The following is a 56,976-nucleotide window of genomic DNA, read 5'->3' as shown; positions in this document are numbered from 1 at the left end:
TCTACGTTTTCAGCTCGCAAAACTTGCTCAATATCGCTGGCTGTAACGCCCCGTGCCGCCATGGCCTCGCGGTCTAGCCAAATCTTCATTGCATACTGGCGTTCGCCACCCACTCGGACATTGGATACGCCGTCAACAACCGCAAGGCGATCAACAATGTAGCGCTGAGCATAATCGGATAGCTGCAAGGTATTCATCGTTGAGCTATTGAGTACAAACCAGGCAATAGGACTTTCATCGGAATTGGATTTAGATACTTCCGGAGGTCTGACTTGGTCGGGGAGGTTGTCCAGTGCGCGCGACACACGCTCTCGTACATCATTTGCCGCCGCATCGATATCTCGGTCGATATTAAACTCGATGGTGATATTAGAGCGGCCATTGCGCGACGAGGACGTGATACTTTTTATACCTTCAATCCCGGAGATGCGGTTTTCAATTACTTGAGTAATTTTAGTTTCGATAATTTCCGCAGATGCACCAGTGTAGTCAGTACTGACACTGACAATGGGACTATCGATATCCGGATACTCTCGAAGGGGCAGCATTGAGAATGCCACTAACCCGAAGGTCAGTAATAAAAGGTTGATTACAATCGCAAAAACTGGACGCTTAACAGCCGTGTCGGTGATTCTCACAGCGCAGCCTCCTCAACAGTCACGGCTGAGCCTGAGCGCAGTTTAATAATGCCTTCTGTGACCACCTGATCGCCACTGCTTAGACCTTCACTGATGCCTACCCAACCGTTATAGCGCTTATCGATTTTCACCTCGACCTCTTTGGCTACACCTTCCACAATTTGAAAAACGAAGTGTTTGTTTTGACGTGGAATAATGGCCTTTTCTGGTACCAATAAGGCCTCATAGGTTTGTAATTCCAGTTGCGTACCTAGTAACATACCTGGGCGCAAGATATTGTCTTCATTGGCAAAGCTGGCGCTAATTGGCACGCTACGGGTGTTGGTGTCGATACGAGAGCTGACATGAGACACTTTGCCGGTAAACAGCTTATTTGGGTAAGCGTCACTGCGTGCAGTTACTGTCATTCCCACACCCAGCTGCGCAAGGTATTTCTCTGGCACATTAAAGTCGACTTTAATTACGCTGATGTCATCTAACGTAGTAATTTCAGTGTTGGTGCTCACGAATGCCCCTTTAGACACCATGCGTTTACCTAGCACTCCCGAAAAGGGCGCGGTAACACGCATCTCCGCGAGTTTGGTTTTAGCAGCTTCAAGCTGAGCCTGGGTGGCTTCAAACTTTGCTAGTTGCTCTTCTAACAGTGACTTTGCCGTGGCTTGTGAACGGGCCAGCTCGGTCAAACGATTCAATTGCCGTTCTACTTCAGAGAGATTGGCTTGCAGCTCCTTGACTCGCAACTGTTCCTCAGTATCTCGTAATTGCACCAGTCGTTGTCCTGCTTGCACTTTGTCGCCATCATCAAAATGGATACTGTCGATATAGTCACTTTGGGCGCTTTTAATGTACACGGCTTGGTTTGCTCGCGCGCTGCCGATACCATCAACGGTGATAGCTCGGCTGTCTTTGGTCACGGTATGAGCTTGCACGCGAGTTGATTGAGTGCCCATGTTGGGTTGCTGTGATTGCCCTTTGGGCAGATATAAGTAAATACACAGCCCTAAGAAAATGATAATAATGACAGGGAAAAGTGCCTTGCCCGAATGCCTACTGTGGTTCATCGACGGTACCTATGGTTTCTCGGCTGAAAAAGGTGAGAGCTTAGTTTACAAACTTGCGCTCTAACACATAGACCGCCAATCCTGTATTTTTGTGTGTTAACCGAAAATTCAGCAAAATGATGCACTGTGTTCCCAATTTGCCGCATTTTTGTAACCTTTGCCTACCCTTGCTGCGTATAAAACTCGCAAATTATACGTACAATAGGAGTATACGTAGTGGCACCAAAAAGAGAGCGTATGAGTAATAAAAAAACACCCCCTAATACGCAGCCCTCAGAACAGGGGGGCGCCAGCCGATACGCGAAAATTCGTGCCCACAGTGCGCGCCACGGCAGCGAAATACTCATTACCAGCGCGATTGTCTTGGTTTTCTTGGTGTTGTTTATACAGTTTAAAAGCGCTGACATATTGATAGCGGAGATTTTCTTACTGAGCGCTGCTTTAGTTGGCATGCTAGTGGGGTACTTAAAGCTGAGAGAGCCGTTTTACAGCATTTTTCTCGACAAACAGAAACTTAGCTATAATCATAAATACGGCTGGTGGCAGCTGGATGTCGATAACCTACAACAGGTCGGTGTGGTGAGTATCGAACAGGCAATGCAGACGCTCGAGTTAAATGTTGTGGGCCTAAGCTTAAAGCGAGAAGATGAGTTCTTAAATAAGCTTTCACCCCGGTTGGCGGGCCGTTTGCTGGTGGAGCAACGTCATTATTTGCTGCAGGCGATCAAAGCGTATTGCCGCGATGGCAATGAATGCCCGCCACAGTGGTTGGTTGAGGATACCGAGTACGTCAGCCAGTCGGGGCAAAAATATACTGGATTATTAGCTATGTTTGCTAATAGAATGAAGAACTTAAAATTTTTGACTGGGTATGAAATATTAATACCCGCCGCTATGTTAGACCGTGATATTTGGGCGTTCAGCTATTTATTACATAGATGGCAACGCGACCCGGCTAACACTGTGGTGCAGTTGCAACAGCAACTCAATAGCCACAGTAGCAAGTAGACAGGATAAGACATATGTCTGACGATAGAGCATTTATAAAAAGTGGTCGTAATACCATCATTCATAAAATTAAGAAGCTGGATTTAGTCATCGTTAATGGCGAAGAGCAGCCAAAAATTAAAGTGACTCAGCACGGCCTAGAGCCCTTTAAAGAAGAGCTTCCCAAAAATCGTCGAGAGGCTAAAGAGCGCTATCTTGAGATGGTGTACATTGCCAGCCCGGATGTTTTTGCAGAAGAAAAACGCTTGCTTTTTATTCAAGCTTTGGATGGGCGAGAATACAAAGTCGATTACTCCAAAGTTGGTACTAAACTATTTGTTCGTATTCACCAGGACAGTTATTTATAACACCTGACAAATACGGTTTGTTGATGATGTTGGCAAGCAACTTGCGTTGGTAGGGCTATGCAATAATTGGGAGCACATCATGGGTCGACTTATTCATAGCGCGCTCAGCATCATTTTGGCCACGGGATTGGTTGCCTGTGGTGGCAGTGGTGGCGACGAAGTCACTGAAAATGCGAGTATTAATGTTGGTGCTGATCGCGATGCGGTAGAAAAATCAGAATTAATCATCAACGCACAAGTGTCGCCTCCCGGAGGCACTTTCAGGTGGCAACAACTTTCCGGTCCGGCTATCGAAGGGCTACCCAGTGAAGAGCAAGAGTTGGCGCTGATGCTCCCGGACGTTAAGGGTGACCGCGCGGCGCAAATTAAGGTCGATTATCGGGCCCCAGACAATACCTTAGTATCTGATACGCTTACCATTAATATCGCTTCAGCAAACCAGTTACCACAGATAGCCATAGCGCAAATTGCCCCCGAACAACTGCCCTCACAATATAATGATGTTGTCACCCTGAGTGCGGCTGGTTCTAGCGATCCTGATGAAAACGGCTTTATTGCAAGTTATTTATGGCAACAAACTGAGGGCCCGCAACTGCAGTTTAGCGCTGTTGATGAAGCCACTTTAAGTTTTCGCCATCCGCTACTAGATAGTGATACCACGCTCGCGTGGACTGTGTTTGTCAGTGATGACGAGGGCGGTCAAGTGAGCACCGAATATAGCCTGCTGCTAAATAAAACCGCGCAAGTGGTCATTGCCAATGCAGGGGAGGACCAGCAGGCCACTGAGTTTGATACCGTGACTCTCAATGCCGGTAATAGTGAAACGGTGAGTGGTCAGTTTAGCTGTTACTGGCAGCAGCAAAGCGGCAGTGCCGTCACCCTAGCCAGTGAGCGCCAGTGCGAAACGCAGTTTGTTGCTCCCGACATCGATGTAGCACAACAACTGAGCTTTAGCGTTAGGGTGAGCGATGACCTTAACCGCAGTGCAAGTGATGAGGTCACTGTGAGCGTGCAGCGTCGCGCGTTGGGGCTGATTAACGACACCGGTATGAGCGCGTGCTTTAATAACAGCCAAGCAATCAGCTGTGATAGCACAGACTTCCAAGGGCAAGATGCGCAGCAAGGCCGAGACAGTGTAGCGCAGCGCTTAGACAAAGTGGGCAAAGGGGATATGGCCTTTGACTTTACTAAACTGAATGAGTTTGCCGACGAATTACCTGACTCTGCTACCGAGTTTGCTTGTGTACGCGATAATGTCACTGGCCTTATATGGGAAGTGAAACAAGCCAACACCCACACTTTACCAAATACCGACTTGCGCGAAGGTCAGAATCACTACAGTTGGGCGCTTAACGGTGAGGGAGGCGTGCTTATCGGGAGTGAGCGCGCGCCAGCCAATAGCTCATGCCCTAGTAACGTCGATTGCTCGGTGCAACAATATATCGATGAGGTCAATGCCATCGACTTTTGCGGTGGGGCCAATTGGCGTCTACCTACCTATGTTGAGTTGCTGAGCTTGGTGGATTATCAACGCCATGGTCAGGCACACATGATTAGCCCGGACTACTTTATTCACACCCCGTCGGTGAGCTTACTGGGGCATTTAAACTACTGGACATCACGCACCAGCGTTGACGGCCAATCATTATCTCAAGCCTTTATTATTGATATGAGCTCAGGTAACGATTTGGCTTACCCCAAAGATAATACCGCTTACGTACGTTTGGTGCGCAACCCATAGGAGTGACCATGAATTATACGTTTCTAATCGTGGCGGCTGTGCTGAGCACATCGCTTTGGGCTGAACAGCGTTGTTATAATCTGCAAGCTAGTACTCCGGCAGAGCGCTTTGTGATCAATGCTGATGGTACGATTACTGATAACGCCACAGGGCTGATGTGGCAACGTTGTAGCTATGGGCAACAGTTCGATGCTGAACTGCAAAGTTGCTCTGGGGCGGCGCAACAGCTTAACTGGCAGCAGGCACTGCAAAGCGCCACTAATGATGAGTTTGCCGGTTTTGATGACTGGCACTTGCCTAACAGTAAAGAACTCGCATCCATTGTTGAGCATCGATGTGTTGAGCCCAGCCTAAATTTAGACCTGTTTTTAGATGCTAGTAATGATAATTACTGGTCCAGCACATCTGCAGTAACACCCGCAGATCATGCTTGGGTGTATGAATTTTACAGTGGCAAAAATAGTCTTCATGCTAAAAGTAGTGATGTATTTGTGCGTTTAGTACGCTATCAGCAATAACTGCTTACATTTTGTTCGTATACAGCGTAGCGAGCACTGAGTAAGGTAGAGTTAAGTACATTTACGAGAAACATCAATGACGCTGAGAAAGTACCTGTGGCTATGGGCCTTACCTTTGGCGCTGTTGTGCTATGCCATCGGTAGTAGCCAAGGTGTGATTGCCTTGGTGCTGGTGGCACTCGTGGGCGAGCTTATTTTTTGGCTTGGACTATTTAAACGTGGCAAGCGCAGAGATAACGCACCAAAACCTTAGTTTGATTATTTATACAGTGCTTTATACAGTTGTTTGTGGCTTTTCCTTACACTTTTTGTCACTATAGCTTCACCTAAAACTGTTGGGCTGCCCAGGCCTCACACAAGCGCGATGAAGAAATTTATCCATATTGATATGGATTGCTTTTATGCCGCCGTAGAGATGCGCGACAATCCTGAACTTGCAAACCTGCCTTTGGCCATTGGCGGGAGTAGTCGTCGTGGAGTGTTATCAACGGCAAACTATATTGCTCGGCAGTACGGCGTACGTTCGGCGATGTCTAACTACCATGCTAAACAACTGTGCCCAGATTTAGTCATTGTCCCGGGGCGGATGCAACTTTATAAGCAAATCTCACAGCAAATTCGCGCCATTTTTAGCCGTTATACGGACCTTATCGAGCCACTTTCTTTGGATGAAGCGTACTTGGACGTGACTCAAGCACAGGTATGCCGTGGCAGTGCCACACTGATTGCTGAGCAAATTCGCCAAGATATCTTCCAACAAACCGGACTGACAGCCTCAGCAGGAGTCGCACCTATTAAGTTTGTCGCCAAAATAGCCAGCGACGAGAATAAGCCGAATGGGCAATGCGTAATTCTGCCTGAGCAACTGCCAGACTTTCTTGCTCAGTTGGACTTAAAAAAAATCCCCGGTGTTGGCAAAGTGACGCTAGAGCGGCTGCATCAGAAAGGATTATACAAAGGCCAGGATGTGCTGGATAAGGGAGTAAACTGGATGCAGCAGTATATAGGGAATTTTGGTGTGTCCTTATACCAAAAGTGCGCAGGCGAAGTAATAGGGCGAGTTAAAACCGAGCGAATTCGCAAGTCACTCAGCGTTGAACACACTTACGAATATAACAAAACCTCATTGCTACAATGTCACCAGGCCTTACCCGCTTTACTCGAGGAGTTGCAACAACGCCTTGAGCGCAACCAACTTAGCAACGCCATTAACAAGTTGTCAGTTAAAGTAAAGTTTGCCGATTTTCAGGTGACTACCGCTGATCAAAGTGGGTTCGCCTTGAATCTAGACACTTTCGCAGCGCTAACGGCGAAAGCCTACCAAAGAGGCAACACTCCAGAGGTGAGATTACTGGGCCTGGGCGTTGGAATTTCACCGCAACAGCAACAAGCTACCCAGTTAAGCATTTTAGACTAAAGCGTTAATGAATTTTTAAACTAAGCTGATAAGGTAAATTGCTACTTTAGGCACTTAGCCTCGTCGGCCTGTGCTCGTGCGACTAATACACTTTGCTAAAGCGAAGAGTATTGTAATGACAACAAAAATAAAGAGAGAAGACTATGCAATCAGTAGTTATTGTCTTGCTTGGTATTGTCGGCATGCTATTTGGCTGGTTCGTCTATTCCAAGTTTATCGCCGAAAAAATCTTCAAAATGGACGATAAGTTTGTAACTCCAGCTCATGAGCTCCAAGACGGCGTTGATTATGTGCCAACCAATAAAGTGGTGTTGTGGGGACACCATTTTACCTCGGTAGCGGGTGCCGCGCCCATTGTAGGCCCCGCGATTGCGGTTTATTGGGGATGGGTGCCTGCGGTATTGTGGGTCGTATTTGGTACTATTTTCTTTGCTGGTGTTCACGACATGGGCGCCCTATGGGCCAGTGCTCGGCACAAGGGCAAATCCATGGGGGCGTTATCAGAATCTGTCATAGGCTCGCGCACGCGTTCTCTATTCATGATCGTGGTGTTTTTGGTGCTGTTGATGGTGAATGCGGTATTTGGCGTGGTGATTGCGAACTCGTTTGTCTCGCAACCTAATGCGGTATTCCCAGCTTGGTCGGCGATTGTGGTGGCCTTAGTGATAGGTCAGCTGCTGCGTCGAAATATGCCGCTTATTCCTTTGTGTGCCATTGGTGTTGGCGTACTCTACGCTACGATTTACATGGGCAGCTCAATGCCCCTGGCACTGCCTAGTGAAATGTTTGGGTTAGCGGATAAAGCCAACTGGATCATTATTCTCTTTGTCTATGCTGCAATTGCTTCGTTATTACCTGTTTGGATGCTACTGCAACCGCGCGACTTCATTAACGGCATGCAGCTGTTGGTGGGGCTAGTTCTGCTTTATGGCGCTGTCTTTGTTTCTATGCCTGATATCACAGCTCCCGCGTTTAACATGCAAACCGCTGCTGACACGCCCAGTATTATCCCCTTGTTGTTTGTCACCATAGCCTGTGGTGCGGTGTCAGGCTTCCATGGCATCGTGTCCTCAGGAACGAGCTCAAAACAACTGAATAAAGAAACCGATGGCCGCTTTGTGGGGTACCTCGGTGCCGTAGGAGAAGGATGTTTAGCGCTTATTACACTGGTGGCCGTTAGTGGCGTGGCCTTGGCTGTTTCCCCAGAGGAGTGGCATGAAATATACAGTCATTTAGGCGCTGGCAGTGTGAGTGCTTTTATTACCGGTGGCGCTAATTTAATTGAAAGTGGCTGGGGTATTTCCACCGAAGTTGCTTCAACCCTATTGGCGGTAATGGTGGTGTTATTTGCAGGCACAACGATGGACTCGGGTGTGCGTCTCCAGCGTTATATTATTCAAGAGTGGGGCGATATTTATAAAATATCGGCGCTTAAAAATGGCGTCGTTGCTACGTTAGTTGCGGTGGGGTGTTGTTTGTTACTTGCCTTTGGCGCCGGTGGCGCATCTGGCAGTGGTGGTATGATCATTTGGCCGCTATTTGGTTCTACCAACCAAATCCTTGCCAGCTTAACCTTACTGGTGATCTCGGTGATGCTTATAAAAGCAGGACGTCCGGCTAAATTCACGCTGATCCCTATGGTCTTTGTATTGATTATGGCGTTCTTTGCGGGGGTCATTAAACTTGCTGAGTACTACCAACAGGGGAACTGGTTGCTTGTTGTGCTCGATGCCATCGTCCTTATTGTTAGTGTGTTGGTCATGCTTGAGGCGTGGTCTGTGATCGCTAAACATAAGCGGGAAAAACAGCAAGGTTCAGAGCAAGCGTAAGCACAACTTGTCAACGCCACTTTACAATCCCTAAGGTGGCGCAGGGCTTCGCTAGTCAAGACCCCGTAAATCACCGATAATGTAGGTCCTTTGTTTTAGATTAGGACCTTTTTTATGTCTTATGCACGCGCTACGTCTTGCGCTAGCCTTGATGCACTTAGTGTAACCAGCGAAAACGATGCTCTTATTATTATCTGTGACTCCCTTGATGCGCTGCCCCAAGCCTATGCTGAACAAATCAATACTCACGCGGCGATAGATAGCCGTGTAGGTAAGCAACCGGCATTATTGGTCAGCGAACAAGCGCCAGGTAAGCGCTTGATTGTGACTCCCACAGGCCCTTTAGGGCGGGATTATGATGATGTGCGCCGTGTCTTTGAAGCAGCTAAAAAAGGCATTGTCGTAGCGAAGGAAGCAGGCGCAATTAAGCCGGCTTTGTATGTGCATAATATTCAACAGCGCCCAGGTTATGAGTTCGCATTGGAAGTGGCCTTTTTAGGCGCTAACCAAGCGTTATGGCAGCCCTTAGAAGCACGTGAATATCATGGCGACGCTATCTCTGCAATGAATACTATTAGCCTGGTCGGCGCTACAGATGAACAACTAAAACAGGTCAATGCGATTGCCGCCGGCCAATATGCGGCACGCGATTTATGTGGCACTGAGCCAGAGCGTATGGCGCCGCCTCGCTTTGCTGATTATTGTGTCGAGGCTTTTGCTGGCACTGCGGTGAAGGTCGATGTGATCAGTGATATCGCGACTATTGATAAAGAGTATCCATTGCTTAGTACCGTAGCTCGCGCATCCTATGCGGTAGAGCGTCATCACCCACGCGTGGTAAAAATGGCCTATGTGCCTGAAGGCAATGTTGAACGCACGTTGATTTTTGTTGGTAAAGGCCTTGTTTACGATACCGGTGGTGCGGACTTAAAAGTTGGTGGCTTTATGGCCGGCATGAGTCGCGATAAAGGCGGTGCTGCATCTGTCGCTGGGTTTATGAAAGCCGTCGCTGAAGCACAGCCTAAAGGAGTCAAAGTGATTGCCTATTTGGCCGTGGTTCGTAATTCCATTGGTTCGGATTGCTTTGTTCCTGATGAGATTATTACCAGCCGTGAAGGCATCCGCGTGCGCATTGGTAATACCGATGCTGAGGGCCGCTTGGCAATGGGTGATTTACTCAGTGAGGCCAAAGAAGTGGCCAAAGGCGAGGTGAATCCTGAGCTTTTTACCGTTGCCACTCTCACCGGGCATGCCGCCCGAGCTGTGGGGCCTTATAGTGCCTATGTTGAAAATGGTCCAGCGCGTAAAGTGCAGCTCTCACAGCAATTGGTAGAGCAGGGTGACTTATGGGCCGATTGCGCCGAGGTATCGCGTTCGCGTCGCGAAGACTATGATTTTGTGCAACCACGCACCTTAGCTGACGATGTGCTTTCCAGTAATAATGCCGCATCGGCAGTCACTGCACGGGGCCATCAGTTCCCGATGGCCTTTTTGGCGATTGTGGGTGGGTTAGATAAGCATGGCTTAGATAGCGAGCAGCCACTTCCTTATGTACATATGGATATTGCCGGCAGTGGTGTGGAAGGCGGCGATTGGCAGCACGGAAAACCAACTGCGGCTACGGTAGCAAGCTTATTTGCTAAATATTGTCGCTAACGCTGGCAGCAATAGCCGATATTGGTAAGCTAAAAAGGCCGCCGTTGGGCGGCCTTTTTATGACCGGAAAGCGATGACTTCATATTTTGAAGCGCTTAACTATACTGGCGAGTGTTTGACTGGCCTGTTCTAGTTCGTTACTCGCCTGGTTCATAACCTGTGTGCTGGAGAGCGACTCATTGGTTGAATGAGCTAAATCATTGAGCCGCTGCGACACTTCGCTAGAGGCGTCATTTTGTTGCTCAGTGGCGCGGGCGATATGAGCGTTCATTTCCCGGATAGAGTCAACCAAGCGGTTGATTTCATCCAATGCTTCGGTGGTATTCGCGGTGGACTCAACAGTATTGTCCGAGATCTGTTGGCTGTTTTGTACGGCCTGCACGGCTTTTTCCGCACCTTGTTGCAGCTGCTCAATCATAGCTTGAATTTCATCGGTGCTTTGGCCTGTGCGGCTGGCTAACGTGCGCACTTCATCAGCAACAACTGCGAACCCACGGCCTTGCTCGCCGGCTCTAGCCGCTTCTATGGCAGCATTGAGCGCCAAAAGGTTGGTTTGCTCGGAAATGCCGCGAATCACATCCAGCACACTGCCAATATTATTACTTTGGCTGGCTAACTGCTGCACCACCTCAGCGACTTGTTCAATTTGTGTGCTTAAACGAGTGATCGCATTCACTGTGTTATGAACCACTGACTTTACTTGATCTGCATAACTGTTCGCTTCGTTGCTAGCTTGCTCGGCGTTATTGGCATAATCACTGATGTCTTTCACTTGGTGACTTACCTGTTCCATTGCTGTGGCCACTTGTGCTGAGCTGTCGCTCTGCAGCTCAATATGATGTTGATTTTGCTGGGCCGTCGATTGTAGTTGCGCCACATGCTCACTCACTTTATTGGCTTGCTCATTGACCGCTTCTATGGATTGGCGCATCTTTTCGGTGTAATCATTAAAGTGCCTGGCAAGGCGAGAGACCTCGTCATTGCCGCTGCTGTCTAAACGCTGGGTTAGGTCTCCCTCACCTTGCGCTATATCTTTCATCATGTCTGCTGCGTGACGAATAGGCCCCATCACACTTTGTGCTATTAAATAGCCCATCACTAACAGCACCGCGAGAATCACAACGCCCTCGAGGATAAGAATTGTTTTGCTACGTGCAAACGTGTCCTCAATGTGATCAATATAAACGCCGGAGCCAATCACCCAGCCCCAGGGTTCAAACCCCTTCACGAACGCTATTTTATCGACAGGTTGATCTTTTCCTGGCTTTGGCCACTTGTAGGGCACAAAGCCTTCACCTTGACGCTCGACCAGCTCAGCCATTTGCACGAATAGTTTCACGCCATCGGGGTCGGCGGTGTTAGCTAATGACTTGCCTTCGAGCTGCGGCTTAAACGGGTGCATGACCATGGTCGGGCTGGTGTCATTGATCCAAAAATAATTGGAATCACCGTAGCGCAAAGCGCGAATGGCATCTTTAGCGGCAACTTTCGCTTGCTCATCCGTGAGGGCGCTCGTTTGTGCTTGTTGGTGGTAATACGCCGCGATGCTGTGTGCATTTTCTACTAGGTTGCGCGTTTTCTCATGTTGCCCATCCAGCAAAGAGCTGTATTGGTTAGTCAGTGAGGTCGCGACTAAGATGATGATACCGAGTAGGGCAAGAACGAGTAGCGCAATCAGGCGTTGATAAATACTAAGGCGACGAAGTTGCTGCATAACAAATCCTTGGAACGAGGTAATGCTATGAGTTTAGTCGATTCTAAGTGAGTGAGCCTAAAAATAAGTACGGATTTTCAGTAGATTGTAAAAGAAATCAGGCCAGCAGAAGCCGGCCTGATTGAAGCGTAGAAACTTACTCTTGAGCCATATCAAAATGGCGGTTAAAGAAGTCGGTAATGGTGTGATGCAGGTGCGTTTGTACCTTTTTACCTCGCAAGCTATGTTTCGAGCCTGGGTAGGTCATCATTTCAAACGGTAACGCCTTGTCTTGTAGCTGTTTAAACAGCTTAGTGGCGTGGGTAAAGAGCACGTTGTCATCAGCCATGCCATGATAAATCATGAGCGGGCCCTTGAGGCCATCGCTGTATGGAAAGACCGCGCTTTGTTCATAGCCCTTGGCATTAGTTTTTGGGTGGCCAAGATAGCGCTCTGTGTAATGAGTATCATACAACGACCAGTCGGTAACTGGGGCTCCAGATACACCGGCTTTGAAATAATCGCCAGCTTTAAACATCCCCATTAGCGCCATGTAACCGCCGTAGCTATGGCCATAAATACCTATGCGCTGCGGGTCTACGTAATCTAAGGTGCGTAAAAACTCGACGCCTTTAATTTGATCCTGCACCTCACTTTCACCAAGGTGTTTGTAGATCACGTCTTCAAAGCGCTTTCCGCGATTGTAGGAGCCGCGATTATCAAGCTGAAATACCACATAGCCTTGTTGCACCATGTATTGAAAGTATAGGTTTTTACTGCGCCAGCTGTTGGTAACTCGCTGCGCATGTGGGCCGCCATATACATTGACAATGACCGGATGCTTTTGCTTTTTATTCAGTTTGCGAGGCTTGAACAGGCGGTAGTGCATTACCTGACCGTCTTGTGCCTTTATGGTGCCGTACTCAGGCTCTACTAAGTCGCTGGTGTAAGGTTTGAGTGGGTGCTGTTCATCAATGGCATTTTGCTCTAACCAAGTGACAAAGTCGCCATTGGTTTTACGCAGTGCAACATAGGGAGGGCGGTTTACCGACGAGGCACGGTCAATAAAGGTCTTGCTATCCTCTGCAAGAACGACGTTATGATACTCACCCGCTGCGGTGATGCGCGTAATCTCACCAGCTTCAAATAGGGGAGTGCTATACAAATGGCTTTCCAGCGGCGTGTCTTTGCGACCGGCAAAATACACGACGCCATTTTGCTCATCAACGCCTTTTAATGACTCAACAATCCAATCCCCTTGGGTGATTTGGCGTACCAGTGTGCCATCGACCTTGTACAGGTAAAGGTGCTTGTAACCATCGCGCTCTGACGCCCAGATAAAGTGCTCTTTATCTTGCAAAAACTTCAGATCGAAGTGCAGGTTAATCCATGTATCACTGCTCTCTTTTACGGCCACGCGTTGGGTTTTTTCGGCGCTATCATAAAAGCGCAGCTCAAGCTCTTGCTGCGAGCGGTTTTGCCATTGATAAGACAGAGTGTGGTTGTCTTTGAGCCATTTTGCACGGGCAATGTAAATATCCTTGTCGGTGCCTAAATCAATCCAATCAACCTGTTTGTCATCAATACGGACAACGCCTAGCTCTATGGCCACATTGTCGGTGCCAGTATAGGGGTAGCGCTGGTTAAATAGCTTCACTTCGTCGGCATAAATCTCGTTACGAATCGCCTCTTCTACGGGGCTCTCATCGATACGGGTAAAGGCTATTTTCTGTTCATCACCGGACCACCAGTAGCCGGTCATGCGGCTCATTTCTTCCTGCGCCACAAACTCAGCCATGCCATTTTTAATGACGCCGCCGCCATCTTGAGTGAGCTGGATTTCTTTGCCACTGGCCAGTTCTAAGGCATATAAGTTCTGGTCGCGGATGAAAGAGACAAAATTGCCTTTCGGTGAGAATCGCGCGTCGGTTTCAAACGCTTCGGTATCGGTGAGCTTACGGCTTTCGCCACTGGCCAGTTGATAGTAATACAAGTCCCCATTGAGTGGGAAAAGCAACGCTTGCCCGTCTTTGGACCAGGTATACTCCAAAATTCCACGGCCAAAAATACGTTGGCGCTCACGGCGCGCTTTTTCTTCATCAGAGAGGTTTTCCGGCCCTGAGAACAATGCTTGCGAATCGACTAACATGCGGTTGCTGTTGTCTTTGAGATTGTATTCCCATAGGTCGTAGCGATTGTAGTCTTCTTTCTTTCCTTGCAAGTAGGTAACGCGGCTACCATCTGGAGAAAACTTAAGCTTTACAGGCGCTTTACCAGCTAAACTAGGGTCGTCAAAAATGCGCTCGAGCGTCAGCTCTTTAGCAGTCGCTGCGCCGCAGGCTAAGCTTGCAGCCAAGGCAACAGATAAGTATTTGGTTGTATTAGACACGGGTAAACCTTATTGTTGTAGTGATGCGTTGATGGTACTGATGCACTGTCATAAGCGCAACTTTATGCCACTAAACTTGCAGCAACAGGAGGATGCTATGTTTGCATTAGCACCAGAGTTGGAACGAGATTGTATTGAATTGGCGGATTGGCCGTTGTGTAAAGTGTTGTTAATGAATGACAGCCAGTACCCTTGGTTTATTCTGGTACCGCGCAAAAGCGGATTAAAAGAGATCATTGATTTAAGTGATCGTGACCAAATCGTGTTAGGACGTGAATCGGCGAAGCTTAGCTGTATGTTAAAAACAGTGTTCAAACCAGCAAAGTTAAATGTTGCTGCTTTAGGAAACATGGTTGAGCAGTTACACATTCATCATATTGCTCGCTTTGAGCAAGACCCCGCATGGCCCAAACCGGTGTGGGGGGTACACCCACCTAGACCTTACACTGAAGCGCAAATTCAACAGATTAAAGAGAATTTGCAGCTATAAAAAAACAGCGCCGAAAGGCGCTGTTTTTATGTCGTCTATAAATACAGGCTTAGTTTAAGCCTAATACCTTTTTGCCCTGGATGAAGTCGACATCCACAGGAATATTCGCTTTGCTGAGCTTTTCTAAATCAGCGGCCAGTTCAGGTTTAATTTCACCCATGGTAGCAACGAGTTGGTCGACCTTCTGATAGTCACCGTCACCTTGCAGGGTAAGAATTAAATTCGATAGCTTGCTCATGGCTGCAGCCATCTTATCCATATTTACCTGATATAGGCCGTTTTCATCTTTGGAGAACGCGCCTTCTTGTTTGAAAAAGTTAAAGCGGATCATATTAGCTTTACCGTGCGCGCTGGATGCGCCGAAACGCACAGAGCGGAAGATTCCAGCCATAAAGGTGACATAGTAATCTTCTAACGTACCCTCGGTAATCTCGCCTTTATTCAATAGCTGCTCAACCATATACAAGCCCAGGATATCCGCCTTACCTTCTTCCAATGCACTCGCGTGCTCTTGAAGCGACTGGCGTACGGTGCCTTTACCGGTAATGGTGTTTTTAATACCTAGGCCATGCGCCACTTCGTGGAACATGGTGTTAGCGAAAAAGGCATCGAAGGTAATATGTTTGCGCTGCTCGGGCACAATAAGCTCAGCGGCAATGGGCATGAGGATTTTGTCGAACTTAGCGCGCATGGCATTTTTAAGTTGCAGGCGGCGAGTGCCTTTTTCCAGTTGCACTTGCTCATCATTAGGCAGGTTGATAGCTATGGTTTTGCTGCCAGCATTGGAGTGGCCAGCATAGTAGATGACATCATACGCATTAAGGTCGGCGTCTGAACCAGGAACCTCTTGCTTATATTGCTCCGCCACAGGCAGACCTTTTTGTAGCTCCGGAAGGAATTGCGCAAATTTTGCTAAACGCTCACTCCAGGCCATGTCTTTGACCAAAACATAGGATTCAAAAGCCGCACGATAACCGAAAAGTTGATCTTCATAGGTTTCGATTGGGCCAATAACCACATCAATGGGGTTATTTTTCATATCCATCCAAGCAAAATCAGAGGCTTGATAGTCATCACTTAGCAAGGCATCGGCACGCATACTCAAGTAGTTAGCGAATTCTTTATTATCGGCCAGTTCGCTCGCTTGGCGCAGCAAATCTGCGGCAGCTTCCAATGCTTGGGCGTATTCTACTGAATAAGACACACTGTAAAGCTCACCATTGTCATCGCGTTTGATGATGGAATAAAGGCCTGTTTTATCTTTTACACTGCTTTGCTCTAATTCTTCTTTTGTCATATCAGCTGGGTAAAATTGAGCCCCTGCTGGTTTGTGCTCAAAGCCGCTTAAAAAAGGCTGATCGCCGTTTAAGCGATCCCAAGGACCATAGTTAATCTTGGCAAAGTGACGCACTTGTTCATCATCTAGGCTCGCTAAGAAATCTTGTTGCTCGCCACCGAAAGCCTGACGCCAAAACAGTTGGTCCATAATTTTTGAGGCATCAATCAGTTTAGCGAGCATTTTTTGCTGATTCCCGCTTAGATGTGACAAGTCGGTATTGAGCTCAAAATCGGTGTAAATGTTAAGCCGCTCGCGTTCAATATTTATCAATTCAGGGCCACTGCTTGGTTGTGCGCTCGCCGCCGTTTGTTCAGTAGTTGACTGTGGTTGCTTGGAGCAGGCGCCAAGTGCGAATACAGAGCTAATAAGCAGTGCTTGAGAAATTTTCGACAATTTACTCATGGGATCCTCTTTCGGTGTAACTCGTTATTGGACTGTAAAGTAAGACAAAAAACACAGTCCATTGAGAGAGTTTATGATTCGGTTATAGCGGGGGAGAGCCCCGTGTTGTTGGGCATTAAAGCAACTCAAGGGCTGGCTGGCAATAATGATTATGGGAACATAGGTAATTATTTTTTGTAAATAAATGGGCAATTGCGCTATCACTTTCTAAACTTTATCGGTAACTTATAGCTAATTTATAAGAAAAAACGGCTTTGCTGACATAAAGGATACTGGCGACATGTCCACAGAAAACGCTTTGCTGACCATCTTGGTTGACCGCATAAATAACGATACTTTGGTGCTGCCAACCTTGCCGGAAGTGGCACTTCGAGTGCGTAACGCTGCAGATGACCCGGATATAACCTTACATGATATGGCGGACGTGATCGCCAATGATCCCGCATTAGCAGCTCGGATGATCAAAGTTGCGAATAGCGCCTTGATGAGTCGCTCGGTGAAGGTGACGACTATAAACCAAGCCGTTACGCGCATCGGCCTAAGGCAGATAAAAAATATCGCCACAGCGATGGCGATGGAGCAGCTATTCGTCTCTCAGCATGAGCTGATCAAAGGCTATATGGATAAGGCATGGCAAAAGACAATTCGTGTTGCCTGCCATTCGATAGCGCTGGTGCAGAATTTTCGCAAGCAACAGCGTCACGACACGATTAATACCGAAACTATCACCTTGGCAGCACTGACCTACAATATTGGTATTTTGCCTATTCTCACCGAGGCTGAGAAGCACCCAGAGGTGTTTGCTAATCCGAGTTTTTTAGCTCATGCCATTCAAAAACTAGCAGGGCGCATTGGTGCTGCTATTTTAACCGCTTGGGACTTCTCTGATGAATTCGTAGAAGTTGCAAAGTGCTGGGCCGATCCTAATTATCGTCCTAAAGAGGTGGAGTTTGTCGATTTTATTCGTATGGGCGCGATCATGGAGGGCATTTTACAAGTGTCAGATAAGTCGTCCGCACTGAATGTTTATGTCGATAAAGGGATTATCCCATCTGTGGAAATATTTGCTGACGATGAGTATCAGGAAGTCGTGGGTGATATAAGAGAAATATTCAGTTAAAAAAAGGAGCCTCAGGCTCCTTTTTCAGTTATGCATTGTACTTACAGATCCTCGGCATCGCCTAATTGATTGGTCAATGCATCAAGGAGTTGTTTGATTTCTTCCGAGGCAAGAATAAAGTCTGCGTCAAGCTTTACTGCCATGTCTTCTTTAGGAATATCGGCGTTTTCTTCTTTTAACGTATCGGCATAACTGACGCGTTTAATAGAGCCATCATTTTGCAATAAGAACTTCACTCGTTCTTGATACTCCAGCGCCAGCTTAGTGACCTCTTTGCCATTATCTAAGTGGTTTTTAACCTCATCACTGGATAGGTCATGGCCTTTAAACTTCACTTGTGCCCCATTGTCATCTTGCTCTTGCAACTCGGCGTCTAAGCCAATCGCGAAGCCTTCTGGAGCGTTGAATTCCTTCAACCACGACGTTAAAAATAAGCCAAGATCATAATTTGCAAACGCTGGCACAACAGGCAATGTCCCTAGTGACTTGCGCAATAACGCAAGTAACTCTTCTGCTTTATTAAAGCTGGCACTATTGACCACAACCCAGCCATTTTCCATATCGATAAAAGCAAATTGGAGGCTAGACTTCTTAAATGCTTGCGGCAGCAAAGAATGCAAAATGTTTTCTTTTAGCTCATCTTTTTCTTTTTTGCTAACGCGGCGGTTTTCTTCAGCTTCTAAATGATCGATCTTCTCCTGCACCATCTCGTTGACGACCGCAGGGGGCAGTACTTTTTCTTCCCGCTTAGCGCACACTAAAACAGTACTTTGCGAGAAGTGACTGAGCATCTGACCATGTTTGCCAAACGGCTTGGTCCAGCCAAAGGTATGCATGTCTTGGCTGCCACAGGGGCGGAATACGTCTTGCTCTAGGGCTTTTTCAAAATCGTCTTGTTGGTAACTGATGTCTTGCTTAAAGCGATAACAGATAAGGTTGCTAAACCACATAGTTTTACTTCCGTTGAGCTGTGGGCTCGAATTAAATGTGGCGCCATCATAGCAGGAGTCACCTTACTAATTAAACATTTGCATCGGCTTTGGTAGGTCTTTTGGGATAGTAATTCGGTATTGCAAACCTTGGCCCGGCTCGCTGCTCACTTCAATCTCACCCCCCAAGGTTTGTTTCACCAAATTGAAGGTGATATGAGTGCCCAGACCGCTGCCGCCTTGGTCACGTTTGGTGGTAAAGAAGGGGTCAAACAGTTTATCTAATTGTTCGGCATCAACACCACGACCATTATCACGATAGTTGATATCCACTAGGCCATCATTTTCGCTCACATCAATAGTGATAGTGCCCTTTTCGACACCTTCAAAGCCATGAATGAGTGAGTTCATAATTAGGTTAGTGAAGATTTGGCTAATAGCACCAGCAGGTAAATTGAGCACCAAGTTATCGGGGCAGTTTACATCCACCTGGTGTTGAGTTTTCTTAATTTTTGGGTGCAGTGAGCGAATCACCTCGCCCAAGTATTCTTTAAAGTTTATGGTGCGTACCGCTTCACTGGCCTGATCGACTGCTATTTGTTTAAAGCTGGCAACTAATTCTGAGGCGCGGGCAAGATTCGAAGTGAGCAGTTCAGTACTTTGCTTCGCATCTTTAATAAACTCTTCTAGCGCTTTCGGGGAAAGTGTTTTTTCTTTATAAGCATGCTCAATGGCATCGAGACGCTCTTGTAAGAAGGAGGTTGCGGTAACACCTATTCCCACAGGCGTGTTGATATCATGAGTGATACCAGCGACTAAACCACCCAGCGCTGCCATTTTCTCCGAGCCAAGCAAGCGCTCTTGGGCCAAATTGAGCTCATCGACATAACGCTGCATCTCGCTTTGCTTGGTTAGCAACTCTTGTTCGGTATGACGGCGCAGTTCGATTTCCTCCGTTAAGTTGAGCTTTTGTTTTTCCAGCTCATACTTCTGCTGCTGCAAGTCCATCATCGCTTGGCTTAGGTTTGAGGTCTTTCTTGCTACCTCTTGTTCCAGCTGTAAGTTTTGCTGGTCTAGTTTTTCATTGCTTTTCAATAACTCTTTTTGGGTGTGCTCTAGTTTATTGCGATACTCGACTACTTTATTGATCATGTTGTTGAATGACTGCGCCATGACATTCAACTCGTTTTTTTCATTACTATCGAGGTTTATTCTTGTCCCTTCTAAGTCATCTAGCTCAAGGCTTTCAATCTGCTCGGTAAGTTGATTGAGCGGGTGAGTGAGGTGTTTACGAAAAGCCAATAAAAACAATAAGATCAAAAACGCGGTTTTGATCATGGCGTTGCCGACCAGAAGATAGATTGACACGATAATACGGCTGACAACCACATCTCGGCTGGAAAAAAGCGTGACATCACCCACTTGAGTAGCGCGCCCGGAAAACTCAAAAATTAACGGAAAGGTGTAACCAAATAATCCGGAGGGAGTATCTTCTATGATAGAAGCATCTTGCACTAATTGTTGCGAGTACAGCTCGCGAATGTCTAAAGAGCGCCCGAGTTGAGAGATCACTTCGCCGCTGTCATCACGGACAATAATTCCTTCAACCATAGGGATAGCAATTAACCCTTCGGCGATGGTAATACTTTGATCGGTATTTAACTCCCAAATTGCGCGGGTAAGGCTGCCACTAAAGGTCTTTTGCAGTGTTTGTAGTTCATCGCGTATGTAGTTTTTGGTATTCAAGTACTCAGCAAAAACTTGGCCGCAAGTGACTACAAATGTGAGTAAAAAATACACCGACAAAACACTGGTTAGGAGCTTCTTCGACAAACTATTATGCAACATACGAGTACAGAGCCCTTGTATAAACCATGAAAAAGCGATGATAAAACGTCAATTATCAGCCCTAAATTCGCCATTGGCTTCAAAAACCTAAAGCTAGCCAAGATTCTTGAAAAAATAAATAAAATAATAGCTTAAAGACTGCAGATTAACAAAAATCTGTGGCCTGCGGTGTTAAGATTTGTTTATAGCTATGGTATAACCTACTGATATAAGTTTTACCCTCAAATGGCGTAGTAATGGCTTTTCAGGTGTTAGTCTGTGACGATTCCGTAATGGCTCGAAAACAAGCGAGCAAAGCGGTTATGTCTATTTTGCCTTGCGCGGTGACGCACGCTACAGATGGTGAACATGCACTGACGCTAATGAGCGAACAACACTTTGATCTTCTCTGTTTAGACCTCACCATGCCGAAAATTGACGGTATCGGGGTATTACAACAAATGCGCACACGCAAAATAGAAACCTACGTAGTGGTTATTTCTGCCGACGTACAGTCGCAAATGAAGCAGCGCACAGCGCAACTCGGCGCCCTTGGATTCATTAATAAACCGGTAAAAACAGATGCTTTAGCGGATGTTTTGCATAAATTTGGCGTTTACTAATCTTAGTTATATCTAAAAAGCATATTTTTTCTTTTCTTTAGCTGTTGACAGAAATAGTCATTTTCGTGCAGTCTAGAACCATGAACACAAATTACGCAACACTGACCACCATTATTACCACCACCATCCTTAGCGGATAGTGGCATGGGTCGGTGCGCAGAGAAAAAAGGCCTATGCTCACTGAGCATAGGCCTTTTTTTTGGCCTATCGTCACGACCTGGTAAAAAGGTGTTATTGGGAATGAGGAAAACATGCAAGTACTAAAGTTTGGAGGCTCGTCACTGGCCGATGCCAGTTGTTTAAAGCGAGTGAGTGAGATTGTCCGCCAGGAGCTCAAAGAGCAAATGCTGCTGGTATTGTCAGCCCCCGGCGGTATGACGGATACATTGGTGGGATTAGCTGAGAGTGCGGCGACAGGTGTAGATATCCAGTCACAGTGGCAACTGTTTTATGAGCGTGCACATACCTTGAAAGACGAAGTGTGTGAGCAAAATCAGCAGCCTGCAAATTGGCCTGACTTTACGCAGTTACAACAAAAGCTAGAAGGCGTGGCTTTATTAGGCCAGTGCCCGGATTCGGTGTTCGCTTATGTCATTAGCTTTGGTGAGCGCATTAGTGTGGCCTTGATGCAGGTGCTACTCGATGATTTTCGCCCTCATTATATGAGTGCGGAACAAGTTATCCGCTCCAGCGGTGGCTACTTAAATGCTGAAGTTGATCTAGATGTATCAAAACTACAGTTTCGTGAATATTTGCACGCTAACCCCGCAAAAATATATATTATGCCTGGCTTCACCGGGGCCAATGACGATGCCCAATTGACCACGCTAGGGCGTAATGGCTCCGACTATTCTGCTGCTGTTGCAGCCGCTTGTTTAGAGGCCGATATCTGTCAAATCTGGACCGATGTTGACGGTGTGTACAGCGCTGACCCTCGCTATATCAAAGGGGCCACTAAGGTCGATTTTCTGTCTTACAAAGAAGCGATGGAACTCTCTTACTTTGGCGCTAAAGTCTTGCATCCCAAAACCATTGTGCCATGCGCAAAAGCGGGCGTGCCATGTGAGATAAAAAATACCCACAACAGTAAAGAGCCCGGCTCATTGATCAGTGATGAAGTCACTGAAAGTGAGCCGGTAAAAGCGATCTCAAGTTTACAAGATTTGGCTATGCTCACGGTGTCAGGGCCGGGCATGAAAGGTAAAGTCGGCATGGCAGCCAAAGTGTTTACTGCGCTCGCAGCCGATAATGTCTCTATTGTTCTCATCACCCAGTCCAGCTGTGAGTTCAGCATTAGCTTTTGCGTGCATCAGCAAGATTTAGCCTTGGCGCTGCATGCTCTCGAACAAGCCTTTGAACTTGAGTCAAAAGCGGGGCTTATTGAGCCTGTACAAGTGCAGCGGAATTTGGCAATTGTTACGCTAGTTGGCGATAACATGCGAGCACACAAAGGCTTAGCAGCGAAGTTCTTTGCCTCGCTGGCGCAGGCTCAAGTGAATATCGTTGCCATAGCCCAGGATTCAACAGAGAGTTCAATTTCTGCGGTTGTTGATGGTGAGTTATGCAATGATGCAGTGAAGGTTTGTCATGAAAACTTCTTTACCCATGTGCCTTCTATTGATGTTTTCCTGCTCGGCTGTGGACTTGTTGGCAGCGAGCTGCTAAGCCAAGTGCGTAGGCAACAACAATGGTTGCAACAACGTAATATCAAACTCAAAGTCCGAGGCGTGGCCAACTCCCGACAGATGCTGCTAAACAGTGACGGGATTGATCTAGAAAATTGGCAGCAGCCATTGGCGCAGACCTCACAGCAATTTGATCTAACCTTGCTGGAACAGTTCGTTAAGCAAAACCATCTGATTAACCCGGTATTAGTGGATTGCAGCTCCTCGGGTGCGCTCGCTGCTCAGTATGCCGATTTCCTTAATGCTGGTTTTCATGTGGTAGCGGCTAATAAAAAGGCCAATACCAGCTCGCAGGCTTACTATCAGCAGCTCAAACTCGCTGCGCAGCGCAACAATCGCCGCTTTTTGTATGAAACCAATGTTGGCGCCGGCTTACCCGTGCTCGATAACCTGCAGTTGTTATTCGGTGCCGGTGATGAGCTTCTGCATTTTAGCGGCATTTTATCGGGATCGTTATCTTATATGTTCGGTGTTATCGGTGATGGCTTAAGCCTGTCACAAGCAACCATCAAAGCTAAAGAAAATGGCTTTACCGAGCCAGACCCTCGTGATGACCTATCAGGGACTGATGTCGCCCGTAAACTACTTATTATCGCTAGGGAGTCTGGTTTGGCACTTGAGCTGGATGATATTGAAGTGGAGTCGGTATTGCCGCCGGGCTTCGCCGAGGGACTAAGCGTTGATGAGTTTATGGCTAAATTACCACAACTTGATTCAGATTTTGCCGATAAGGTTGCCAGCGCCCAAGCCGAAGGAAAGGTCTTGCGTTATGTTGGCGCAATTGAAGATGGTCATTGTCGTGTTGGTATTGAAGCCGTTGATAGTCGACATGCGTTATATGACATTCGTGACGGAGAAAATGCCTTAGCTATTTTGAGTCAGTATTATCAGCCCAAGCCTTACGTTATTCGCGGTTATGGCGCAGGAGCCGAAGTGACCGCAGCGGGAGTTTTCGCTGATATTTTGAAAACCTTACCACGTTAGGAGAGGGCCATGATTGAAGTTTATGCGCCGGCCTCGATTGGTAATTTTGCGGTTGGATTTGATGCGCTGGGAGCGGCTATTGCACCCATTGATGGCACTTTGTTGGGCGATGTGGTGCGAATTAGCGCCAGCGCTGAGACAGAATTTGTGTGCTCAGGGCCTTACGCCCATAAATTGCCACAACAGGCAGAGCAAAATTTAGCCTTTATGTGCATGGCGCACTTTCGTGCCACGGTCGCACCAGATATGCCGACAGCGCGTATGGAGTTAGTTAAGAATCTGCCCATTGGTTCAGGTCTGGGATCCAGCGCCTGCTCAGTGGTTGCGGCACTTGCAGCGCTGAATAAATTTGCCGGCACTGAGCTCAGTGAGGATGCACTCATTGAGCTAATGGCTGATTTTGAAGCTAAGGTCAGCGGCGCTCGTCATTATGACAATATCACGCCGTGTTTGCTTGGTGGTTTGCAGCTCACAGGGGCGCTGATACCCGGTCGTTCACTGACGATCCCCACTCCCAGTAACTGGTATCCAGTGGTCGCGTTTCCCGGTTTCACCCTTAATACCGCTCAGGCTCGAGCAGTGCTGCCGCAGCAAATGAGCTTACACCATGGTATTGAATTTGCTCAGCGTCTCAGTGCATTTTGTACGCTAATGCATCAGCAACAGCATGAGTTAGCGATGGAGCTGATGATTGATATGGTTGCTGAGCCCTATCGCAGTGAATTGATCAGCGGTTTCAGTGCCGCTAAAAAGGCGGTGCTAGAGTTAGGCGCGAAGGCGGTGAGTATTTCTGGTGCTGGGCCGACGCTTTTTGCACTATGTGACAATATCAATGATGCTAAAAACTGCCAGCAGTGGTTACAGCAGAACTATATAAATGAACAAGGCTTTAGTCATATTTGTCAGATAGATACGGCAGGTACGCGGGTTTTGAATGAGGGAAAAGAATAATGCGGTTGTATAATTTAAAAGATGATAGCCAGGTGGTGTCTTTTGTTGAGGCGGTAAAAACTGGGTTAGGGCGCAATCAAGGGGTGTTTTTTCCGCAACAGCTAACGCCACTGGATAATATGGATGCCTTATTGGAAATGGATTTTGTCTCGCGCAGCACACAAGTACTGACGCACTTGATTGGCGATGAATTGAGTCCTAATGTGGTCGCTGAAATGGTGCAGGGAGCGTTTACTTTTCCAGCACCTTTGGTTCACGTTGCCGACAACCTCCATTGTTTAGAGCTTTTTCATGGCCCTACCTTGGCATTTAAAGATTTTGGTGGGCGCTTTATGGCGCAGTGCCTTGCCCAGTTCAGTAACTCAGAAAAGGTCACTATTCTCACAGCCACCAGTGGTGACACTGGCGCTGCAGTAGCCCATGCTTTTTATGGCAAAGAGAACATCGATGTGGTGATCCTGTACCCTGAAGGCAAGATATCAGAGGCGCAGCAAAAGCTGTTTACAACCTTAGGTAATAATATTCACTGTTACAGTGTAAGAGGTTCGTTCGACGATTGTCAGGCCATGGTTAAGCAAGGGTTTTTGGATGACGAGCTCAAAACGCGTTTGCGCCTTAATTCTGCGAATTCTATCAATATTAGTCGTTTACTCGCGCAGGTATGTTATTACTTTGAAGCGGTGGCGCAGTTGCCCAAAGCGCAGCGAGACAAAGCGCACATCTCGGTGCCGAGCGGTAACTTTGGTAATGTGTGCGCAGCGATGATAGCGGCGCTGATTGGCTTACCCATTCAAAAACTCTCGGCAACAACAAATCAAAATGACACGGTGCCGCGCTTTATCGCCTCCAAGCAATGGCAGCCGCATGAGACTCAAGAGTCTCTGTCTAATGCTATGGATGTTAGTCGGCCCAATAACTGGCCTCGTGTACAAACGATGTTAGACAGTGGTCGTTTCAGCTATGACGATTTCTTTTCTCATGCTGTGGATGAGGAGCAAACCGCTTTGGCGATGCGTGAATTACAGAGCATGGGCTATCAAGCTGAGCCACATACCGCGATTGCTTATGAAGGGTTAAAAGCGGATTTAGCACCTGAGCATCAGGGGATTTTCCTAGCTACGGCCCACCCGGCTAAGTTTCAAGCCAGCGTGGAGAAGATTTTAAATGTTGAATTAGCGATGCCAAAGGCGCTTAGCGATGCCTTAGCTAAACCTTGCCTTGCTGAGCCGATGAGTGCAGATTATCAACAATTACGGCAAGCGCTGCTGGCGAAATTAGGTTAATTTGGTAAGCTAGCAATATTGATAACAAACGGCCTTTAGGGCCGTTTTTTTAATGGAACCGAGCAGCATGACATCTTGGTCTGATTTATTAGCAGAGCAGAAACAGCAGCCTTACTTTCAACAAACCTTGGATTATGTGCACCAACGCCGAGAGCAGGGCGTAGCTGTGTATCCGCCTCAAGAACAGGTATTTGAGGCATTTCGCGCCACCGCGTTTGAAGATGTGAAAGTGGTGATACTGGGTCAAGACCCATACCATGGTCCAAATCAAGCGCATGGCTTATGCTTTTCGGTGTTACCTGGGGTAAAACCGCCGCCGTCATTGGCGAATATGTATAAGGAATTGGCGCAAGATATCGCTGGATTCAGCATCCCTCAACATGGATATTTACAGTCTTGGGCACACCAAGGGGTGTTGCTGCTCAATACCGTATTGACCGTTGAACAAGGGCAAGCACACTCGCATAAGCACCTCGGCTGGGAGCGTTTTACTGACGTGGTCATCGAACAGCTTAACCAACATGGCAAGGGCATTGTGTTTTTGCTTTGGGGCGCACACGCTCAGAAGAAGGGCAAGCACATCGACACGCAAAAGCACCATGTGCTTAAGGCACCTCATCCGTCGCCGCTGTCAGCACATCGCGGTTTTTTTGGCTGTGGTCACTTTTCCAAAGCCAATGAAATCCTTACCAACCAAGGTCAAGCTGCCATTGATTGGACCCTAGCCGAGCAAATATAACGCAATAAAAAAGAGGGCATCTAGGCCCTCTTTTTTATGTTGGTATCAAAAATCTAACTCTTCTAAACCAATGTCATCGCTGAACAAGTCTAGTTCTTGCAGTTCTTTGCGCAGACGTTGCTTATCTTTTAGTGCTTCGATTTCGCGCCATTTACGTTTTTTATTTCGACCGGATGTCTTTTTGGTCTCTGGACCTTCTATTATTTTTATTAGTTCATTCAGACTATCCATGACACTCTCCTGTATAACTAACGCAATCAATCTATACCACAGTTGGTATAAAAATAAAACGAAAATGTTTAACCAAGGTTACAGAAAAGTGATGATTCTATTACGAGCGGAAAGGGCAGAGAAATGGCGGCCTTGTGGGCCGCCGAATGGTGTTAGAGTTGTTTAAAACGAGCCTCTAAATCTTGCTGAGCTTTAGCAAAAGCACGAATTCCCTCGGCGAGCTTTTCAGTCGCCATCGCGTCTTCGTTATGTAACCAGCGGAATTCACTCTCTGTGAGTGCTTCAGGCTTAGGTTGTACATCGTTTGCACCGCTTAACAAGTAATCTGTATTAGCCGGCAACTCAGCTAATTCCTCGAGCAATGCAGGGCTTATGGTGAGGCGATCACAGCCCGTTAAGGCAAGAATTTCACCGGTGTTACGGAAGCTGGCACCCATGACGATAGTGTCGTAGCCGTGGCCTTTGTAAAAGTCATAAATACTGCGCACCGATTGCACGCCTGGGTCTTGCAATGGATCGTTAGGCTTCTCCATCCCGTTAGCAACATGCCAATCGAGAATACGGCCCACAAAAGGTGAAATAAGGTAAACATTGGCATCGGCGCATGCACGGGCTTGGGCGTCACTGAATAACAGCGTAAGGTTGCAGCGAATGCCTTCTTTCTCAAGTTGCTCGGCAGCTTTGATCCCTTCCCATGTCGATGCAATTTTAATTAAAATCTTGTCACGGCTTACGCCTTCTAAATCATACAGCGCGAGTAACTGTTTGGCTTTGGCGATGGTTGCTTGGGTGTCAAATGATAAACGCGCGTCCACTTCGGTGGAGATGTAACCAGGCACAATATCAGCGATTTCTTTACCGATTAATACCGCAAAATAGTCACAGGCTAATTCGAGTTGCTGCTGCGCATCGGTGCCTTGCTCTTTGGCATACTGCCATGCTTTATCTAGATAGGGCTTGTATGCGTCTATCTCACTCGCTTTAAGCAGCAAGGAGGGGTTAGTCGTTGCATCTTGAGGTTGATGTTTACGAATCGCTTCAATATCACCGGTGTCGGCTACAATGGTTGAATGTGCTTTCAACTGTTGCAGTGCTGTAGTCATGTGCTTTCCTCATTCCAAGCATAAAATCTGCTGAGCTTGCCTGTTGCTTGAAAACGCCAGACAAACATACATAGGTTATTTCGTTTATGTTGCACCTAAGTGACAACCAAAGGGAGGTCAATTGTCCGTGCATTGATGTCGCTATTGGCTAGCGCGCATGGAACCGACGCGCACCGTACAAGTGAACTTGCAGGTAGAAAGGTCGATTTTTGAATAAAGCGTGATTTTTGCTTTATTTAATGTTGAAATTGACACTAATTACTAGGCAAGTCAACTGCAATTATGATTACTGTTATATCTCCAGCAAAGAATCTTGATTATGATACGCCTGCGCCAACGCAGGACTACACGCAGCCAGAGCTGCTGAGCCACAGTGAAGAGCTGATCGAGGTGTGTCGCGAGCTTTCGCCGCAGCAGCTTGGCAGCCTTATGAAGATTAGCGATAAGCTAGCGGGGCTCAATGCCGCACGCTTTAGTGAGTGGTCGCAGCCATTTACCCCTGAGAATGCAAAACAAGCGGTGTTTGCATTTAATGGCGATGTTTACACAGGCCTTGATGCATCAAGCTTAGAGGATAAAGCCTTAGCCTATGCGCAGCAGCATCTACGCATTCTCTCTGGCCTTTACGGGGTGTTAAAACCACTGGATCTGATGCAGGCTTATCGCTTAGAAATGGGCACCAAGTTAAATAACCCCCGAGGCACAAATTTATATCAATTTTGGGCAGAGGTTATCGCCAAAAAATTAAATGAAGCCATGGCGCAGGCGGGCACATCCACGCTGGTTAACTTGGCTTCGAATGAATATTTCAAAGCGGTGGACAAAAAAGCACTCGACGGGGCGATTGTTACGCCTGTATTCAAAGACTGTAAGAACGGCCAATACAAGGTCATCAGTTTTTATGCTAAAAAAGCGCGAGGGATGATGGCGCGTTATATTATCGAAAACCAAGTGGACTCGTTATCGGCTTTGCAACGTTTCGATAGCGCGGGGTACTATTTCAGCGCTGAAGCGACGAAAAAAGACAACGAACCGGTGTTTTTGCGCGACGAGCAAAGTTAATTCCACATAGGGCTCTGCTGTTTTCTTTGAAGGTGAGGATGAGAGCCCGCAACCCCTTCCCCAGTCATCTTCCCTACTAATATGGCAGCTATCTTGCATCATTTACGCTTTATCTACTTATGCGCATGAATGGAGCATTGCATGTTCGCTAATTTCAATGTCGAAAAAGCACAAAAACTCATTGAAGAAAAACTCGGTGGTTGGCTAGAGACCGCAATCAGTCATATTCCTAACTTAGTGGTGGCGATTGTCATTACTATCGTCTTTGCGCTGTTGGCGCGGGTGCTAGGCTCAATCATTAGCAAAGTATTAAAACGCTCTTTGGACTCCGAGCAGATTGCAGGTTTAATGACCTCTATCGTGAAGATTTTGATTCTCACTCTCGGGGTGTTTATCGCCCTAGATTTCTTAGGGTTAAAAGGCACTGTCACTTCATTGCTCGCGGGTGCGGGGATTGTCGGTTTGGCTATCGGTTTTGCCTTTCAAGATATGACCGAGAACTTGATTGCCGGTGTCGCCATGGGTATTCGTAAACCCTTTAGACCCGGCGATGTAATCGAAAGTGGCGATGTGTTTGGCACCGTAAAATCAATTAATCTGCGCAATACGTTAGTAGAGAACTTTTACGGTCAGTTGATCATTATTCCCAACAAGATTCTGTTTCGCAATATTCTCACTAACTACAACTATCTCGGTACCCGTCGTATCGAAGTGCCGGTCGGTATTTCTTATGGCGATGATATCGAAGCAGCAGAAAAAGCCATTGTCGAGCACATCAATAACCTCGACTTTGTTATTCGTAAAGAGGATACCGCCGTTTACGCCGATGGCTTTGGTGATAGCGCTATCAATCTGCTGGTTTGGTTTTGGATTGCCTACCCAAATGATGATCCAGGTTACATGGAAATCCGCAATCAAGCTTACATTACCGTTAAAAAGGCGCTCGACAGTGTGGATGTGACTATTCCATTTCCTATTCGCACCTTGGATTTTGGTATCAAAGGCGGTGAAAAGCTGGTGCAGATGTTGCCGTCACAGTCACCAGAAGAAGGGACGCATAAGCAACGAGGCCAGGATGAAAAACCGGGTGAGGACAGTGAATAGCGACACATGTGCGCGGCTGCTGACTCGGTAAAAGCTGCAAGCGGGTTATAAAATTTTCCCGCTTCTTCTGGTTATTCGCAGTAATTGGGGAGTGCAAGTTGCAATTAGCCCACGCTCTGGTGCCATCGTTTAAATCAGACCTAGCTCGATGCCTCGCAATACAGCGCGGGTACGATCGCGTACCATCAGCTTGGCTAAAATAGCAGAGACCTGATTGCGCACTGTACCTGCGGATTTATGCAGCGCCTCGGCAATCTCGGCGTTAGAGAATCCAGCAGCCACCAAGCGGAGAATTTCCAGCTCACTGAGACTGAGAGTTTCGTATTGGGTAAATTCATACAGCGGGGGATTATTCGGGCGTGAGGCGTGACAGGCGATAGTTTGTGTTACCGCCGGTTGTAACCAGCGTTGTCCCTGGCTGAGCGCGATGATGGCATCGGTGAGCACCGCAAAGGAAATATCTTTACGTAGATAGCCATCAGCACCAAGGCGAATGCTTTTGAGTACCAATTCATGCTCGTCAAAGGTCGAAAGTAGCATGACTGCAACAGGGAGCTTGGCATTGCGGATCTCACGCAATGCGTCAATACCACTGACTGTTGGCATACGCACATCTAACACCAAGACATCGACCGGGTTGGCCGTGAGCCAAGTAACAATATGCTCTGCGTGGTTGCGTTGTGCGCTTACCTGCAAATCAGGATGCAGTGCTAATAAGCTACATAATCCCTCGAGCACCAAATTTTGATCATCTACCACTGCCACTTTAATCACTATCAGCCTCCGCACCTAACGGAAGCGCGATATCTAGGCGCGTGCCGGTCGCTAGCGAAGTCACAGTCAGCTCGCCGTCAAGTTGCATCACACGCTCTTGCATCCCCTTGAGCCCGTTTCCCCATTGATGGTGGTTAATACCCATACCGTCGTCCTCAACGCGCCAAAGTAACCACTGTTGCTGACGCCACAAGGAAATATCACAGCGCGTAGCGTACGCATGTTTGCGCACGTTAGTAAGCGCTTCTTGGGTGGCACGAAACAGCAACTCGGCGATTCGCGCATCTCGCACTTTGACACGCTCACTGTAATGCAGCTGGGTAACAGGGTGAACAGTATCTGCAATCAAAGTTGTTAGCGCCTGCTTGAGATCAATATTATCGAACGCCCTGAGAGTACTCACCGTATCGCGCGTATGCGCCAGTAAATCAGTGATTATATGTTTGCACTGCGCCAAAGGGGGTTGCGCTGAGAGGCTAAGTTGTTGGGCCAGTTCCAGTTGTAAATTTAACGCCGTTAGGCCATGTCCTAACGAATCGTGGATGTCTCTAGCGATGCGCAGGCGTTCATCGCGCTTGGCGGTATCTTGCAGTAAAACCTGGGTGGCACTGAGCTCTTGGAGTAGGGCCTTATTGCGCTCGTTGGCTCGGCGCTCATCAAGTAAGGCGTAGGATAAGCGCAGAGCAAACAAGTGATAAGCGATGAATAAGAGACTATTCACGAGGTCGTAGGAGGTGGGCGTGGTGGCAAAATAGGCTAAAGGCATAACCAGTGCCAAAGCTAAGCACACTATTAGCGGTGCCAGATAGACAAGGCTTGCTACATACACCACAGAGAGGATTAGAATGAGACCGCTTTTTATCCAAATCAGTAGTATCAGCAACAGACTAAATTGTGCTGTGGCTAATATTTTCTGGGATCGAAAAGTTCTTTGTGGGCCCGTAGTACGCAACAAGTGCAGCATGACAAAACCAGTGAACACAGCAGCGACGAACACATCTGGGTAAGGCAAGTTTAAGCGCAGTACATCCTGTTGATGATGCAGCGAGTAAAATACAAAACCAGCGACGATGGCGCAGGTGAATAGTACTAGAACAGAGCCAGTCCAATTCGCTATAAAGTGGTTACTTTGCCATGCCTTCATGTTGTTGCGTCCATGCGTTTACTGCTCGGTATATAAAGCTGCTAAGCCTTGTTGGTTAGCCACAAGTAAGTATGAGCGATTGAACGAGATAGTACATAGGTCGACATTTTTTTGCGCTATTTTTATGTCGGAATCGCAATCACTGCCATGCACAAAAGCACTTAGCTCACCTGCATCTAGGCTAAAAGAGTGTCCCTTAATGCTAACCTGAATTGGCTCGGCAGCAAAGATACGTAAGGCATAGGCGTCGTCTTGGTTATCTTGCTGTTGCTCTATAAGGCTTATGTTTATCTGAGCAGCGTTTTGCCAGGCGACAACGTGGTATGCGTGATCATATTCCACTTCCACTTTCTTTTGCGCTACTGGGCCAAATACGTTTCTTGCTGCAACATAAAGGGAGAGCTTTCTGTTGGCATTACTCTCGTGAGTAATGGCATATTGCTGCGCATCTTTCGCTAGGGTAGCAAGGTAATAATCATCATCTGCCACGTCGCGTTCATCACCGTTAAGTTGGGTGTTGGCGATGTGGTAATCCAGCTCGTAGTCAGTGGCGTTAAGCAGATAGTAATCATTTTTATAATAATCACTGCCAAAATTAATGGTTTCCAGCTCTTCCTCTAAATCATCCGACGAGCAGGCGCTCAGAAACAGTGCGGCGGTCGTTAAAAATAACCAGTGTGACTTCATCGTTTTATCCTTAATGGCAATGGGTGTATGCCCAAGTTTATCCATCAAGGAATGACACGCATGTGTCAAAAGTCATAACTGTATAATGAAGTTTTAAAAAGAGGGGTCGTTACTGGCGGGCGTAATTACTGAATTCACGTAGTGACAGCTTGCCATCTTTGTCCTGATCATAGCTGCTAAAGCGTGACCATAACGCGGGTTCTTGAGCGGCTTCTGATTTACTAATGGCACCATCGCGGTTGCGATCGAGTTCTTTAAAGCGCGACTCCACACTCCCTGCGTGGGCAGTGCTCAGAGAACTTAGAGCAATTAATGAGATAAATACAGTGACTATTACTTTCATATGAGTTCCTTGCGCGCGACTACGCACTTATATTGTTAGCCTAACGAATCGATTTTCACACGCCAACCAGAATAAGATTAATGGCTAGATTAGTGCGATTAAGTCCTAACTGGGTGTTAATTGTTGTTGCCTGAACCGAGCAAACTCATCGGCACTGAGTGTGTTATCTCGATTACGGTCGAGATCAGAAAAGACAGGCGCTAAACCATCAAGCTGCTGCGCTTCCAAATACGAAATAGAGTGATTATGATCACTATCCAAATGTTGAAATGAAACCTGGCTTTTTGCAAAAGTGACTGTTATCACCGTGAGAAAAGCAACGAAAACACTTAAACGTCGCACTGCATCCTCCAATTCATAGTGGCTTAATTCAAAAGCAGGTATAACCGATTTATCATGGCAAAGTCATACCCGCGCAGCATTAACAAGAACAATGCCAGTTTTTGTTCTTGTTAAAATTCATAGGGTTAGTACGTTGGTCATGAAGGTAGTTAGGTAAAGTTGTTGCCAAATAGCAACAGGTGGCGCGTTAATTTTTAAATTTATATATATTTCAAAGTTTTACGGATTCGCAAATTTGCAACAGGAGGCAAGTTGATAAAACAGTTATGGCGTTGGCGGCCCAATCTATTTGCACAGTTTTTTATTGGCGTAGCCATTCTGTTGGTGCCACTGGCTTTAGTCGTGGTGGTGTTCTTGCAGGCCCTTGATAAGCACATGGTGAATACTCAGCAAATGGTTCTGAGTAGTTATCAAAAAAATGAGCAATTCAATGAATTTAAGCAACTTTTTCAGTCTCTGGAGCGTGCAACTCTGCAAAATTGGGTACTGCAAAGTGAGCAGTTAAGTGAAGCGGTAGCACAGCAATGGCAAAAAGCAGATACGATGCTGGATAGCCAAATCAGTGCCGCTGATGTATTCAGTGAACAAAGCCGCTGGCAAGAGCTGTATGCCACCTTTAGCGCTACCCGCGATGAATTGCGTAATAGCCAAACGCAAAACGCACAATTGTTTGTTCCTTTACGCCAGCAGATTAATACCCATGGTCAGTGGCTGCACGAACACACTAAAAAGCAAGTGACGCATGCGCAGCAAGCTCTGGCTGATTTACAACAAAGCTTTATCCATTGGCTGGTGGCCTTGGTGCCCATTGTGTTGCTTTTTGGTGGCGGGTATCTATGGCGTATTAGCAGCCGACTCAGCTACCTTTCACGGGTGATTGGGCGCTTAGGTAAAGGTGATTGGGATGTTGATATTAAGCTCACGGGTGCCAAAGAATTAAGAGAGCTGGGGCAGAAGCTACACTGGATGCAGCAGCAACTACAAGCGTTAGAGCAGCAAAAGGATACGTTCTTACGCCATGTTACCCATGAATTAAAAACCCCCCTGGCATCAATGGTGGAAGGCTGTGATCTGCTTAGCGAGCAAGTCGTTGGGCCCATTAACGAGCAACAGCAGGATGTGCTGGAGCTGATCAGCCAAAGCACCGAACGCCTAAGAGCGATGATTCAAAGTTTGCTCAATTACAATGCTATTCGCTCACGCACCGCTAATCCGCGCCCGTGTGAGCTTGCTGACTTAAAACACCAAGTGTTAGAGCATTTTGCTGATCGCTTAGCGTTAGCGCAACAGAAGGTAAATTGGCAGTGTGATAAAAAACTCGCTATGCTGCGCCTTGATGGCGAATTGGTACAAATGATTTTGGTGCAGCTACTCTCGAACGCCATTAAGTTTTCTCCACCGGGTGCCACCATCACCGTCACGATTAGTCAAAGTAAGTCTGAGGTTGAATTAAAAGTATGCGACCAAGGACCTGGAATTTCTAAAGCTGAGCAAGAACGTCTGTTTGACGCTTTCTTCCAAGGCAAAGCGGGCAAGTCTAGTCGCTTGCAGGGCAGTGGGTTAGGTTTGTCGATAGTTAAAGAATGTGTTGACCAACTCAACGGTGATATTAATATTCATTCAGTTTCCCCTAAGGGCAGTTGCTTTACGCTGCATTTCAATCAGTAATGGAGTTCATTATGAATAAGTTTGTCGCCTTGGTGAGCCTAGGTATGATCAGCATGCTAAGTGCCGGCTGTCAGTTGCTAGGGAGCGCAGAACCCAGTGCAACTGTGGTTGAACAACCCAAAGCGCCAACAACAGTGGTGGTCGGTACGCCCAACCCTAAACCGCGTCCAAAACAGCCGCCACCTTACCCCAGCGCACAACAGCTAGTGCAATGGCATGCACAGCAGTGTGGTGGTTTTGCCGCCACGGCGCAGGATAACGATGAAACTTTCATTGCCGAGCCGCAACTGAAACAATTTTTTGCGCGCTTATGCTTACGAGGGCAAACGCAGCCACAAGAAATGTTGGCTGAACTCGAAGTCGTGAGTGCCCAGTATTACTGGCCTGAATCTAGCGCTCGCTACTTCTGGTTGCTGAAACAGCAACTTATCGCCAATGCGCAGATGCGCCAGGAGTTACAAGCGCAAAAGCAAGAGCAAGCGCAAATGAAAGCGCGCATGCAAAAAACCTTGTCTTCGCTTGCCGCAATAGAGCAACAGCTATTGCAGCGCAGTACCCAGCAGGAGAGTGACAATGAGTACTAAGTCCAAAGTTTTATTAGTGGATGATGATGAAAGCCTACTGAAGTTACTCACCATTCGCCTGTTAGCCAATAACTATGAGGTTAGCACCGCGAATTGTGCCAGTGATGCCTTAAGCGAGCTGCAACAACAGCACTTTGATGTGCTTCTTACCGACTTGCGCATGGATGATATTGATGGCATGCAACTCGCCGAACAAGTGCAGCAACTTTACCCGACCATGCCAGTGGTGATGATGACCGCACATGGCTCTATTCCCGATGCGGTGAAGGCTACCAAGCAGGGCGTGTTTGCCTTTTTGACTAAACCCATAGATAAAGACGAGTTAATCGATACCCTAGCTAAAGCGGTGCGCCTGCACGGTCACAGCCAAGGTCAGCAAAGTAACCATCATGGTATCGTTACTCGCAGTGCCACCATGCATCACCTGTTAGAGCAGGTGCGAATGGTTGGCGCCGCTGATGTGAATGTGCTGATCTCTGGGGCCAGTGGTACGGGTAAAGAGTTATTGGCCAAAGCGGTGCATGAAAATAGCAATGTCAGTGATGGACCTTTTGTTGCCATCAACTGTGGTGCGGTGCCCGCAGAGTTGTTGGAATCACAGCTCTTTGGTCATAAAAAAGGGGCTTTTACCGGGGCCACAACGGACCATGTGGGGTTATTCTCACAGGCCGAGGGAGGCACCTTGTTTCTTGATGAAATTGGCGATATGCCTTTGAATCTGCAGGTGAAGCTATTGCGGGTGCTGCAAGAGAAAACGATTCGCCCGGTAGGTCATAGTGAAGAAATCCCCGTTAATGTGCGGGTGGTGTCGGCAACCCACAAAGACCTACCCACGGCCATTAGTGAAAATACCTTCCGTGAAGATTTGTATTACCGCTTAAATGTCGTCAATCTGCGCCTGCCGGCGTTAAATGAGCGTCGCGAAGATATCTCGCTGTTGGCACATTACTTTTGTGAGCAAATTGCGGCGCGCCAAGAGCAGGCGGTGAAACGCTTCAGTGACGATGCTATGGACTTGTTACTGCGCCATGATTGGCCCGGTAACATTCGTCAGTTACAAAATGTGGTGGAGCAAGTTGTGGCGCTTAGCCCTAGCGAGCTTATCAGTGCGAAGCAAGTAGCGCTGGCGCTACAATGTGAGATGGAGTCGAGCTCACCCATCGCCCTTAATGAAGCGAAAAAGCAATTCGAGCGTGAGTATTTGATCCGCGTTTTGAAAATGGTGGATGGCAATGTTGCCCAAGCCGCTAAACTCGCCAAGCGTAACCGCAGTGACTTTTATAAGTTGATTAAAAAGCACGATATTGACGCTGAGCAGTTCGCGCCATCGGCAAGTAAGTAAGAGCCACTTTAAGGCTCTTACAATCTCAATAACTCATAGATATACTGACTCTTTTAAGATGCATGGAATAATTTAATGCAGTTATTTATGGTGTATTTAGGTGGGCGTGTTCGCGGCTGTCATATTGAAATGCACGACGTACGCTTTGTGGTTGGGGAGTCCATTGACGATACCTACTCAAAACTCAAGGCGCAATGGGTCGGTGACAAGGACAAGGTGCATATGGACTCGTATATGGCTGTTAACGATATTGATGGCTACCACATTGCCATTGCCGACACGCCGCAAAATCGTCCAGAACGTTTGTATTTTGTGAACTTAGGTGCCTATGAAGCGGATAAAATGGCTGAGCAACATGCCTTCACATTGACCGTTGCACACAGCGCCGAGCAAGCCAAACAGCAAGTCAAACAACGTTATTTAACGCACATGAGCCATCAGCATAAAGATGATCTCCATGAGGTGGATGACTGCTTTGCCTTGGATTTACTCGATAACCAATACCACATTCATCTAACCCCAAGCGGACGCTCGCAAACGATCAAGCCGGATTGGTTTGGTTATCACGTCTTGTAGCGACCTAATTACTCCTCGTCCTGCTCATCTTGTTCTTGTTTGATGGCCATGCGTATCGCAATAATGACTAACGCAAACAATGCAAAGGGCAGGGCCGCGAGGGCGTACTCTACGATATGGCTATCTTGATAGTTGGGTTGCAACACAAAGTGACCACCCACACATAAAGCGATAGCAATAAATAAAATAGGCAGTAGGGCAAGTTCTTTTTTAGCGCGGTGTGGTTTCACAAAAATAAGGCACGAGGAGAAGACGTGCCTTATTGTAATGAACCTTCACTGTTAGGTTCAAGGGGTATTGGCTGAGGAGGCGTTGGCTCAGCGTGTTCGCTATTATTAAAGAGCGCAAAAATATACTCAATCTCCTCAGGTTGAAGAAGCTGACCTGTCATACTCATTTGTGCTCCATAATTGCGACGATGACCTAACTCTAACGCTTTAGGAATGAATAGGTCGTGAATCAATCTTGGATTATTTTAATGGTCAGTGAAAAGACCACGCCACTGCCATCAGCGAGGTTTTCAGCCTTTATTTGTGCTTGATGGTAATCGGCAATAAGCCGAGCCACGTACAAGCCTAATCCCAAATGGGGCTGCTGCTGCTTATCTTGCTCGCGGACCGACACCATGGAATCAAAAATATGCTCACCGATATCCGCAGGAAGCGCTGGGCCTTGATTACTCACTTTAAGTACTGCGTGCTGAGCTTGGCGCTCAAGGGAAACGCCAATCGCGCTTCCTTCGTAAGCAAACTCCAGGGCATTGTTAATCAGCTTATCTAACAGCTGCGCTAAAAAATCAGCTGAACCTTCCACGGGAATAGCTGCGTCGCTAATGTTGATGTCAAAGTGTGCTTGCGGGTATGCGAACTGATAACCCTGCATACAGCCAAGCACCACTTGCTGCAGATCGTAATGCTCTTTTTTTGCCGTTGAGATACTTTGCTCTAAGCGTGTTGCTTCGCTCATGGTGGTGATCAATTTGTTCAGCCGATTGACTCCTTCTTGAGCGCGGGTGAGGTACTTTTGCTGTTGTGGTTCGGTGGCGATCATTTGCAAGTTTTCTAATGAGCTGCGCACCACCGCCACCGGTGTGCGTAATTCATGAGACAGGCGTGAGGACATATTCTCCAGGTAATGGGTGTAGCCGCCCAAGCGATTAACGATGTTGGCGAAGCTGCGGGATAAGTCACCAATTTCATCACTGTCTTTACTCAGTGTTAAGGTACCGCGAACACGACCTTGCTCATCAATGGCTTGCTCGGCACTGTCACGCAGGCGACGAATGCGCGAGGAAATACGAGAAGCGAAGAAAAACAGCGTAATAGTGCCGATAAACATCACCGCCAAAATCACGTTAAATAGCTTTTCCAGTGCCTTGTTGCGCAGCGTACGCACGCCATTGGTGGTCTCTTCTGCGATCACCGCGCCGAGCACTTGGTCATCACCCCAAATAGGGTAGGCGGCACTGAGAATAACGGCTTTGTTATCCGGTGTCAGGCGCCAGTTGGAGGCCGGCTTGCCTTTTAGCGCGTTGGCTATGTGGCTGCCTTCAAGGGCGGCTACATCGTGCAAGGTATCTAAAAAATCACTGGGCGGGCGGGTGAGAATTTTATAGTACAGTGGGTGTAAAAAGCGCTCTTCAAAGCGTTGCCACGCCCCTTGTTGTTCGTTTTCTTGTAACGAGCTTGCCCAGACGCCATCGGCATGCTGAATGGTGCCCGACTGTGCTAATACTCGATGATGTTTATCGACAACCCAAATGCGGCTGCCGCTGTGACCCATGCCTTTAATAATGCGCTTGATCTCAGGCGATGGCAGCAACACGGTGCCAAGGCGGTTGGCATCATGCACATTGGAGGTGGCCATGAGGTGGCGCTGCTGTTGGCCATCGTCCCAGTCACTGATGGCAAAGCCCAGTTTGTTACCAAGCATATTTAAGGGCATACGCAGCTCGATGTTATAACCTTGTGTAGTGCGTCGGAAATAGCCTTGAATTTGTGTGTAGGGTTGCAGTGACGGCAGTTCAAAGGCGTTGACCCAGCCATCTTCGCGGGTCGCGACAATGTAATTCGTAAGCTCCCCTTGTGGCGTTTTTATGGCGATTTTTAAGTGGTCGTTGCGACTCACGCCAAGGGCATTTTTGGGGCGGTAACGCACGATGTTATCTCGCACCGCGAACACCGCGTACAGGTAATTACCATACTTGCCGACCATATGACGAAAAGAGAGATCAGCGTTGTCGTGCTCTGGGTTGGGGGTACTCAGGTATTGGCCATGATACTGCCACATTAACTCTTGATAAGGCTGCCAATCACCCAATTCGCCATCAAGCCGAATGGCATTATCGATGCTGTAGGCGTACAGGTCGCGACCTTTCTCGACCTTGTCGGTAAATTGACTGGCGTTTTCAAACAGGGCCGGGCGTTCGTGTAAGGCTGTGGCCAGAGCTCGGGTGGTGCCCACCAAGGTTTTTTCTTGCCCTTTACGTAGGTACTTTTCCATTTCCCAGACGTATTCGTAGCCAAGCCATGGCAGGACGAATAAAAAGCAAGATAACACAATGACCTTACTGCGCAGGCCGAGGCCAAATCGTGCCATTTACTTCATTTCCCAGCGATAACCCATGCCATAGACGGTATTGATACAATCAAAGCTAGCATCAATGGCTTGGAATTTTCTGCGAATACGTTTTACGTGCGACGTGATAGTGCTGTCATCGACGTATATTTTCGCATCGCTCATTAACTCATCACGACTTTTTACGTGACCAGGGCGCTTAGCAAGCGAATGTACCATCCAAAACTCGGTTACGGTCAGATCCACGGCTTGGTTTTGCCAAGCGGCGCGCATCCGTTTGAGGTCTAACTCCAAATCGCCTTGCTCTATGGTTTCATTCGCTTGCGGGGGCGTTTCTTGTGCTTCCACGCGGCGAAATAACGCACCAATACGCGCTGCCAAGTGGGCCATGCTGATATCTTTGGTAAGGTAATCATCAGCCCCCATACGCAGGCCACAGACTGTATCAATTTCGCTGTCACGGGCTGTTAAAAAAATAATTGGCAAGGTATGCGAGCGGGCACGCAAACTTTGGCACAGCATAAAGCCACCATCAATCTCATTGCCTAAGCCAATATCGACGATGGCGAGATCCGGTAGTTGCTCAAACAGCGCTCTTTCAGCACTGGGCCTGTCGGCAAACCCTTGTACTTGGTAGCCTTGTCCTTCGAGCATTTCAACGTAGTTATCGCGAATAGCAGCTTCGTCTTCGATAATGGCAATGCGTTTCATAATCCGTGTGCTGAGTTTTTTGTTGTGAGCGCTACTATATCGCGAATTTAGCGCTTTGTGAGCAGTAACAGGCTAATTGCCATAATTCATCATTTTTGTGATCGCTATGGCCGTCAGTGATTTATGCGAAGGACAAAAATATCCCCAAGGGTGTTTGGCTTATGTTAACGACAGGCTACAATAGCGGCTTTATATTTCCCAAGGTAGGCCCATGAAACTGACAGTAGAAATAAGCAAGTACCCATTGCATCAAGACTATATCCCCTATATTCAAGATTTCATTGACCGCCTTAATGCGCATGGCGATATTAAAGTGATCACCAATACCTTATCAACTCAGGTGTTTGGCGATTATGACACCGTGATGTCAGTGGTGAGTGCAGAAATTAAACGTTCCTATGAAACCTACGGCAAGGCTATTTTTGTGTGTAAGTTTCTATGCGGTGACCTCTCTCCTGAAGCGAGTTAAGAGGCGTAAAGATGGAAACTCTGAGCGCTATTATTGCCGGATTCAGTGCCATGTCGGTGTGGGAATACGTTGCTGTGGCATTATCCATGGCTTACTTGCTATTGGCTATGAAAGAGAGCTTGTGGTGCTGGCCGGCGGCTTTCATTAGCACCTTAATCTATACCTTGATGTACTGGAACGGCGCTTTGTTAATGGAGTCGGCGCTACATTTTTACTATATGGGTATGGCGGTGTACGGTTGGTGGGCATGGCGCTATGGTCGTCAAAATAGCGCCCGCCAAGGCATTACTTCATACACCGTCCAGCGTCATGCAGTGGTAATCGCAGCCACGACGGTGGTCGCCCTCGTGGCAGGGTATATTATGGATAATTACACCCATGCTGATTACGCCTACCTTGATAGTTTAACCACCTGTTTTGCGGTGGTAACGACCTATTTAGTGGCACAAAAAGTGTTGGAAAACTGGCTATATTGGGTGGTTATTGATGCCGCGTCTATCTACTTATATGTTGCTAAAGGATATTATCCGACAACGGTGCTATTTGTGTTTTACACGGTGATGGCGGTGGCCGGCTATCTGCGCTGGCGGGCGCAATACCAGCATAAGAGCACCACAGGAACGGCTTATGCCTAAATCTGTTGCCTCAATTAATAGCTTAGTGCGGCGTTATAAACCCAGCACGCGCATTGAGCAAATTACCTATTTGCCACAAGGTGTGAGCAACGAAAACTATCGTGTTGATACTGCAGAGCAATCGTGGTTGGTTAAATTTTATGCCAAGCCATTACCCCACGAGGCAATTGCGACTCAGCGCCGCTTAGCCAAACAGGCTGCTTGTCCGGCGCCCTTGTACGTAGATGAAGCGCATCAAGGAGCTATTTTTCATTATGCGCCGGGAAAGGTGCCAGAGCAGTTTGATGTCAGCCAAGCTGTGAAGTGTTTACAGCTCATCCACGCCCAGCCATGCAGCGGGCCATACCTTGATTTGCATGCCGAGCTTAAGCGCTATGAGCATCAGCCTTTTTACCAAGCATATGCGCAAGCGCTGCATCAGGTTGTCACTGATACTAAAATGCAATCTGAAGATATGCGCTTTTGTCACAATGACTTAATTCGGCAAAACATTATTAGTTACTTAGGATGTTGGCAGTGCATTGATTTTGAATATGCTCAGCCCGGCGACCGATACTTTGATCTCGCCATGCTGAGCATTAGTTTCTCTCTGACTGAGGCACAACAGCACGCGTTGCTAAGTGAGTACTTTGGCAGTGAGCAACGCATTGACTGGGTTAAGTTTACGGCTATGCAGAAGTTAGTCGCGGCGCTGAATTATTTTTGGTATCGAGCGAATAACACTGCGCATCGAGTGGATGAAGCCAAACTACAACTCGATGAGATTCTAAATGCCACCTAGGCGCTGCGCCAACTCCTTATATCTTTCCACGTCGCTTTTATCGAACATTGGGTCACCGTTATCATCTTGGCTTTTGGCAATGAGCAAATGCTCACGGGCAAGGCGTTTTACGCGTTCAATTTTTACACCAAGGTATTCGGCAACTTGTTCTGCAGTCATCAAGTTCATAGGGGCTCCAAACAGCATATAAATAGTAGTGTACATACAGTGAAACAGACGCTGTTCTTCTCAATAGCTGTGCGCTTTTATAGCGGCAGCAAGCCAACAATACTGAAATAAAAAGATGATGATATCTCAGCCCACTTACAGCTTGTTGAGGGAAGTTAACAGCAAATTTGCAACACAGTAGATATAAGTAAAGTTCAAGATAGCAGGATTGCCAGAGAAAATAACGCAAAAGTATGAGTCAAATGTAAATACCTTGAATGCCAAGGCGAAATTGCATCATGAATGAGTGAAATTTAATCGTATTGCTCGGTGCTGAGTGACAGCTGCTGAAAATATCGCCATATGATCGGCTAGGGCTAGTATTTACCTTGTGATGCCTTTACTATAAGCGCTGTCTGAACACACAGACACTGCGCTCTCGTGGTGAAATGGATATCACGTGGCCCTCCGGAGGCCAAGTTCTAGGTTCGATCCCTAGCGAGAGCGCCATTTCTTTCCGTTAATATTACCGCCGTTAAATCAATCACCATCTCTCTAATATTGAGCATGTCATTTTTATTTTGTGTGTGACAGTTATGAGCTATCAGCCTATGCCATGCAGTTAATATCATGCATTAGAACAACTTTGCATGGCGCTGCGCCAAGTCAATGTGCAGCTATATTCGCATGAGTCGTTCATCGCTCCAGTGCACCTAGATACCATCAAAGCGATTAACGCGCTTTAAAGACGCTTAACAATCGCTTGCCTAAGGTATAAATCACTTGCTTAGTATGGATGGGAATAATCACAAATAGTCCCATGCCAGCATGAAAGTCAGGATTCATTTTGCAGTAAAAGGCAATCTCTTTTTTATCACTGGCGTGAAAGGCCGCAAGCTCCGAGATGCTGTAATTACTTGCACGGTTCACAGGCTTTAAACAACGAAGAGAGCCGCCAGGGCTTACTCTTCCCTCTGCGTTAAAGTGCTCAAACAGCGCGTTGGGACTTCTGCAATCTGGGTGTGGCCAGATAATTGCTACATGCTTGGCGATGGCCCGGTACATTGCTGGACTGAGCATTGTATCGGCATAATACACAGCGCACCAAGGACGTGTAAGCCAGTAGCGAATACTGTGATACAGGGAAAAGGAGAAGGTATTGCCACCGTTTCTATATTGTGGGTAAAAAGCTGCAGAGGCTCGTATTACCGTGCTTTTGTCGTGCCGTGTGAAGGTTAACAGGCAATAGCCAACCAGCGTGCTATGGTCAAAATAAAGCCTGAGCTTCCGCTGACATGCCTTGGGGTCATCAAAATAGTATTGCATGTACTCATCAGGGCTGACCCCGGCAAAGCTAGCGGCGATCACTTCTTTAAGCGCTAGCCGCTGCGCGGTGCTAAGCCACTGGGTCTGCTGATCTAAATCGCGTATTTTTAAGCTCATACGTGGGCTACATCCGTGTGTGAAGGGGTAACGTGGCAAGCTAAGCAGACCACGTGGGTAGGCTTTTTATAGCCATTTTTTCATACGAAAATATAAAGCGACGGCGGCGGTTAATATCACTAGAGCGAGAACGAACAACGGGAATGCCGCTGCTGATTCCGTTCCAGGAATTCCGCCAATATTGACGCCCAGTAAACCGGTAAGAAAGCCCAAGGGTAAAAACAGCGCTGCTACCACTGACATCACATACATACGCTTATTAAGTTGGTCGGATACTTGGCTGGCGACCTCTTGTTGGATTATCTGGGCCCGCTCAATATTCAAATCAAGTTCTTCTAAGTAGCGCAGCAGATGGTTAATGGTTTCATTAATGCGCGGCATATCACTGTCAGCCAACCAACTTGGCTGTTGACTCACAAGCGCGCGCAGAGCCTCCTTTTGTGGTCTGATATAGCGCTTCAAGCCGATAGTTTGGCGGCGCACCTGTGATAGCGCATTGTGATCATGTGCTCGTTGGCTATCAACATCTTCTTCAAATTGGTCAAGTTTATCTTCGAGTTCATCTATCACACCTTGCATTCGCGAGGTTAAATTTTCGCACAATTGGCATACCAGTGCTGAGGTGGTACTCGGCCCTTTGCCTTTACGTAAAGATTCAGCAAGGGCATTCACCGACAGCAGGCGGCGGTGGCGCGTAGAGACGATAAGTTGTTCACTAACGAACACGCGAATCGATACCATATCATCAGGACTATCTGCCGGGTTAAGATTGACGCCACGCAAAAACAATAAATGGCCACTGTCATCGCTGACAATACGAGGGCGTGTTTCATCGGCAATAAGGGCATCATGTGCAAATTCACTTAATGGCACCGCTGCTAAGTATTGCTCAATATCATCTTGGCAGTAATCAAGATGTAGCCACAGCACACCATCACTGGGCTTCCACTGCTTAATCGCTGATTTTTCAGTTAATTGTTCAGCGCCGCCTTGAGCGTCTAACACTAAGGCATGAATCAAAGCTGACATAACACCTTCACTTTCAATACAGAATGTTTCTTCTATCCTTGTCTATTATCGCTACAAGATCAATGAATAGTCTTTATCGACGCGAGTAATTTAATTCACTGTTCTTTATCGATAATTACCGTATAAAGCGGCTTTTACTATTGCGCTCCTCGCCGTTGGAGCATACAAGTGACTTCGCATATGACAAATAAAATAACAGTAGGTTGGCGTGAGTGGCTAGCCCTGCCTGAGCTGGGGATTGATAAAATCAAGGCTAAGGTAGATACCGGTGCCCGTACTTCATGTATTCATGCTTTTCGAGTTGAAGAGTTTATACAAGATGAGCAGGTCTGGGTGCGGTTTTGGGTTCATCCCATTCAAGACGACAACGACACAGAGATACAGTGCCAAGCGAAGGTGATAGATCAGCGCACCGTTACTGACTCTGGTGGGCACCAAGAGCAGCGTTATGTCATACAAACGCAGTTACTTATTGGCGGCCAACAATGGCCCATTGAAGCAACACTCACAAATAGAGACACCATGAAATTTCGTATGCTATTGGGGCGTACAGCCATGGCAGGGCGTATTGTTGTAGACCCTGAATTGTCACACCAAACACAATTATAAGGTTTATTATGAAAATCGGCATTTTATCACGTAACAAGTCGTTGTATTCCACTCGCCGTTTAATTGAGGCGGCGCAGCAGCGTGGCCATGAAGTGCAGGTATTGGATGCTTTACGCTGTTACATGAATATCAACTCGCAAGAGCCGGAAGTACACTATAAAGGTCAAAAACTAGAGGACTTCAATGCCATTATTCCGCGCATCGGGGCTTCTGTTACGTTTTATGGCTGTTCAGTGTTACGGCAATTCGAGATGATGGGGGTGTACCCTGTGAATGAATCCGTTGCCATCACCCGCTCGCGCGACAAATTACGTTCTTTACAGCTACTATCACGCAAGGGAGTGGGCATGCCGGTAACCGGTTTTGCATCCAAACCCGATGATGTCAAAGACTTGCTTGAGATGGTGGGTGGAGCCCCGGTTGTTATCAAGCTGCTTGAGGGGACACAAGGGATTGGGGTGGTGCTTGCTGAAACACGTAAGGCGGCCGAGAGTGTGATTGAGGCTTTTATGGGCCTGAAAGCACACATCATGGTGCAGGAATATATCAAAGAAGCGGGTGGGGCTGATATTCGTTGCTTTGTCATTGGCGATCGTGTTATTGCGGCGATGAAGCGCCAAGCCCAAGAAGGTGAATTTCGCTCCAATTTACACCGTGGCGGCAGTGCCAGCTTGGTACGGATTACTCCAGAAGAGCGTAAAACAGCAGTGGCCGCCGCTAAAGCAATGGGGTTAAATGTCGCTGGGGTTGACTTACTGCGCTCTGAGCGTGGCCCTTTAGTGATGGAAGTTAACTCTTCACCAGGACTCGAAGGAATTGAGTTAGCGACAGGAAAAGATATTGCTGGCATGATTATTCAATTTATAGAAAAGAATGCTAAAGAAAAGAGGACCAGAACCCGTGGCAAGGGCTAAAAAGAATCAGGCATTTACGCTGTTAGGTGAGCAAGTCGCACCTGGGCAGCGGCGCACCTTTGAGCTTGAAGCGGCCAAGCTATATACCCACTCACCACTGACCATTAATCTTGAGGTGGTTAACGGAGTAGAAAGCGGTCCGGTATTGCTGGTGTGTGCAGCAATTCACGGTGATGAGCTCAACGGTGTTGAAATCGTGCGACAAACCTTAGCAAAGGTTGATGCCACGCAATTGCGTGGCACCTTAATTGCTGTGCCTGTTGTCAATGTGTTTGGTTTTATCCATAAATCTCGCTACCTTCCCGATAGGCGCGATCTCAATCGCTGCTTCCCAGGCTCGCAGCGAGGATCTGTGGCGGGGCGTATGGCGAATACGTTTTTTAACGAAGTGGCGATGCATTGCAGCCATATCATTGATTTGCATACAGGCGCCATCCACCGCACCAATTTACCGCAGATCCGAGCCGATTTAAGCAATGAGGAAACGGCTAAAATAGCCAATGCCTTTGGTACGCCAGCGGTGATCAATGCCTCGCTACGAAACGGCTCACTGCGCAGTGAAGCGGCAGAGCTTGGGATCCCGGTGATCACGTACGAAGCTGGAGAGGCGCTACGTTTCGATCCCATCGCTATTGCTGCGGGTGTGCAAGGGGTGGAAAACGTCATGCGTAAACTGAGGATGCTACGAGGCAAACGGGTTCGCAAGCAGGCGGAGCCGGTTATCGCCAGTTCTACCAGTTGGATCCGGGCCGAAACAGATGGCATTATCCGCGCTCAAGTCTCCCTTGGCGAGCGCGTGAGTAAAGGCCAAGTGTTGGCTTATATCAACAGCCCGCTAGGGGATAGTGAATGTGCGATTTTAGCGCCGCGCAGTGGCATTGTGATTGGACAGCAAACCATGCCTTTGGTGAACGAGGGCGATGCTATTTTTCATCTTGCCTATTTTGCGCATGCCAACTCGTTGGTTGAGCAACAGCTAGAGACGTTTATTGATGAAATCAGTGACATGGATGATGAGTTGAAAACACCTGAGCTTAACAATGAATGACAGGCGCAATTGCGCCTGTTGGCATTTGCTTTAAGGTTTATTTTTAGGTGCCAGTATGCGCCGTGTAGGCTTGGCTTTTTGTGGCGGTTTGTTCAGTACCATCACTGGCCGGGTTACAAATAAATTGTTGGGATAGAGAACACGATGACCCTCTAGGTGCTCTAACACCACGTTCATCAACCCCATTTCAATAATCCGTCCTTCTATGAAGTTGGCGCCATCAATCACCTTGACCCAGTTGCCGACCCGGCAATCATTTTGTACAAACATCAGCAAAAACGATGTCAGATTTGAAAGCAAAGACCAACCCGCAAACATCGCGACGCCAAGCATTGCAAACAGGCTTGAGCCGACCACTAATAGCCCGCGTAACTCGATGCCCCAGAACACCAACAGGATGCACAGCAGAACAAAAGCAAGCAACACTTTGAGTAACAATTGCGCGCGTTGTTTGCGATGAGGGTCGACTCGACCCCGGATCGTTTTGTTAAAAATTTTCAGCTGCAAGCGCACCAATAAAGGGAAAAGCAGCAGCACCACAAGGGTAACCAGCCACTTATAATGTTGAGTAAGAAGATCAACCAGCGCCACAGATATGTTCCTTATAAAAACAAGTTGTTAAAGCCGCTGTATAGCATGGAAACAGCCATCAGCAAAGTGTATTTAGAAGGATTTCTTCACGGTCACCAACCACTGGACGGGGTCGACATCATTTGGGCGGTTGATAGCCCTGGCGACATCGATATGAATAACCGTTCCGGCGTTGGCGCGACTTGGTGCTAAGCGTAAACCAACCCCATAGTTGTGGCGAAAGTGGGTGTCATTGGCGGGATTGCTGTTGGTAAACCAGGCTTGTCCAGCGTCATAAAAAGCAGCCCCACCGACGCGAAATAACTGCCATAGGTTATATTCCCAATAATAGCGCTTCTCAATGCTAAGCAGTGCTCGCCGATCCCCTTGCTGATAATGCTGCGGGTATCCGCGCAGCCCGGAATCGCCACCTAGTGTAAGCTGGCGGTCCAAGGTTAACCCTTCAGCGCCATCTATACGCGCCTTTACATACCACGATTGAGCATCATCACTATTAAAGAAATACTCAGCTTGGGTGCCAAAAAATAGATTCTCAGCAGTGAACCCATCTTCGCGTAGCTGACCTTGTACATCCACCGACCAACGCCACAGACTCTGCTGATTAACGTAGTGGCTGCGCTGCACACGAAAGTCGAGCACCAAACGGTTAGTATCGCCACCCAGAGATTCGCTTGAGTAACCTAAAGTAGTATCGATTTGCCAACCTAGGTTCAAATCTTCGGTGCGCGTGATAGAGTCGATATTGTGTACTTTTACATAATCGTCTTGTAACCAGCTGACTCGTAGATAGGGATAGGAAAGCGTACGCTCTTCGGCAAGAGGTAACACGGTTTCATCTATCGCATCAAACCGGTCTTTTTGGTAGCGATAACCGACGATGGTACGCTGCGTCCAATTCGGGGCTGGTGAGCTTGAAACCCCATAAAACACATGGCTAGAAGAGGTATGTTGCGAGAACTCACTGATCTCTTCACCGCGATCATAGAGCTTCTCCTGACGGCGGTTACTGCCATTGGCCACCCCATAACTGTGTTTTGTAGACAGCGCATAAAAAGGATAAGTGACCGACAGCCAATGGCGCTTACCGTCACTGTTATCTGCATACTCAAGACGACCGCGATAACGACTGCCGAGAATATTCGGATCGTCATAGGTAAATTCGTAACCACTGCGCTCCTCATCATTGGTGCGTACTAAGGATACGCGCTTACCCCAACCAAGGAAGTTACTGTCACGAAAACCAAACGTGGAGCGGTTCTCACCTCCGCTGCGGCTAAAGCTAATCTCTGGCAACAAAGTCCAGAGCTCACGGGTTTCGACTTTCACATCCACAAACTCGTCGCACCGCGTTTGCGCACTGATCCGAGCGTCATATAAATAGCCTTGTTGACGTAGCAAACGTTCTGACTCGCGTAATTGTTGTGGGCTGTAGCGATCGCCTGGTTGGAACAACAAAATATTCTCTAACACTTGCTGTTCAGTCATCACATGCATGTCGTTGGCAAGGCGAAACAGCCAGTTATTTTCTTCGTCTAATTCGGTGTTAAAGATATTTTGCTGGCTAAAGCTAATGTCTCCAATCCGTCGGCTAGGATTGGCATCTGGAAGGGGAGCTTTGTCCTCGAGTTGACGCGATAGTAAGTGGTTACTTTGCACTTGGGACTGTTCATTCTTGCACTTTTCCTGCTGCGCGGGAGCAGCACTGGAAAAGGCGGCTAGGGTACTAAGTAGAACGAATAGTCGATTCATTTAACTCACTTTTTTCCATATCGTGAATTAAAGTGTATCGCACATTTATTAACTTGCGCTTAAATAATTTCCTAATTCGGTTAACTTACCTTGCGCTTCAACCCCTGTGGCGCTGATCCAAATATTGTCGCCATAATGTTCAAAATGCAGCTCAAAAGGAAGCTGTTCAAAGCTAAAACGCAGCATGTGCCTGTCTACACCTTGTTCAAACTCACCGATGACGATGGCGTCATGATGCAAGAAAATACGGCCCCAAAAGTCGAATTCATCGGCGCTGGGCATCACATCAGGAGTAATGATAATAACGTGGTGTTGGCTATCTATAGCGAATCGGGTCACAGTTAAGCTCTTATATAGTATTGGCGATTATTCGGGTGACAGATGATTACGAATTAAAGTCATAAAGGCACTGCCGTACTTACTGAGTTTAGTGAAACCCACACCCGATACTTTTAAAAACTCGGTGTCATTGGTAGGCATAAGTTGCGCCATTTCCGCTAAGGTTCGGTCATTGAATACCACATACGGCGGCACATCATCATCATCCGCTAGTTGCTTGCGCAAGGCGCGCAGTTTAGCAAACAGCTTTTTATCGTAATTGAACTGGGCCAGCTTATCTTGATAAACGTGCTTGGCTTGTAAACGTGGCTCAGCAAGTTGTAACTGATATTCGCCCTTGAGCACCGGTCTGGCTGCTTCGGTAAGGTGTAGTACCGAACCTTGGGTAATATCTTGATGCAGTAAGCCCTGATGAATGAGCTGGCGCAAAATACTGAGCCAATATTCGCTGCTGTGCTCCTTGCCAATACCATAGGTGCTTAAGGTGTGATGATTGAGATCCCGGATACGCTGAGTGTTAGCGCCACGCAGTAACTCGACGATATAGCCCAGCCCGAATTTTTGTCCGGCGCGATACACACAGGATAGCGCCTGTTGCGCCACCACGGTGCCATCAAAACGCTGCGGTGGATTTAAGCAGATATCGCAGTTACCGCATGCCTCGCGCTGGTATTCACTAAAATAATTAAGCAGTATTTGTCGTCGGCAGGTTTGCGCTTGAGCAAAACTGGCCATGGCATTGAAACGTTGCTCTTCGACGCGGCGGCGCTGCTCATCGTCAATGTCTTCAAAAAAGCGCCTAACTCGAGGGACATCCGCCGGGTCAAAATACATAATGGCTTCTGCGGCTAAACCATCCCGTCCGGCTCGGCCAGTTTCTTGATAATAAGACTCGATGTTTTTAGGAATATCGTAGTGCACTACAAAGCGCACATTGAGTTTGTTGATGCCCATACCGAAGGCCACAGTGGCGACCACAATTTGAATATCGTCTTTGGCAAAAGCGTTGTGTACAAAGTGGCGCGATTCGTTACTCATGCCAGCGTGGTAACCGGCGACATTAAAACCTGCTTCACTGAGTTTTTGGGCCAAATCATCAACGCGCTTGCGGCTAGTGCAGTAGATGATGCCGCTTTGCCCACTTTGGGTGCGCAAATAGCGCAGCAACTGAGTGAAAGGTTTAAACTTTTCTTCCAAGGTGTAGCGAATGTTTGGCCTATCGAAGCTGCCAATATGGATATAGGGCGAGCGTAGCCCCAGTTGATTGACAATATCGACACGAGTGGCGCTGTCGGCAGTGGCGGTAAGTGCCATCATCGGTACATGGGCAAAGCGCTGTTTGAGTTCACTAAGGCGGAAGTAATGGGGACGAAAATCATGCCCCCAGTGAGAGACACAATGTGCCTCATCAACCGCAATCAGGCTGATATTTAAATAGCCAAGACGCTGCATAAACTCATATTGCAGCACTTTCTCCGGAGCAACATAGAGTAGCTTTATTTCGCCGTCATGGAGTTGCTGATAGATGAGCTGCTGCTGTTCACGAGTCAGAGAATTATTAATATAGGCCGCTTTGACCCCTTGGGCGTTGAGCTGGGTGACCTGATCTTGCATCAAAGATATTAATGGTGAAATGACCAAGGTTAGCCCGGGTAATAACATTGCCGGCACTTGGTAGCATAATGACTTGCCACCGCCTGTCGGCATGAGCACTAGGGCATCCTGAGCGCCAAGCACGGCGTTGATCACCTGCTGTTGGCCCTCGCGAAATTGGCTGTAGCCGAACACGTCGCGCAGGATCTGCTCAGGCGTTTGTTCGGAAAATAATGCGGATACACTGCTCATGGCCGCCTATTCTAGAGTCTTTTATTATTCCTGTCTGCAACTGCCTTGCTCTTTGCTTAAAAATGCATCTTCAGATAGGCTATAACTCATCTTACCAGTTGAGAACAGACTATGGATAAAGCTCAAGCCCTGAATAAGCTAAGCCAGTTATTTGCGCAAATGCCGTTTAACCAGTTATTGGCAATGGAGATCAAGGAGCTGGATGGCGAGTCGGCGAGCATCGAATTGCCATGGAGCGCGCAGTTAATCGGTAACCCGCAACAGCAAATACTCCATGGCGGAGTGATTTCGTCGTTGTTAGACACCGTGGGTGGATTGCTTGCTGCGGCATCGGTGATTGATAAATTTGGCCCGGCAGAAATGCTCAGCGCACAATCCCGGCTGGCAACCTTAGGCACCATCGATTTGCGCACAGACTATTTACGCCCGGGCAAGGGTGAGCGTTTTATTGCTACGGCTATGTTGATACGCTCGGGTAACAAGGTGTGTGTTTGTCGTATGGAGCTGCATAATGACCAAGGTGTGCAAATCGCTTATGGTACAGGCACTTATTTAGTCGGATAAACTAGCCCTTCAACAATGCGAGGCGTAGAATAGCGTTTTTACCGTTTGGGTTAGTGTTATGTCATCCGATGCTCAAGCCAAAAAAGGCATGCTATTCGCAGCCTTGGCGTTCACTATGTGGGGCGTTGCCCCGGTTTATTTCAAACAGTTGCTCGCTGTACCCGCTCTGGAAATCCTTGCCCATCGTGTGATTTGGTCGGTGCTATTTTTGTTGTTAGTGGTGGCAGTGTTGCGTCAGTGGCGTAACGTCCAAGTGATCATTAAACAGCCAAAATACTTACTCATGCTGGTAGTGAGTGCCACCTTATTAGGGTTCAACTGGGGCTTGTTTATTTGGGCGGTGAACAATGACCACATGCTCGATGCCAGTCTTGGCTATTACATCAACCCGTTACTGAACGTATTGCTCGGTGTAACCTTTTTATCTGAGCGCTTGCGTAAGTGGCAGCTATTTGCGGTGGCTTTGGCGCTCACTGGGGTGGCCATTCAGCTGATCAGTTTCGGTTCGTTTCCGGTGGTGGCCTTTGCGTTGGCTGGCTCCTTTGCCACCTATGGTTTAATTCGTAAAAAGATGCCCGTTGAATCATTACCTGGGTTATTACTTGAAGCGGTTATCTTATTCCCGGTGGCCCTGGCTTATTGGTACTTCTCAACGCCCACAGCAAGCTCCGATTTAATGGTCAATAGTTGGCAATTAAATACCTTGCTGGTTAGCGCCGGTATTGTGACCACCTTACCGCTATTGTGTTTCACCGCTGCTGCTAAGCGGTTGCAATACACCACTATCGGCTTTTTCCAATATATTGGCCCAAGCCTGATGTTTTTATTAGCCGTGGTCTTTTATGGCGAGGTATTTGATGCTGAGCGCATCGTTACCTTCGCCTGTATTTGGGCTGCATTGCTGGTGTTTAGTTGGGATTCATGGCGCTTTAGCCGCAACGCTCGCGCGCAGCACCAAGGCACCGTCAATCGCGCCAGCTTGCGTTAATTTTTAAACTCGCCCACGCCTGCTAATGGCTGGCATGGGCGTAAAGTGCGGTTTAATCGAGATCGTCGCTATCGATTTCTACTTCCACTTCAGGTGCGTCAAAGCTGCGTTTACGACCAAACAAGGTGAAAAAACGTGCCTTACTGGTTGTCAGTTTTAAGTACTTTATCCACGCGTTCTCGACCGGGTTGATGGGCGTGGATACGCCAGTCGTGGCTGCAACGAAGTGCGCTTGCGTGTCGTTAATGGGTTCAACCGTTTTTTCTTGCAAAGCTTTTAATAAGCGTCCATGTTCTTCTAAAATCTCCGATTCTAGTAGCGTAAAGTGGCCACTGCGGCTGAAACCGCGTGGGAACTTTTCGTCGTTATAGAATTTGTGATCGCAAGCAAAGGCTTTGCGTAATTCGAACAATTGGTGCGCCGTCATAGCTAGCTCCTAATACAAGGGAAATCGGCTGGAGTATGGTACACAAGCGTTGTTTTTTTAAACAAAAAATTTTTATCGTGAGGATAAACACGAGTGGATATCGATTTACTGAAGACGTTCATTGAGGTCGCGCGCACTCGCCACTTTGGCCGCGCTGCAGAAAACTTATATATCACGCAGTCAGCGGTGAGCTTTCGAATTCGTCAGTTAGAGCAAAGCTTGGGCGTCAATCTATTTCTGCGCCAACGCAATAACATCCAGCTGACTGCTCCGGGGGAGCGTCTGTTACCTCACGCTAAGCTGATTGTCACCGGAGTACAGCGTGCCAAGCTGGATGTGGCGCTGGCAGATAACATGCGCCGTCAATTGGCACTCAGTGGCACAGCGAACATTTGGGATGCTTTTTTGCAATTTGGTATTGCCCATATTGTCTCGGCCATGCCGGGCATCTCCTTGGTCGCAGAAGTTAAAAATCAGCAGGAGAGCACTCGACTATTACTCGAACGCACCTTAGATATAGCGGTGCTGTTCGATTTACCTAAGGTCGATGAGTTGTGCGTTGAACCAATTTGCACACTGGATATTATTCCGCTGTCGAGTTATGCCGATGCGACTGCTGAGTCTTTTTTTGATAACCAATATGTATTCGTTGATTGGGGAACGGCATTTTCGCTATGGCATGCCCGCAACTTTGCCAATTCGGCACCGCCTTATTTTCGCACCAGTACTGGACGTATCGCCTTAGAGTTGATTTTACGTTGTGGCGGTAGTGCCTTTGTGCCAAGAGTGCAAGCGCAACAATATCTGGAATCGGGAGAGCTCTTTTTAGTCGAAGGAGTGCCGCAGACCTCGCGAGAAGTGTTCGTCGCCTTTCATAAAGACAATGAACAAAAAGACTTAATTGAAAAGCTGCAACAGCAGCTACAATTAATCGGTGAAGAACTCACATAAACATCATTATTAAAGCGTTGAATGTGAAGCTTAAATGTCACCTCGGTGACACTTTGTTGAACTTTAAATGTCATTTGTCATATTTCTGTAATTTAATACTGGCAGACTGCAGGCGTTTTAATTATGTGTTGCGATTTTTAACTGAGGAAACGACTATGAGATTTGCTCCTTCTGCACTAGTGCTCGCTGTGGCGGCTGGATTGCCTTTTTACGCATCGGCTGATGTCAATATTTACGGTAAAGCGAATGTAACAGTGCAATCATCTGATGAGGGTGAGGGATCATTCACTGAAATCAAAAGTAATGCGTCTCGCCTTGGCTTTAAAGGCTCAGAGGGGATTGCTGATGGCTTGGACGTAGTTTATAAACTTGAGTTTCAGGTTGATTTGTCTGATGCTGATTCAAAAGGCGATAAAGACAACATCACTGCACGTAACCAGTACGTCGGTCTTAAAGGTAACTTTGGCCAAATCGTGATTGGTCGTAACGATACCGCGCTAAAGCAATCGCAAGGTAAAGTTGACTTGTTCAGTGATCTTGAAGGCGATATTAAAAACGTATTCAAAGGTGAAAATCGCTTAGGTGACTCAGTTACATACACCTCTAATAGCCTCAATGGTTTTAAAGTTATTGCCAGTTATATCGCTGAAGATGATACCGATGCCGACAACGGCTATTCGGTTGCCTTGACTTATGGTGATAAAGGCCTGAAAAAATCCAACGTGTACGCCGCAATTGCCGCTGACAGTGAAGTAAAAGGCTACGACATTTTACGTGCTACTGTGGGCACTAAAGTCGTAGGAATAAAGCTCGGTGCCATGTACCAAACACAAGAGCCCGCAGCAGGTGGTGAAGACAGCGACGGCTTCTTAGTAAGTGCAGCATATGCGATTGATAAAACGGTATTAAAAGCGCAATACCAAACCATGGATTTTGCTGGCAACGACCGTAATGCGATGACCGCTGGCGTTGATTACAAGTTTAATAAAAGTACCAAGCTATTTGGCTTTTATACCAAATTTGATGACGATGCGAGCGCTGATGAAGACTATTTAGCTGTAGGCATGGAATACAAATTCTAAGCTTTTGCAGATGAAAAACCCGCCCATTTGGCGGGTTTTTTGTTGTCTAAATACAGTGAGTAGCACACTTATAATGCTTTGATACAGGTATAGATCCATCAGGCCTGGGCGTAGGCAGAGCGGTCGCCCAACCAGCGCCAACACAATGCCTTGGCTACCTCTGGATGTTGTATGAGAAGCTGTTTGGCGAGCGGACGAAGGTTGTTGATTAAGGCTTTGTCGCGCTCTAAATCCGCCACTTTAAAATCGGTCATGCCGGTTTGTTTTGTGCCCAACACTTCCCCTGGTCCACGAATTTGCAAATCGCGCTCGGCAATAACAAAACCATCGTTGCTATCACGTAACACTCCTAGACGCTGCTGCGCAGTATGTGACAAAGGGGCATGATAGAGCAGCACACAATGGGAGGCTGCCGCGCCCCGGCCAACACGACCACGGAGCTGATGTA

General features: G+C 47.4%; 58 protein-coding genes and 1 tRNA gene (2 of these 59 cut by a window edge). 32 read left to right on the top strand and 27 right to left on the bottom strand.

Going from position 1 to position 56,976, the window contains the following annotated elements:
- Together FIU82_RS12290 and FIU82_RS12285 are read right to left on the bottom strand one after the other, a co-directional pair.
- A protein-coding gene (locus tag FIU82_RS12290) for an efflux RND transporter permease subunit (protein WP_152441179.1) crosses the window boundary here: on the bottom strand, positions 1–638 show its start. The gene continues 2,461 nt to the left of window position 1, outside the view; only the first 638 of its 3,099 coding nucleotides appear in the window; it begins with the start codon at positions 636–638; its stop codon lies off the left edge, out of view.
- Complete coding sequence (locus tag FIU82_RS12285; protein WP_152441178.1) at positions 635–1,699, bottom strand: efflux RND transporter periplasmic adaptor subunit; 1,065 nt, start codon at positions 1,697–1,699, stop codon at positions 635–637. Before FIU82_RS12285 ends, FIU82_RS12290 begins: the two co-directional genes overlap by 4 nt.
- 237 nt (positions 1,700–1,936) lie before the next feature.
- On the opposite strand from FIU82_RS12285, the gene FIU82_RS12280 reads away from it, so the two are divergent.
- The 8 genes from FIU82_RS12280 (at position 1,937) to FIU82_RS12250 (ending at position 10,215) form a co-directional block, all read left to right on the top strand.
- The gene (locus tag FIU82_RS12280) at positions 1,937–2,707 is read left to right on the top strand and encodes a DUF2982 domain-containing protein (protein ID WP_151173379.1); all 771 of its coding nucleotides are present in this window, start codon (positions 1,937–1,939) and stop codon (positions 2,705–2,707) included.
- Between the two features lie 14 nt (positions 2,708–2,721).
- The gene (locus FIU82_RS12275) at positions 2,722–3,054 is read left to right on the top strand and encodes a hypothetical protein (RefSeq protein WP_022943414.1); all 333 of its coding nucleotides are present in this window, start codon (positions 2,722–2,724) and stop codon (positions 3,052–3,054) included.
- A gap of 79 nt (positions 3,055–3,133) precedes the next feature.
- Entirely contained in the window at positions 3,134–4,795 is a 1,662-nt protein-coding gene (locus FIU82_RS12270) for a DUF1566 domain-containing protein (RefSeq protein ID WP_152441177.1), read from the top strand.
- An 8-nt stretch (positions 4,796–4,803) separates the two neighbouring features.
- The gene (locus tag FIU82_RS12265; protein ID WP_138508689.1) at positions 4,804–5,313 is read left to right on the top strand and encodes a DUF1566 domain-containing protein; all 510 of its coding nucleotides are present in this window, start codon (positions 4,804–4,806) and stop codon (positions 5,311–5,313) included.
- Positions 5,314–5,389: 76 nt separating this feature from the next.
- On the top strand, positions 5,390–5,566 hold the full coding sequence (locus FIU82_RS18670) for a hypothetical protein (protein WP_171035410.1): 177 nt from the start codon (positions 5,390–5,392) through the stop codon (positions 5,564–5,566).
- A gap of 111 nt (positions 5,567–5,677) precedes the next feature.
- Entirely contained in the window at positions 5,678–6,730 is a 1,053-nt protein-coding gene (dinB, locus tag FIU82_RS12260; RefSeq protein WP_152441176.1) for a DNA polymerase IV, read from the top strand.
- A 143-nt stretch (positions 6,731–6,873) separates the two neighbouring features.
- Positions 6,874–8,559, top strand: a complete 1,686-nt coding sequence (locus FIU82_RS12255; RefSeq protein ID WP_022943419.1) for a carbon starvation protein A — start codon at positions 6,874–6,876, stop codon at positions 8,557–8,559.
- A 114-nt stretch (positions 8,560–8,673) separates the two neighbouring features.
- The gene (locus FIU82_RS12250) at positions 8,674–10,215 is read left to right on the top strand and encodes a leucyl aminopeptidase family protein (RefSeq protein ID WP_152441175.1); all 1,542 of its coding nucleotides are present in this window, start codon (positions 8,674–8,676) and stop codon (positions 10,213–10,215) included.
- Between the two features lie 79 nt (positions 10,216–10,294).
- On the opposite strand, the gene FIU82_RS12245 is transcribed toward FIU82_RS12250, so the two are convergent.
- Together FIU82_RS12245 and FIU82_RS12240 are read right to left on the bottom strand one after the other, a co-directional pair.
- On the bottom strand, positions 10,295–11,929 hold the full coding sequence (locus FIU82_RS12245; protein WP_152441174.1) for a methyl-accepting chemotaxis protein: 1,635 nt from the start codon (positions 11,927–11,929) through the stop codon (positions 10,295–10,297).
- Between the two features lie 136 nt (positions 11,930–12,065).
- Complete coding sequence (locus FIU82_RS12240; protein WP_253946365.1) at positions 12,066–14,264, bottom strand: S9 family peptidase; 2,199 nt, start codon at positions 14,262–14,264, stop codon at positions 12,066–12,068.
- 130 nt (positions 14,265–14,394) lie between these two features.
- On the opposite strand from FIU82_RS12240, the gene FIU82_RS12235 reads away from it, so the two are divergent.
- Positions 14,395–14,787: an HIT domain-containing protein gene (locus FIU82_RS12235; RefSeq protein WP_040642941.1), complete on the top strand. Its 393-nt coding sequence runs from the start codon at positions 14,395–14,397 to the stop codon at positions 14,785–14,787.
- 49 nt (positions 14,788–14,836) lie between these two features.
- Here the strand turns inward: FIU82_RS12235 and FIU82_RS12230 are convergent, their stop codons facing one another.
- Positions 14,837–16,528 carry a Zn-dependent hydrolase gene (locus tag FIU82_RS12230; RefSeq protein WP_152441172.1) on the bottom strand — a complete coding sequence of 564 codons (1,692 nt, stop codon included), beginning with the start codon at positions 16,526–16,528 and terminating at the stop codon, positions 14,837–14,839.
- Between the two features lie 280 nt (positions 16,529–16,808).
- Here FIU82_RS12230 and FIU82_RS12225 point away from each other — a divergent pair, with 280 nt between their 5' ends.
- Complete coding sequence (locus tag FIU82_RS12225; protein WP_045979301.1) at positions 16,809–17,648, top strand: HDOD domain-containing protein; 840 nt, start codon at positions 16,809–16,811, stop codon at positions 17,646–17,648.
- Between the two features lie 41 nt (positions 17,649–17,689).
- Here the strand turns inward: FIU82_RS12225 and rdgC are convergent, their stop codons facing one another.
- Positions 17,690–18,598 (bottom strand): recombination-associated protein RdgC, encoded by a 909-nt coding sequence (gene rdgC / locus FIU82_RS12220; protein ID WP_152441171.1) that lies wholly within the window; start codon positions 18,596–18,598, stop codon positions 17,690–17,692.
- 66 nt (positions 18,599–18,664) lie between these two features.
- Positions 18,665–20,425, bottom strand: a complete 1,761-nt coding sequence (locus FIU82_RS12215; protein WP_045979303.1) for a HAMP domain-containing sensor histidine kinase — start codon at positions 20,423–20,425, stop codon at positions 18,665–18,667.
- A 236-nt stretch (positions 20,426–20,661) separates the two neighbouring features.
- Here FIU82_RS12215 and FIU82_RS12210 point away from each other — a divergent pair, with 236 nt between their 5' ends.
- The 5 genes from FIU82_RS12210 to ung all read left to right on the top strand — a co-directional run bounded on the left by FIU82_RS12210 (position 20,662) and on the right by ung (position 26,669).
- Positions 20,662–21,027, top strand: a complete 366-nt coding sequence (locus tag FIU82_RS12210) for a response regulator (protein WP_138547096.1) — start codon at positions 20,662–20,664, stop codon at positions 21,025–21,027.
- A gap of 251 nt (positions 21,028–21,278) precedes the next feature.
- Positions 21,279–23,696, top strand: a complete 2,418-nt coding sequence (gene thrA / locus FIU82_RS12205) for a bifunctional aspartate kinase/homoserine dehydrogenase I (RefSeq protein ID WP_152441170.1) — start codon at positions 21,279–21,281, stop codon at positions 23,694–23,696.
- 9 nt (positions 23,697–23,705) lie between these two features.
- A complete protein-coding gene (thrB, locus tag FIU82_RS12200; protein ID WP_152441169.1) occupies positions 23,706–24,647 on the top strand; it encodes a homoserine kinase in 942 nt (313 codons plus the stop codon).
- Positions 24,647–25,930, top strand: coding sequence for a threonine synthase (gene thrC / locus FIU82_RS12195; RefSeq protein WP_152441168.1), 1,284 nt, complete (start codon positions 24,647–24,649; stop codon positions 25,928–25,930). The genes thrB and thrC overlap by 1 nt, the downstream gene beginning before the upstream one ends.
- A gap of 67 nt (positions 25,931–25,997) precedes the next feature.
- Complete coding sequence (gene ung, locus FIU82_RS12190) at positions 25,998–26,669, top strand: uracil-DNA glycosylase (RefSeq protein ID WP_138587690.1); 672 nt, start codon at positions 25,998–26,000, stop codon at positions 26,667–26,669.
- Between the two features lie 45 nt (positions 26,670–26,714).
- On the opposite strand, the gene FIU82_RS12185 is transcribed toward ung, so the two are convergent.
- Together FIU82_RS12185 and tal are read right to left on the bottom strand one after the other, a co-directional pair.
- The gene (locus FIU82_RS12185) at positions 26,715–26,900 is read right to left on the bottom strand and encodes a DUF3545 family protein (protein WP_022943433.1); all 186 of its coding nucleotides are present in this window, start codon (positions 26,898–26,900) and stop codon (positions 26,715–26,717) included.
- A gap of 152 nt (positions 26,901–27,052) precedes the next feature.
- Complete coding sequence (tal, locus tag FIU82_RS12180) at positions 27,053–28,003, bottom strand: transaldolase (protein ID WP_152441167.1); 951 nt, start codon at positions 28,001–28,003, stop codon at positions 27,053–27,055.
- A gap of 282 nt (positions 28,004–28,285) precedes the next feature.
- Here tal and yaaA point away from each other — a divergent pair, with 282 nt between their 5' ends.
- Positions 28,286–29,065 (top strand): peroxide stress protein YaaA, encoded by a 780-nt coding sequence (yaaA, locus tag FIU82_RS12175; RefSeq protein WP_022943435.1) that lies wholly within the window; start codon positions 28,286–28,288, stop codon positions 29,063–29,065.
- 141 nt (positions 29,066–29,206) lie between these two features.
- Complete coding sequence (locus FIU82_RS12170) at positions 29,207–30,169, top strand: mechanosensitive ion channel family protein (RefSeq protein ID WP_152441166.1); 963 nt, start codon at positions 29,207–29,209, stop codon at positions 30,167–30,169.
- A 129-nt stretch (positions 30,170–30,298) separates the two neighbouring features.
- On the opposite strand, the gene FIU82_RS12165 is transcribed toward FIU82_RS12170, so the two are convergent.
- From FIU82_RS12165 to FIU82_RS12145, 5 genes are all read right to left on the bottom strand, one after another.
- Positions 30,299–30,943 (bottom strand): response regulator transcription factor, encoded by a 645-nt coding sequence (locus FIU82_RS12165; protein WP_171036709.1) that lies wholly within the window; start codon positions 30,941–30,943, stop codon positions 30,299–30,301.
- Positions 30,936–32,087 carry a sensor histidine kinase gene (locus FIU82_RS12160; protein ID WP_152441165.1) on the bottom strand — a complete coding sequence of 384 codons (1,152 nt, stop codon included), beginning with the start codon at positions 32,085–32,087 and terminating at the stop codon, positions 30,936–30,938. Before FIU82_RS12160 ends, FIU82_RS12165 begins: the two co-directional genes overlap by 8 nt.
- 18 nt (positions 32,088–32,105) lie before the next feature.
- Entirely contained in the window at positions 32,106–32,774 is a 669-nt protein-coding gene (locus tag FIU82_RS12155; protein ID WP_152441164.1) for a hypothetical protein, read from the bottom strand.
- 109 nt (positions 32,775–32,883) lie between these two features.
- Positions 32,884–33,117: an EF-hand domain-containing protein gene (locus tag FIU82_RS12150; protein ID WP_022943440.1), complete on the bottom strand. Its 234-nt coding sequence runs from the start codon at positions 33,115–33,117 to the stop codon at positions 32,884–32,886.
- A 105-nt stretch (positions 33,118–33,222) separates the two neighbouring features.
- Positions 33,223–33,459 carry a calcium sensor EFh gene (locus FIU82_RS12145; RefSeq protein WP_022943441.1) on the bottom strand — a complete coding sequence of 79 codons (237 nt, stop codon included), beginning with the start codon at positions 33,457–33,459 and terminating at the stop codon, positions 33,223–33,225.
- A 252-nt stretch (positions 33,460–33,711) separates the two neighbouring features.
- Between FIU82_RS12145 and FIU82_RS12140 the strand changes: the two genes are divergently transcribed.
- The 4 genes from FIU82_RS12140 to FIU82_RS12125 all read left to right on the top strand — a co-directional run bounded on the left by FIU82_RS12140 (position 33,712) and on the right by FIU82_RS12125 (position 37,629).
- Entirely contained in the window at positions 33,712–35,127 is a 1,416-nt protein-coding gene (locus FIU82_RS12140; RefSeq protein ID WP_152441163.1) for a HAMP domain-containing sensor histidine kinase, read from the top strand.
- An 11-nt stretch (positions 35,128–35,138) separates the two neighbouring features.
- Positions 35,139–35,711, top strand: coding sequence for a hypothetical protein (locus FIU82_RS12135; protein ID WP_152441162.1), 573 nt, complete (start codon positions 35,139–35,141; stop codon positions 35,709–35,711).
- Positions 35,701–37,053 carry a sigma-54 dependent transcriptional regulator gene (locus FIU82_RS12130; RefSeq protein WP_022943444.1) on the top strand — a complete coding sequence of 451 codons (1,353 nt, stop codon included), beginning with the start codon at positions 35,701–35,703 and terminating at the stop codon, positions 37,051–37,053. Before FIU82_RS12135 ends, FIU82_RS12130 begins: the two co-directional genes overlap by 11 nt.
- A gap of 75 nt (positions 37,054–37,128) precedes the next feature.
- A complete protein-coding gene (locus FIU82_RS12125) occupies positions 37,129–37,629 on the top strand; it encodes a DUF1543 domain-containing protein (protein WP_022943445.1) in 501 nt (166 codons plus the stop codon).
- Between the two features lie 8 nt (positions 37,630–37,637).
- Here the strand turns inward: FIU82_RS12125 and FIU82_RS12120 are convergent, their stop codons facing one another.
- The 4 genes from FIU82_RS12120 to pdsR form a co-directional block, all read right to left on the bottom strand.
- Entirely contained in the window at positions 37,638–37,859 is a 222-nt protein-coding gene (locus FIU82_RS12120) for a hypothetical protein (RefSeq protein WP_045979315.1), read from the bottom strand.
- A gap of 29 nt (positions 37,860–37,888) precedes the next feature.
- A complete protein-coding gene (locus FIU82_RS18665) occupies positions 37,889–38,026 on the bottom strand; it encodes a hypothetical protein (RefSeq protein ID WP_157576255.1) in 138 nt (45 codons plus the stop codon).
- Between the two features lie 62 nt (positions 38,027–38,088).
- Positions 38,089–40,227: a proteobacterial dedicated sortase system histidine kinase gene (pdsS, locus tag FIU82_RS12115; RefSeq protein WP_152441161.1), complete on the bottom strand. Its 2,139-nt coding sequence runs from the start codon at positions 40,225–40,227 to the stop codon at positions 38,089–38,091.
- The gene (pdsR, locus tag FIU82_RS12110; RefSeq protein WP_022943449.1) at positions 40,228–40,917 is read right to left on the bottom strand and encodes a proteobacterial dedicated sortase system response regulator; all 690 of its coding nucleotides are present in this window, start codon (positions 40,915–40,917) and stop codon (positions 40,228–40,230) included.
- Positions 40,918–41,128: 211 nt separating this feature from the next.
- Between pdsR and FIU82_RS12105 the strand changes: the two genes are divergently transcribed.
- From FIU82_RS12105 to FIU82_RS12095, 3 genes are read left to right on the top strand one after another with little or no spacing between them, the layout of a single operon-like run.
- The gene (locus FIU82_RS12105; RefSeq protein WP_045979317.1) at positions 41,129–41,386 is read left to right on the top strand and encodes a hypothetical protein; all 258 of its coding nucleotides are present in this window, start codon (positions 41,129–41,131) and stop codon (positions 41,384–41,386) included.
- Between the two features lie 11 nt (positions 41,387–41,397).
- Entirely contained in the window at positions 41,398–42,021 is a 624-nt protein-coding gene (gene pnuC, locus FIU82_RS12100; RefSeq protein ID WP_022943451.1) for a nicotinamide riboside transporter PnuC, read from the top strand.
- Complete coding sequence (locus FIU82_RS12095; RefSeq protein ID WP_152441160.1) at positions 42,014–42,802, top strand: phosphotransferase family protein; 789 nt, start codon at positions 42,014–42,016, stop codon at positions 42,800–42,802. Before pnuC ends, FIU82_RS12095 begins: the two co-directional genes overlap by 8 nt.
- On the opposite strand, the gene FIU82_RS12090 is transcribed toward FIU82_RS12095, so the two are convergent.
- Positions 42,788–42,970, bottom strand: a complete 183-nt coding sequence (locus FIU82_RS12090; RefSeq protein ID WP_022943453.1) for a helix-turn-helix domain-containing protein — start codon at positions 42,968–42,970, stop codon at positions 42,788–42,790. The genes FIU82_RS12095 and FIU82_RS12090 overlap by 15 nt on opposite strands.
- A gap of 414 nt (positions 42,971–43,384) precedes the next feature.
- On the opposite strand from FIU82_RS12090, the gene FIU82_RS12085 reads away from it, so the two are divergent.
- Positions 43,385–43,459 (top strand) — tRNA-Arg (locus tag FIU82_RS12085).
- A gap of 222 nt (positions 43,460–43,681) precedes the next feature.
- Here the strand turns inward: FIU82_RS12085 and FIU82_RS12080 are convergent.
- A complete protein-coding gene (locus FIU82_RS12080; protein ID WP_152441159.1) occupies positions 43,682–44,392 on the bottom strand; it encodes a hypothetical protein in 711 nt (236 codons plus the stop codon).
- 66 nt (positions 44,393–44,458) lie between these two features.
- Entirely contained in the window at positions 44,459–45,421 is a 963-nt protein-coding gene (gene zntB, locus FIU82_RS12075) for a zinc transporter ZntB (protein WP_152441158.1), read from the bottom strand.
- A gap of 180 nt (positions 45,422–45,601) precedes the next feature.
- On the opposite strand from zntB, the gene FIU82_RS12070 reads away from it, so the two are divergent.
- The 3 genes from FIU82_RS12070 to FIU82_RS12060 are packed head-to-tail and all read left to right on the top strand — an operon-like array spanning position 45,602 to position 47,992.
- On the top strand, positions 45,602–46,030 hold the full coding sequence (locus FIU82_RS12070) for an ATP-dependent zinc protease (RefSeq protein WP_045979319.1): 429 nt from the start codon (positions 45,602–45,604) through the stop codon (positions 46,028–46,030).
- Positions 46,031–46,038: 8 nt separating this feature from the next.
- Positions 46,039–46,944, top strand: coding sequence for a 30S ribosomal protein S6--L-glutamate ligase (gene rimK / locus FIU82_RS12065; RefSeq protein WP_045979320.1), 906 nt, complete (start codon positions 46,039–46,041; stop codon positions 46,942–46,944).
- The gene (locus FIU82_RS12060) at positions 46,931–47,992 is read left to right on the top strand and encodes a succinylglutamate desuccinylase/aspartoacylase family protein (RefSeq protein ID WP_045979321.1); all 1,062 of its coding nucleotides are present in this window, start codon (positions 46,931–46,933) and stop codon (positions 47,990–47,992) included. The genes rimK and FIU82_RS12060 overlap by 14 nt, the downstream gene beginning before the upstream one ends.
- Before the next feature lie 30 nt (positions 47,993–48,022).
- On the opposite strand, the gene FIU82_RS12055 is transcribed toward FIU82_RS12060, so the two are convergent.
- The 4 genes from FIU82_RS12055 to recQ all read right to left on the bottom strand — a co-directional run bounded on the left by FIU82_RS12055 (position 48,023) and on the right by recQ (position 52,516).
- A complete protein-coding gene (locus tag FIU82_RS12055) occupies positions 48,023–48,583 on the bottom strand; it encodes a mechanosensitive ion channel domain-containing protein (protein WP_022943460.1) in 561 nt (186 codons plus the stop codon).
- 72 nt (positions 48,584–48,655) lie between these two features.
- Positions 48,656–50,332, bottom strand: a complete 1,677-nt coding sequence (locus FIU82_RS12050; protein ID WP_152441157.1) for a POTRA domain-containing protein — start codon at positions 50,330–50,332, stop codon at positions 48,656–48,658.
- 48 nt (positions 50,333–50,380) lie between these two features.
- Positions 50,381–50,671 (bottom strand): DUF3630 family protein, encoded by a 291-nt coding sequence (locus FIU82_RS12045; RefSeq protein WP_152441156.1) that lies wholly within the window; start codon positions 50,669–50,671, stop codon positions 50,381–50,383.
- Positions 50,672–50,698: 27 nt separating this feature from the next.
- A complete protein-coding gene (recQ, locus tag FIU82_RS12040) occupies positions 50,699–52,516 on the bottom strand; it encodes a DNA helicase RecQ (RefSeq protein ID WP_022943463.1) in 1,818 nt (605 codons plus the stop codon).
- Positions 52,517–52,627: 111 nt separating this feature from the next.
- Here recQ and FIU82_RS12035 point away from each other — a divergent pair, with 111 nt between their 5' ends.
- Both FIU82_RS12035 and rarD read left to right on the top strand, forming a co-directional pair.
- Complete coding sequence (locus FIU82_RS12035) at positions 52,628–53,080, top strand: thioesterase family protein (protein ID WP_022943464.1); 453 nt, start codon at positions 52,628–52,630, stop codon at positions 53,078–53,080.
- Between the two features lie 58 nt (positions 53,081–53,138).
- Positions 53,139–54,068, top strand: a complete 930-nt coding sequence (gene rarD, locus FIU82_RS12030; protein WP_152441155.1) for an EamA family transporter RarD — start codon at positions 53,139–53,141, stop codon at positions 54,066–54,068.
- Between the two features lie 52 nt (positions 54,069–54,120).
- On the opposite strand, the gene FIU82_RS12025 is transcribed toward rarD, so the two are convergent.
- Positions 54,121–54,495, bottom strand: a complete 375-nt coding sequence (locus FIU82_RS12025; protein WP_022943466.1) for a DUF413 domain-containing protein — start codon at positions 54,493–54,495, stop codon at positions 54,121–54,123.
- Between the two features lie 93 nt (positions 54,496–54,588).
- Here FIU82_RS12025 and FIU82_RS12020 point away from each other — a divergent pair, with 93 nt between their 5' ends.
- Together FIU82_RS12020 and FIU82_RS12015 are read left to right on the top strand one after the other, a co-directional pair.
- The gene (locus tag FIU82_RS12020) at positions 54,589–55,446 is read left to right on the top strand and encodes a LysR family transcriptional regulator (protein ID WP_022943467.1); all 858 of its coding nucleotides are present in this window, start codon (positions 54,589–54,591) and stop codon (positions 55,444–55,446) included.
- 155 nt (positions 55,447–55,601) lie between these two features.
- Positions 55,602–56,528 (top strand): porin, encoded by a 927-nt coding sequence (locus FIU82_RS12015; RefSeq protein WP_152441154.1) that lies wholly within the window; start codon positions 55,602–55,604, stop codon positions 56,526–56,528.
- A gap of 98 nt (positions 56,529–56,626) precedes the next feature.
- On the opposite strand, the gene recG is transcribed toward FIU82_RS12015, so the two are convergent.
- On the bottom strand, positions 56,627–56,976 hold the end of the coding sequence (recG, locus tag FIU82_RS12010; RefSeq protein ID WP_152441497.1) for an ATP-dependent DNA helicase RecG. It continues 1,672 nt past the right edge of the window; 350 of the gene's 2,022 nt are visible here — the last part of the coding sequence; the start codon falls outside the window, past its right edge — the gene reads right to left on this strand; it ends in the stop codon at positions 56,627–56,629.

Source organism: Pseudoalteromonas sp. THAF3, from assembly GCF_009363775.1.
Lineage (GTDB): Bacteria > Pseudomonadota > Gammaproteobacteria > Enterobacterales > Alteromonadaceae > Pseudoalteromonas > Pseudoalteromonas ruthenica.
Note: the sequence above shows the minus strand (reverse complement) of the source record. Positions and strands in the feature narration are given on the sequence as shown.

Excerpts from the sequence above, each read along its gene's own strand:
- FIU82_RS12285 (WP_152441178.1), bottom strand. The coding sequence starts at position 1,699 with ATGAACCACAGTAGGCATTCGGGCAAGGCACTTTTCCCTGTCATTATT.
- FIU82_RS12280 (WP_151173379.1), top strand. The coding sequence starts at position 1,937 with ATGAGTAATAAAAAAACACCCCCTAATACGCAGCCCTCAGAACAGGGG.
- FIU82_RS12275 (WP_022943414.1), top strand. The coding sequence starts at position 2,722 with ATGTCTGACGATAGAGCATTTATAAAAAGTGGTCGTAATACCATCATT.
- FIU82_RS12270 (WP_152441177.1), top strand. The coding sequence starts at position 3,134 with ATGGGTCGACTTATTCATAGCGCGCTCAGCATCATTTTGGCCACGGGA.
- FIU82_RS12265 (WP_138508689.1), top strand. The coding sequence starts at position 4,804 with ATGAATTATACGTTTCTAATCGTGGCGGCTGTGCTGAGCACATCGCTT.
- FIU82_RS18670 (WP_171035410.1), top strand. The coding sequence starts at position 5,390 with ATGACGCTGAGAAAGTACCTGTGGCTATGGGCCTTACCTTTGGCGCTG.
- dinB (WP_152441176.1), top strand. The coding sequence starts at position 5,678 with ATGAAGAAATTTATCCATATTGATATGGATTGCTTTTATGCCGCCGTA.
- FIU82_RS12255 (WP_022943419.1), top strand. The coding sequence starts at position 6,874 with ATGCAATCAGTAGTTATTGTCTTGCTTGGTATTGTCGGCATGCTATTT.
- FIU82_RS12250 (WP_152441175.1), top strand. The coding sequence starts at position 8,674 with ATGTCTTATGCACGCGCTACGTCTTGCGCTAGCCTTGATGCACTTAGT.
- FIU82_RS12245 (WP_152441174.1), bottom strand. The coding sequence starts at position 11,929 with ATGCAGCAACTTCGTCGCCTTAGTATTTATCAACGCCTGATTGCGCTA.
- FIU82_RS12235 (WP_040642941.1), top strand. The coding sequence starts at position 14,395 with ATGTTTGCATTAGCACCAGAGTTGGAACGAGATTGTATTGAATTGGCG.
- FIU82_RS12230 (WP_152441172.1), bottom strand. The coding sequence starts at position 16,528 with ATGAGTAAATTGTCGAAAATTTCTCAAGCACTGCTTATTAGCTCTGTA.
- FIU82_RS12225 (WP_045979301.1), top strand. The coding sequence starts at position 16,809 with ATGTCCACAGAAAACGCTTTGCTGACCATCTTGGTTGACCGCATAAAT.
- rdgC (WP_152441171.1), bottom strand. The coding sequence starts at position 18,598 with ATGTGGTTTAGCAACCTTATCTGTTATCGCTTTAAGCAAGACATCAGT.
- FIU82_RS12215 (WP_045979303.1), bottom strand. The coding sequence starts at position 20,425 with ATGTTGCATAATAGTTTGTCGAAGAAGCTCCTAACCAGTGTTTTGTCG.
- FIU82_RS12210 (WP_138547096.1), top strand. The coding sequence starts at position 20,662 with ATGGCTTTTCAGGTGTTAGTCTGTGACGATTCCGTAATGGCTCGAAAA.
- thrA (WP_152441170.1), top strand. The coding sequence starts at position 21,279 with ATGCAAGTACTAAAGTTTGGAGGCTCGTCACTGGCCGATGCCAGTTGT.
- thrB (WP_152441169.1), top strand. The coding sequence starts at position 23,706 with ATGATTGAAGTTTATGCGCCGGCCTCGATTGGTAATTTTGCGGTTGGA.
- thrC (WP_152441168.1), top strand. The coding sequence starts at position 24,647 with ATGCGGTTGTATAATTTAAAAGATGATAGCCAGGTGGTGTCTTTTGTT.
- ung (WP_138587690.1), top strand. The coding sequence starts at position 25,998 with ATGACATCTTGGTCTGATTTATTAGCAGAGCAGAAACAGCAGCCTTAC.
- FIU82_RS12185 (WP_022943433.1), bottom strand. The coding sequence starts at position 26,900 with ATGGATAGTCTGAATGAACTAATAAAAATAATAGAAGGTCCAGAGACC.
- tal (WP_152441167.1), bottom strand. The coding sequence starts at position 28,003 with ATGACTACAGCACTGCAACAGTTGAAAGCACATTCAACCATTGTAGCC.
- yaaA (WP_022943435.1), top strand. The coding sequence starts at position 28,286 with ATGATTACTGTTATATCTCCAGCAAAGAATCTTGATTATGATACGCCT.
- FIU82_RS12170 (WP_152441166.1), top strand. The coding sequence starts at position 29,207 with ATGTTCGCTAATTTCAATGTCGAAAAAGCACAAAAACTCATTGAAGAA.
- FIU82_RS12160 (WP_152441165.1), bottom strand. The coding sequence starts at position 32,087 with ATGAAGGCATGGCAAAGTAACCACTTTATAGCGAATTGGACTGGCTCT.
- FIU82_RS12155 (WP_152441164.1), bottom strand. The coding sequence starts at position 32,774 with ATGAAGTCACACTGGTTATTTTTAACGACCGCCGCACTGTTTCTGAGC.
- FIU82_RS12150 (WP_022943440.1), bottom strand. The coding sequence starts at position 33,117 with ATGAAAGTAATAGTCACTGTATTTATCTCATTAATTGCTCTAAGTTCT.
- FIU82_RS12135 (WP_152441162.1), top strand. The coding sequence starts at position 35,139 with ATGAATAAGTTTGTCGCCTTGGTGAGCCTAGGTATGATCAGCATGCTA.
- FIU82_RS12130 (WP_022943444.1), top strand. The coding sequence starts at position 35,701 with ATGAGTACTAAGTCCAAAGTTTTATTAGTGGATGATGATGAAAGCCTA.
- FIU82_RS12125 (WP_022943445.1), top strand. The coding sequence starts at position 37,129 with ATGCAGTTATTTATGGTGTATTTAGGTGGGCGTGTTCGCGGCTGTCAT.
- FIU82_RS18665 (WP_157576255.1), bottom strand. The coding sequence starts at position 38,026 with ATGAGTATGACAGGTCAGCTTCTTCAACCTGAGGAGATTGAGTATATT.
- pdsS (WP_152441161.1), bottom strand. The coding sequence starts at position 40,227 with ATGGCACGATTTGGCCTCGGCCTGCGCAGTAAGGTCATTGTGTTATCT.
- pdsR (WP_022943449.1), bottom strand. The coding sequence starts at position 40,917 with ATGAAACGCATTGCCATTATCGAAGACGAAGCTGCTATTCGCGATAAC.
- FIU82_RS12105 (WP_045979317.1), top strand. The coding sequence starts at position 41,129 with ATGAAACTGACAGTAGAAATAAGCAAGTACCCATTGCATCAAGACTAT.
- pnuC (WP_022943451.1), top strand. The coding sequence starts at position 41,398 with ATGGAAACTCTGAGCGCTATTATTGCCGGATTCAGTGCCATGTCGGTG.
- FIU82_RS12095 (WP_152441160.1), top strand. The coding sequence starts at position 42,014 with ATGCCTAAATCTGTTGCCTCAATTAATAGCTTAGTGCGGCGTTATAAA.
- FIU82_RS12090 (WP_022943453.1), bottom strand. The coding sequence starts at position 42,970 with ATGAACTTGATGACTGCAGAACAAGTTGCCGAATACCTTGGTGTAAAA.
- FIU82_RS12080 (WP_152441159.1), bottom strand. The coding sequence starts at position 44,392 with ATGAGCTTAAAAATACGCGATTTAGATCAGCAGACCCAGTGGCTTAGC.
- zntB (WP_152441158.1), bottom strand. The coding sequence starts at position 45,421 with ATGTCAGCTTTGATTCATGCCTTAGTGTTAGACGCTCAAGGCGGCGCT.
- FIU82_RS12070 (WP_045979319.1), top strand. The coding sequence starts at position 45,602 with ATGACAAATAAAATAACAGTAGGTTGGCGTGAGTGGCTAGCCCTGCCT.
- rimK (WP_045979320.1), top strand. The coding sequence starts at position 46,039 with ATGAAAATCGGCATTTTATCACGTAACAAGTCGTTGTATTCCACTCGC.
- FIU82_RS12050 (WP_152441157.1), bottom strand. The coding sequence starts at position 50,332 with ATGAATCGACTATTCGTTCTACTTAGTACCCTAGCCGCCTTTTCCAGT.
- recQ (WP_022943463.1), bottom strand. The coding sequence starts at position 52,516 with ATGAGCAGTGTATCCGCATTATTTTCCGAACAAACGCCTGAGCAGATC.
- FIU82_RS12035 (WP_022943464.1), top strand. The coding sequence starts at position 52,628 with ATGGATAAAGCTCAAGCCCTGAATAAGCTAAGCCAGTTATTTGCGCAA.
- rarD (WP_152441155.1), top strand. The coding sequence starts at position 53,139 with ATGTCATCCGATGCTCAAGCCAAAAAAGGCATGCTATTCGCAGCCTTG.
- FIU82_RS12025 (WP_022943466.1), bottom strand. The coding sequence starts at position 54,495 with ATGACGGCGCACCAATTGTTCGAATTACGCAAAGCCTTTGCTTGCGAT.
- FIU82_RS12015 (WP_152441154.1), top strand. The coding sequence starts at position 55,602 with ATGAGATTTGCTCCTTCTGCACTAGTGCTCGCTGTGGCGGCTGGATTG.